A 54,985-nucleotide genomic window follows, 5' to 3' on the forward strand; every position below is an offset into this window, starting at 1 on the left:
CAGCGCCGCATTATACGCGCTCCAGTTTGTCGTGCGATACTTTGGTGAGGCTGGCTTGGGCATAGCCGCCCCCTAAAGCACTCGATTCACCTGAGGAATCCCCCAGGCGCAATTTCGCAACAAAGCCGTAAGGATGAGACACGGCATCTTATGCCTGATTTGACCAGCATCTATCAATATATGGGTCAGATCGAAGCGCGCTTGCGTGAACTTGACCCAACTATTCTCGCTTAGCCAATGCATACCCAACGGCGCATAATTTTGTTCCCCGGCGAAGGCCGGGGTCCAGATCAGAGCGTGGAACTGGACCCCGGCATTCGCCGGGGAACAGCTAAGCAAGCATTTGAGGCCCACCCATGTTGTTGAACATGGCCAAGTGATCGCTGCGAGGGTTTGTCTCTACACTTTCCCCCTCAAGCCGCCCGCCGCACTTCCCCCTGTCCTACATCCCCCAACCCATGCCATGCTCCCCGTCATGCCAAACACGCCTGACCTGCTCCACTTCACCCCCGTCCAGCTGCAACGCCGCGCGCGCGGCTGGACGCCCGACGCGCAACATGCCTTCATCGATGCCTTGTCCCGATGCGGCGTCGTTGCGCAGGCGGCGCGGAGCGTTGGCTGTTCGCCGCGCTCGGCCTATCTGTTGCGGGCGCGGCCGGAGGCGGAAAGTTTCGCCGCCGCCTGGGACTGGGCGATCGAGATGGGGCTGGACGACCAGATGGGCCGCGCCGTGGCGCTGATCCGGGGCGACCGGCGGCAACCGCTGGTGCGCGGTGGCCGCGTCGTCGGCCACTACAGCAAGCCCGACCGCCGGGTCATGCTCGCCGCGCTGCGCGCCCTGTCCGCCTGCACCGATGGCAGCCGCACCATGATGCCGCATAATGCCCGCATCGCCGCCCGCGCGACCGCGCAAACGCCGCCCCCCGCCACAGCCGCCCCTTGTCACAATCGATCCGGCCGACGAAATAAAATGTCGAAATCTGCGGGAAATATGCGAAGTTAAGCGCTGACCACCCCCTTGTCGGAGCCACGCTACATGACCGCCACACGCCGCGATTTCCTTGTCGCCGGTTCCTCCGTCCTCGCCCTGTCGGCCCTCCCCGCCCGCGCCGCGACCGACACGCCCGACGCCCGCGCGCAAGCCACGCTCGCCACCATGGCCGAAGCCATGCTCGCCGATGCCCCGGAAAGCGCCACCGGCCTTGGCCTCGACACCGGCCCCCGCGCCGCGCTCAAAAGCCGCCTCGGCAACAAAAGCCCCGCTGGCCAGGCGCAGATCGCTGCCCATGTCACCGACCGCCTCGCCACCTTGCGCGCCATAGACCTCGCCCCGCTCTCCCCCGCCACCCGCACCGATGTCGAGGTCGCCCGCGCCGCGCACGAACTCGCGGCCGAAGGCTTCGCCTTCCCGTTCGGCGACATGGCGATGATGAACAGCAACTGGTCCTACCGCAACGCCCCCTATGCCGTGGCGCAAAACACCGGCAGCTTCGTCGAAACGCCCGACTTTCTCGACGCCAACCATGGCATCGACACCCCGGCCGACGCCGACGCCTATCTCGCCCGGCTGTCCGCCTATGCCGCCAATCTCGCGGGCGAAACGCAACGGCTGCGCCATGATGCGGGCATCGGCGTCACCGCGCCCGCCTTCCTGCTCGACAAGACATTGGGCCAGATGGCGACGGTCCAGCGCCAGCCGATCGACCAATGGGTGCCCGTCGCCTCGCTCGCCCGCCGCACCGCGTCAATGCCCGGCGACTATGGCGCAAAGGCCGCGAAGATCGTCCGCGATCAGGTCGCCCCCGCGCTCGCTGCCCAGGTCGCCGAACTCACCCGCCAGCGCGCCACCGCCACCATGGATGCGGGCGTGTGGAAACTCCCCGACGGCGAGGCCTATTATGCCTGGGCGCTCAAGGCCGGGACCACCACGACCATGACGCCCGACGAAGTCCATGCGCTCGGCCTCGACCAGCTCGCCGCGTTGCAGGGCCAGATGGACGGGCTGCTCAAAGGATTGGGCCTCACCAAAGGCACCGTCGGCGAACGCATGACCGCGATGGGCAAAGACCCGCGCCACCTCTTCCCCGATGACGACAAGGGCCGCGCCCAGATATTGGCCTATATCGAAGGCCGCCTGACCGACATCCGCACCCGCCTGCCGCGCGCCTTCGCAACGCTCGTCCCCGCCAAGCTGATCGTCAAGCGCGTGCCGGTGGAGATCGAGGCCGGGATGCCCGGCGCCTATGCGGGCGCGGGGTCGATCGACGGCAGCGTGCCCGGCAACTATTATATCAACCTGCGCGATACCAATAGCTGGCCGCGCTACAGCCTGCCCACCCTCACCTATCATGAGGGCATTCCGGGCCATATCTGGCAGGGCGAATATAGCTATAAGCTGCCCCTCATCCGCTCGCTCCTCCCCTTCAACGCCTATAGCGAGGGCTGGGCGCTCTATGCCGAGCAATTGGGCGACGAGCTTGGGGCCTATGACGGCGATGTCGCGGGCAGGCTGGGCTATCTCCAGTCGATCGCCTATCGCTGCTGCCGCCTGGTGGTCGACACCGGCCTCCACGCCAAACGCTGGACGCGGCAACAGGCGATCGACTGGTTCGCCACGACCAACGGGTCGACGGTCGAAGAAGTCCAGGGCGAAGTCGATCGCTATTGCGCCTGGCCGGGCCAGGCCTGCGGCTACAAGGTCGGCCACGGCGAAATCGTCCGCCTGCGCGAAACGGCGAAGACAGCACTAGGCCCGAAATTCGACTTCCGCCTGTTCAACGACGCAGTGGTCAAAAGCGGCGGCGTGCCGATGACCGTGCTGGCCAGCAATGTGGCGGCGTGGGTCGCGGGGCGACGGAAAGGATAAACCTTCTCCCTGCAGGGAGAAGGATACGCAGCCTTACCGAACGCAGTGAGGTTAGGCGCAGTTGGATGAGGGTGTGCCACGACCCGATGGCGCGCCCAACGCCACAAAAAATCCTCCCCTGGCAGGGGAGGTGGCAGGGCGCAGCCCTGACGGAGGGGTGTCGCCCTATCGTGAGGGCGACACCCCTCCACCACCGCTACGCGGCGGTCCCCCTCCCCCTATGGGGGAGGATTAGTGCAACGTCGGCCCGTCAATTACCCCACAAACGCGCGCTCGATCACGAACTGCCCCGGCGCCGCATTCGACCCTTCGGTAAAGCCGTTCGCTTCGAACCAGGCCGCGAACTGCTTGATCATCTCCATGCTGCCGCACATCATGATCCGGTCGGTTTCGGGGTCGAACTTGGCCGGCCCCTCAAGCCCCTCGAACAGCGCGCCGCTCTCGACCAGCTTGTCGATCCGCACGGTGTTGCGGAAAGCCTCGCGCGTCACGGTCGGCACATAATGGAACTGGGTCGCGGCCTGTTCGGCGACCAGCGGATCTTCCGCCAGTCTGCCTTCCAGCTCGTCATGAAAGGCCAGGTCGCTCACCCGGCGCACCGAATGGACGACGACCACCTGCTCGTAAAATTCATAAACGTCAGGGTCGCGCGCCAGGCTCAGGAACGGCGCCAGCCCCGTGCCGGTCGACAGCATGAACAACCGCTTGCCCGGCAACAGCGCGTCGGTGACCAGCGTGCCGGTCGGCTTGCGGCCGAGGTAAATCTGGTCGCCCGGCTCGATCAACTGCAACTTGCTCGTCAGCGGGCCGTCTTGCACCTTGATCGACAGGAACTCCAGTTCCTCGTCCCAGGCGGGGCTGGCGACCGAATAGGCGCGCAGCAGCGGCTTGCCATTCTCACCCTTCAGACCGATCATCACGAACTCGCCCGACCGGAAGCGGAAGCTGGCCGGGCGCGAAATGCGGAAGCTGAACAGATGCTCGTTCCAATGCCGCACCGACAGCACGGTTTCCACCGAGAGGGCACCGGTCGGTTCGAGTACCGGCTTTTCGATCGTCACGTCGTTCAAGACCTTCTTCCTTGCCAAGCCGCCCGCACAGGCGTCGCCAATTGCCGTAGCTAGTTGCGTATCGTTCGCAACAAACAATAAGCATCGCGAATGGAGCCATCGCGGCATGAAGGCAAGGCCAAAAAAACTTGGGGGGCCGATAGCTGACCCCCCGCCAGCGTCAGGCGATCAGCCGAACAGGCCCTTGGCGATCCCGCCCAGTTCGTTCATCGGATTGCCGTCGCCATCGCGGTCGAACAGCCCGCCCAGCTTACCCATGATCGCTTCGGGGCCGCCAAACGATCCCATCAATTCCTGCAGCTTGTCGGCCGACACGCCATGTTCGGCGGCCACCTCGGCCAGCGCCGAAATGCTGGTATCGCCCGACCCGATCTTGGCGCTGATCTCGGTCATCAGGCCCTGCATCTGTTCGGGCGTCATCCCGATCTGCGCGGCCACCGCTTCCAGTCCGCCCATCTTGCCGATCATATCACCAAACATGTCCACTACTCCCGCTGGATGTTGACCGACAGCATAGCATCCCCGCCCCGCCGCCAAAAGCAAAAGAGCCGGAAGGTCACCCCTCCGGCTCTTGCAAAGCTTTCGCTCAGGCCGCAGCCGTTACGCCGTCGTCAGCGCCGCGCTGCGCACGCCTTCATCGACATGCTCTTCGAACTGCGCGAAATTGTCGACGAACTGCTTGACCAGCACGGCGGCGGTTTCGTCATAGGCGCTGGCGTCCGCCCACATGGCGCGCGGGTCAAGGATGGTCGGCTCCACGCCCGCCACCGCGACCGGCACTTCAAACCCGAAATTGGGATCGATGCGGAACTCGGCATCGTTCAGGCTGCCGTCGAGCGCGGCGTTGAGCAGCGCGCGGGTGACCTTGATCGGCATGCGCTTGATGCCGGGCATCGTCGCCTTGCCGCCCGCCCAGCCGGTATTGACCAGCCAGCAGGTGACGCCGCCCTTGTTGATCCGTTCCTTGAGCAGATTGCCATAGACGGACGGATGACGCGGCATGAACGGCGCGCCGAAGCAGGTCGAGAAGGTCGCGGTCGGCTCGGTCACGCCGATCTCGGTACCAGCCACCCGTGCGGTATAGCCCGACAGGAAATGATACATGGCCTGTTCCGGGGTCAACCGCGCGATCGGCGGCAGCACGCCATAGGCGTCGGCGGTCAGGAAGATGATGTTCTTGGGCACCGGCCCCAGATTCTTCTCCGACGTGTTGGGAATGAAGTCGATCGGATAGGAACCCCGGCTATTTTCCGCCAGCGTGTTGTCGTCCAGGTCGATCTCGCGCGTTTCCGCGTCGATCACGACATTCTCCAGCACCGTGCCGAAGCGCTTGGTGGTGGCGAAAATTTCCGGCTCGGCCTCGGCCGACAGGTTGATCATCTTGGCATAGCAGCCGCCCTCGAAATTGAAGACCGCCGTGTCCGACCAGCCATGTTCGTCATCGCCGATCAGCGTGCGCGACGCATCGGCCGACAGCGTCGTCTTGCCCGTGCCCGACAGGCCGAAGAAGACCGCCGTGTCGCCGTTCGGGCCGATATTGGCCGAACAATGCATCGGCATCACGCCCTTGACCGGCAGCAGATAGTTGAGGATGCCGAACACCGACTTCTTCATCTCGCCCGCATAAGCGGTGCCGCCGATCAGGATCAGCTTCTCGGTGAAGTTGACCGCCACCACCGTCTCGCTGCGGCAACCATGGCGGGCCGGGTCGGCCTTGAAGGTCGGCAGGTCGATGATCGTATATTCCGGCGCGAAGTCGGCTAGTTCCTCGGCACCCGGACGCACCAGCAGCGTGCGGATGAACAGATTATGCCAGGCGCGCTCGTTGATGACGCGCACATTGACGCGATGTTCGGGCTGCGATCCGCCGAAAAGGTCGGCGACATAGAGCGTGTCCTTTTCGCCCAGCGCCTTGAAGAAGTCCGCCTTCAACGCCGCGAAATGCTCCGGCGTCATCGCAACATTGGTGCTGCCCCACCAGACCGTCGATTCGGTCTCGGCATCGCGGACGATGAACTTGTCCTTGGCCGATCGGCCGGTATGCTTTCCGGTCTTGACGACCAGCGGGCCGTCCTTGGACAATATGCCCTCGCCATTGCGGATGGCCGCTTCGACCAGCGGGGCGGTGCCCATATTCCAGAATTGGGTGGCATGGGTGGAAATGCCCTGGTCTGCCAGGGTGAATGAGGATTTGGCCTGCACGCCTTTGCTCCTGAATATGAATGCCGTGTCGCACATATATTGTTCTTTGCGACCGATCCGCCCCTATGCGCCGTTTGTCTATATCACGGCGTCATCCTCGCAGACCGACATGGCAATAGGGTGTTGGACCAAAATCGTCAAATCCCTGTCACACAGGCTTTGTCCCGAATATCGACGGTTATGCCGCATCGCCGCCGTCACCCGCTTTCTTGCAGGCGCGCGCCGCATGGTCTAACGCTCTGCCCCACTTGGATCAGCTGGGAAACCGCATGACTGCAACCATCGCCTTGGTGGATGACGACAAGAATATCCTGACCTCCGTCTCGATCGCGCTTCAGTCGGAAGGCTTCATGACGCGGATCTATTCCGATCCCGAAGGCGCGCTCAAGGCGTTGCTGGACAATCCGGCGGATCTGGCCGTCTTCGATATCAAGATGCCGCGCATGGATGGTCTGGAACTGCTGCGCCGCCTGCGGGAAAAGACGCAGATGCCGGTCATCTTCCTGACGTCCAAGGCGGACGAGCTGGACGAGGCGCTGGGCCTCGCCATGGGGGCGGACGATTATATCGCCAAACCGTTCTCGCAGCGGCTGCTGATCGCACGCATCCGCGCGATCCTGCGCCGGGCCGAAGTGCGCGGCGCGCCCGACACACCGGACCAGCCGGTCGCTGATCCCATCATTCGCGGGCGGCTGGAAATGGACCCGGCGCGCCATCGGGTGAAGTGGAACGGGCAGGACGTGACGCTGACCGTCACCGAATTTCTGATCCTCGAAACGCTGGCCGCCCGCCCCGGCGTGGTCAAGAACCGCAACCAGTTGATGGACGCCGCCTATCAGGACGACGTCTATGTCGATGACCGCACGATCGACAGCCATATCAAGCGGCTGCGCCGCAAATTCCGCGAGGTGGATTCCGATTTCAACGCAATCGACACACTCTATGGCGCCGGCTACCGCTTCTCCGAAGAAGGATGACGCACCCATGGCGATGCGCTGGTCGGGGCGGCTCAGCCTCACGCCGCGCATCCTGGCGGTCAATGTCTTTGCGCTCGCGCTGCTAGCGGGCGGCTTCTTCTATCTCGACAGCTATCGCACCCGGATCATCGATTCGCGGCTGGAACAATCGGCGCGCGAACTGAAGCTGCTGGCGATCAGCTTGGAAAATGCCCCGGCCGACCGCCACGACGCCCTGATCGCCGCCTATGCCCGCCAGACCGGCGACCGGGTGCGCCGCTACGCGCCCGGCGGTGGGCTGATCGCCGACAGCTTCACCATGGACGCACCGCGCTATCGCCTGCGGTCGCCGTCGGAAGAGGAATGGCAACGCCATGTCGCCCGCTTCCTCGACAAGGCGGTGGACCGCATCGTTTCGGCCAGCCGACCGCCCGATTTCGTCGAACCGGCGGTGGACCGCGCCAATGCCTGGCCCGAACTGCTGCTGGCGCGCAAGACCGGCAAGCCGACCGCGATGAACCGCTACGCGCCCGATCGCACCTTCATGATCTCGGCGGGCGCCTCCGTGCGGGACGGCACCGCCCTGCTCGCCACCGAAAATGCGCGCGACATCACCCGCACCGTGCGCGCCGAACGGCTGCGGCTTGGCCTCGTTCTTGCCGTCGCCATGCTGGCCTCGACCCTGCTCTCGCTGTTCCTGGCCCGCACCATCGTCCAGCCGCTCCAGCGCCTCGCCCGCGCCGCCGTCCGCGTTCGCCTCGGCCGCGCGCGCGAAGTCACCGTGCCACGCCTGCCCGAACGGCGCGACGAGATCGGCATGCTGGCCCGCGCCCTGTCCGACATGAGCATTGCCCTGCGCCAGCGGATCGACGCGACCGACGCCTTCGCCGCCGATGTCAGCCATGAACTCAAAAACCCCATTGCCTCGCTCCGCTCCGCGCTCGATGCGCTCGACCGGGTGGACCGGCCGGACCTGCGCGCACAATTGATGGCCATCGCCCAGGATGATGTCCGCCGCCTCGACCGGCTCGTCACCGACATTGCCGAAGCCTCGCGCGTCGATGCCGAACTGTCGCGCACCCGGTTCGAACCGATCGACCTTGGCCTGCTGATCGAAACCATGGTCATCGCCCGCGAAGCGCGCGGCGTGCCCCGCGGCGTCCGCCTCGCCTTCGCCCGCCCGCGCAAGAATGTCGCGGTGGTGCTGGGCGAGGAGCAGCGGCTGGTCCGCGTCCTCGACAATCTGATCGACAATGCCATCTCCTTCTCGCCCGACGGCGGCCTTGTCCAGATCATCGCCACCGTCGCCGACGATCAGGTGCTGGTCAGCGTCGAGGATGAAGGACCAGGCGTCCCCGTCACCGAGCGCGAGCATGTCTTCCGCCGTTTCCACAGCGTCCGGCCGGAGGGGGAGAGTTTCGGCAAGCATAGCGGGCTTGGCCTCGCCATCGCCCGCTCCATCGTGGAGGGACATCAGGGCCGCATCAGCATCGGCGACCGCGAGGATGCGCAGCAGGGCGCCCGCTTCATCCTGCGCCTGCCCATGGCGGTCGCGCGCGACCCCGGCATCGCGTCCGAATAACGCCGCGTCCCCGCATGGGACGCGCGCCACCAATGTCGTTTGCATGACTGCCAACACAGGGTAGAAGGGCCGCCGACTTATGGCCCGCGCATTGTCCTCCGAAACGCTGCATGCGACCAGCGTGGCCATAGAAGGCCGCGCCCTGTTACTGTGCGGCAAAAGCGGCATCGGCAAGTCCGACCTTGCCCTGCGCCTCATCGATCGCGGCGCGACCCTGATCAGCGACGACTATACGCTGCTCAAACGCGTCGACGGCCAGTTGCTCGCCAGCGCGCCGGAACGGATTGCGGGCCAGATCGAGATACGCGGCATGGGCATCGTCACCATGCCCCATGTCGATGATGTCCCCGTCGCCCTGCTGATCGACCTGTTCGACAAGGTCGACCGCATGCCGCTCGAACCCCTGCTGCGCACCATAGCAGGCCTGCCGATCCCGGTCTGGAAGGTCGCCCCGTTCGAAGCCTCCGCCGCGATCAAGGTCGAATGGCTGCTGCGCGCGGTGCCGATCGCATGACTCTCTCCCACCCCAAATCCATCCTCTTGCTGTCGGGCCTGTCGGGCGCGGGCAAGACCACCGCGCTCAAGACGCTGGAGGATATGGGCTGGGAAGTGGTGGACAATCTCCCCCTCGTCCTGCTCGACCGGCTGCTCGACACCCCCCTGCCCGCTGGCTATGCGGGCGAGGATGAGCGGCCATTGGCGCTCGGCATCGACGCACGCACCCGTGGCTTCGACGCCGGTGCCATCGTCCGGCGGATCAAGGCCCTGCGCGAACGCCATGGCCATGATGTCGAAACCCTGTTCCTCGATTGCTCCGACAGCGAATTGGAGCGCCGCTTCGCCGAAACCCGCCGCCGCCACCCGCTCGCGCTCGATCGCCCCGCCGCCGACGGCATCGCCCGCGAACGCGAACTAACCGAAGCGCTGCGCCGCTGGTCGACTCAGGTGATCGACACCACCAGCTTCACCAGCAACGCCCTGCAACAGGAAATCCGCAGCCGCTTTTCGCGCGAGCGGCTGTCCGATCCGGTGCTGACCATCCTCTCCTTCGGCTTTTCGCGCGGCGTGCCCCGCAATGCCGATCTGATGTTCGACATGCGCTTCCTGCGCAATCCGCACTGGGACGAAACCTTGCGCCCGCGCACCGGCCTCGACCCCGACGTCGCCGCCTATATCGCGGCTGACCCGGCCTATGAGCAGGCGGTGAGCAAGATCGAGGATCTGCTCGCCACCCTGCTGCCGCGCTATGCGGAGGGCGGGAAAGCCTATATCACCATCGCCTTCGGCTGCACCGGCGGCAAGCACCGCTCGGTCCATGTTGCCGATCGTGTCGCACGCTACTTGCAAGATGCGGGCTTTTCGCCCACGGTCCTGCACCGCAATATTGAATCGACGCCGCAGGATAGTCTGGAGAAGCGTCGTCCGGGAGGCCCGAAAGCAACGTCATGAAGCAGGTGGGCCGCAAAAGCAGATGATCGGACTCGTACTCGTCACTCATGGGTCGCTCGCGACCGAATTTGTCGTCGCGATGGAACATGTCGTCGGCCCCCAGCAGCAGATCGAAACGATCTGCATCGGGCCGGAAGACGATATGGAACTGCGCCGCGCGGACATCGCGACCGCGGTGGCGCGCGTCAATGATGGCAGCGGCGTCATCCTGCTCACCGACCTGTTCGGCGGCACCCCTTCCAACCTTGCCATCTCGCTGCTGAAGGCCGGCGAGATTGAGGTGATCGCAGGAATCAACCTGCCCATGCTCATCCGCCTGGAAAGCGCGCGCAAAGTCATGGACGTGCGCGCCGCCGTCGCCGCCGCGCGCGAAGCAGGCCAGAAATATATCAGCGTCGCGTCGGAACTGTTGGGCAGCACCACATGAATGAAATCAGCCAGGAAGTGCGTATCAGCAACAAGCGCGGCCTCCACGCCCGCGCCAGCGCCAAATTCGTGACCCTGGCGAGCGGCCTGCCCGCCGACATCATCGTCAGCAAGGATGGCAGCCACGTCACCGGCACCTCGATCATGGGCCTCATGATGCTGGGCGCCGCGATGGGCGACAGCATCACCATCAAGGCCACCGGCCCCGAAGCCCTCGATTCACTCGGCAAACTTGTAAGCCTGGTCGAGGACAAATTCGGCGAAGAGTGAAGCCCTGGGGCAAAAGGCGGGCGACATTGTACGCCCTGCCGGCTTGGCGGAGGGGCAGCGAGACCTAGGCGCGCAGCGCCTTAGTCGCAGCGGGGTGGGCCAACGCACCCTCGCGCAAGCCCACCCCCTACCTTTCAGGGAGGAGCGTTTCTGGCTGGGTTGGTGGGAAGCGGATTGCGAGCAGCTGCCAATACGCCGTTAAAAGCGGGTAAACATCCTAGCCGTCATGCCAGCGCAGGCTGGCATCTCAGGCGGAGGCGTGGAACCGTTGGGCTTGGCACTTGTCGCAACGCCATCGCGCCATCTCCTGAGACCCCAGCTTTTGCTGGGGTGACGGTAATGGGTGGTTAGGGGACGGTCAGCTTTTGGCATAGTTTGGGCTAAAATAAGACAGTACCTCGCTTCCTTAGCTAAGCGATTTTGGTAATGGCGCAAACTGACGCGCAAAGGTGAGCAAAAGCCTAGCCGCCTCTTCGTAGGTTTTGTCGCAGCCGGTCGCACTCGTACCGGATTTTGTTACAGGCCCGTTGCGTCGCTCAAATGCGTATGACACGCCATCCGTGCAAGAACGATCTCCGCCCTCATACTGTTGGGTTATGGCGTCAAATTGTTGCATCACCTGATCGAATTCGGCGGGCGGCGCTTGAAAACGAAAGGTTGTTCGCTTTTCAGTCCAGTCGTCTTGCGGATTAAACACGACTACTATGCCTTCAGCTACCCCATCACGCCTAAGCATAGCCAGTGCATAGGTAATATCCTGCAATGCTGGATCTACCCCGACGCGCACGGAATTTGATCCCAAAGCTGAAATTGATGGCAGCGCCCCCAGTCGAGTGATAGCGCCGCTCGTTGCATTATTTACCGATTTGTTTTCCAGCAGCGTGCCATTGTAAACGCGCGATTCAGAGCGACGGTCGGCGCGATACTCTTGAGATTTCCACCATGCAGCGCCAGCCATTACCGACAACCACACTACCTCGACAACAATGAGCGCGGTGCAAATGTAGCCAATACGGTGCAGCCAACGGAGTTTTGGTGAGACGCTCTCGATCATCCGCTGATGCTGGGGCAATGACCGCAATCAGGCAAGCCCATGCGCGTCTCAAATGGCAAACTCTGGTCGCTTCAAGACCCCCCGGTCCCCACCCCATCCAACAACCTTCCAATGTAGGATAATCTCTGATCTATCCTAACAGATGAAACCCCCGCGCCGTCCTTCTACGTCTCCCAAGTCAGCCCGCCCCCCCGTCGCCGCACTGGCGCGCAACCGTCGCGTCAGCGTCGCATCGCTGTCGCGTCGCTGTGACCCACCCGTTACCCAACCGGCGCGTCACCGCGTCTTCCCAACCGCTTCTGCGTTACGATTGCCCCGAAAAACCGGACGACGGTGTGAACTTCGCCGCTGTGACCTTAGCAGGCGTGACCTTACGCCCCGCCCTTCCGCTTCTGCGCGCGCCGCGCAAAGATGTTCAGGCACTCGACCAGAGTCGAGAACGCCATTGCCGCATAGATATAGCCCTTGGGCACATGCACGCCAAAGCCATCGGCGATCAGCACCGCACCGATCATCAGCAGGAAGCCGAGCGCCAGCATCACCACGGTCGGGTTCTTCGCGATGAAGTTGGCGAGCGGATCGGCCGCCAGCACCATCGCCGTCACCGCGACCAGCACCGCGATCACCATGATCGCCAGATTGTCGGTCATGCCAACCGCGGTCAGGATCGAATCGAGCGAGAAGATCATGTCGAGCAGGATGATCTGCACGATCGCGCTGCCGAATGTGATGGTGGCGACGCTTTTCTTGTCCAGCACATCGTCGCCGCCCGCCGGATCGACAGTGTGATGGATTTCCTTGGTCGCCTTCCAGATCAGGAACAAGCCGCCAACGATCAGGATCAGGTCACGCCAGGAAAATTCGGTTTCGAAGGTCGGGGCGCCATATTCGTTCAGCGGACCGCTGATGCCAAGATCGAACACGGGGGCCGTCAGCCCGACGATCCAGGCGATCATCGACAGCAAGACCAACCGCATGCCGAGCGCCAGGCCGATGCCGATGCGCCGCGCCTTCTGGCGCTGCTCGACCGGCAGTTTGTTGGTCAGGATCGATATGAACACCAGATTGTCGATGCCCAGCACCACTTCCATGATCACCAGCGCAATCAGCGCGGCAATGGCGGTGGGGTCGGTAAAAGCGGCAATCAGACTGTCCATGATGATCCTTCCACGCTGCCATTTGGCACGCCACCGGAACGGTCGATCGCGCGACCGGTTCCCATCAAGATGCACCGTCATCCGCTTGATCGCATGCAGGCACGAGCTTACAGGAGAGCCGGGCAAAAAAGGGGGGAAATATCATGCGGCCAATCGTCGGGTTCACCATCATAGCGGCAGCCATGGCGGCCAGTACGCCGGTTGAGGCGGAGGTCTTTGCGATGACCGGCCATTTCCCGGCCCCCTATCGCGCCGTCAGCCTGCTGCGCAGCATCGGCGTCGATCGCATCGCAGGGCGCGACGGCACCGCACTGGCGCTGGCGATCGAACAGAAATTAAGCCGCGCCGGGCCGGATGGACGCCCCTATTATGCCGTGATCGCCCTGTCGCGGCGCGGCCCCGATGCCGATGGCATCATCACCGGCCTTGCCGATGCCAGCGTGCGCGAAACCAATGTGAAGCGGCAGGTCGAAGTCTGTGCCGAGGGCACCGACCAGAAATGCACGAAGAAGGAGAAGGTCGAGGCGCTGTGCCTGCAGGAAACGGTAACCTTCGCCCCGACCTTGCGGATCGCCCGCGTCACGGACGGCCAGATCCTCTATAGCGAAACCCGCACGCAAACCGACACGATCGTCACCTGCCCCAAGGACAAGTCCAAGCGCACCCCGCGCCAGAGCATCGATCGCATGGTCCGCACCGCGGCGGACCGGCTGGCCGACGACATCATCCCGCGCCACGAAAATAACCGCATCCGCCTGCGCGAAGAACGCGACGGGATGGACAAGGCCATGGCCCAGCGCTTCCGCGACAGCATCAAATCGTCGCAGCGCGATCCGGTCGCCGCCTGCGGCGAATGGGCGGCGATGGACGGCGACCGGCCGGGTCATCCCTCGATCCTGTTCAACCTTGGCCTCTGCGCCGAACGCGATGGCGACTATGCCGGCGCGGAACGCCTCTATGCCCAGGCGGGACAGGCGGCGCGCGGTAGCGCTTTTGCCGAAGGGGTAGAACGGGTCCGCGCCCTTGCGGTGGGCCGCGCCGACGCTGCGGCACGGGCGCGCGGCGAGTGACGCGGCGGCTGGACTTGACGGGGCGACTCCCGTAGCGAAGGCGCGTTCCGATTTTCAAGCGCCGCGGCGTCCTGTCGCGGCGCCTGCCCTTTACGAAAGGCGGCCCATGGCAAGAACCACCCTCACCCGTTTCCTGATCGAACAACAGCGCTTGGCCGAAGCCCTGCCCGCCGAACTGCGCCTGCTGATCGAAACCGTGGCGCGCGCGTGCAAGACGATCAGCCATGCCGTCAGCAAGGGCGCGTTGGGCGAAGTGCTGGGCAGCCTGGACAGCGAAAATGTGCAGGGCGAGGTCCAGAAGAAGCTGGACGTCATCGCCAACGAAATGCTGCTCGATGCCAATGAATGGGGCGGTCATCTCGCCGCCATGGCGTCGGAAGAGATGGAGACGATCCACCGCATCCCCAATCGCTATCCCAAGGGCGAATATCTGCTGCTGTTCGATCCGATCGACGGGTCCAGCAATATCGACGTCGACCTGTCGGTCGGCACCATCTTCTCGGTCCTCAAAGCCCCCGAAGCCTGCGCCGGTCGCGAAGTGACGGAGGAGGATTTCCTGCAGGACGGCCGGGCGCAGGTCGCGGCGGGCTATGCCATTTACGGGCCGCAGACCTTGCTGGTGCTGAGCGTCGGCACCGGCGTCTATGAATTCACGCTCGACCGCGAAGTCGGCAGCTGGGTGATGACCGACGCCAATATGCAGATGCCGCAGGGCAAGTGCGAATTTGCCATCAATATGTCAAACCGCCGCCAATGGTCGCCCGCCGTGGCCCGTTATGTCGAAGAGCGCGTCATGGGTGGCGCAGGGCCATGCGGCCAGGATTATAATATGCGCTGGACCGCCTCCATGGTGGCGGACGTGCACCGCATCCTCAAGCGCGGCGGGATCTTCCTCTATCCCTACGACCATCGCAATCCGGGCAAGGCCAAGCTGCGGCTGATGTATGAAGCCAATCCGATGAGCTATCTGATCGAGCAGGCGGGCGGCGCGTCGAGCGACGGGTTCCAACCGATCATGGACGTGCCCGCGACCAGCCTGCACCAGCGCGTCGGTGTGGTGCTGGGCGACCGCGCCGAAGTGGAAGCGGTCGTCGCTTATGGCCGCGAGATGGCCACCGCATAGGATGAAAAGAAAATGGGGGAGAGCGCACTCAAGCGCTCGATCCCCCAACTATGCCCCGCCTGCCGGTCTTACCGGCGGCCCCTCTCCAGAAACATGTTATATGGCGCGGCAACAGCGAGGGATGCCTAGCCCAAGCCGCAGACAAAAAAAAGGCTGATCGTGAGACCAGCCTGAAAAGTTTAGGAGAGGATGCCTGAAAGGCACAGTCTTAGTGCCAGCGGGGCGTATTCTTCGCAAATGCGAAGGGTGAAGCTGCAATTGCGTAAACTGCAATCGTGTCCCGCGTCCTCGCCGCGAATCGGGTAAAGCAAATATCAGGGCTTTGGGCGTAGGCCCGCGCCATGCATGGAAAGGCAGAACAGATAGGCGCGCGCATGACCCGGCCCCACCGCCGCGACATAGACGGCCTGCGCGCGCTCGCCATCCTGCCGGTCTTGTTCTTCCACGCCCATGTGCCGGGCTTTTCCGGCGGCTATGTCGGCGTCGACATCTTCTTCGTGATTTCGGGCTATCTGATCACCGGAATCATCGCCCGCGACGTCGATGACGGCCGCTTCTCGCTGCTCCGCTTCTACGAGCGGCGCTTCCGGCGAATCATGCCCGCCCTCGCCCTGATGATCCTCGCCGTGCTGGGCCTGGCAGCCTGGCTCTATCTGCCCGGCGACCTGGAGGGCGTACCCAAATCCGCACTGGCCGCGACGCTGTTCGTCTCCAACCTGTGGTTCTTCACCGACACCGGCTATTTCGCTGGCGGTGCGGACGTGAAGCCCCTGCTCCAGACATGGTCGCTGGCGGTGGAGGAACAATATTATATCGGCTTCCCGATCCTGCTGATGCTGCTCGCCCGCTTCGGAACGCGCGTGCGCGCAGGCGTCGTGGCGGCCATCGGAATAGCATCGCTGACCCTGTGCATAGTCATGCAACGCGATACGACAGGCTTTGCCTTCTACCTGCTACCCACCCGCGCCTGGGAATTGCTCGCAGGCGCGCTCCTGGCGCTGGGCGTCGTTCCGGCAATCCGAGCGCGCTGGCAGCGCGAAGCCGTCGCTTGGGCTGGCCTCTTGGCGATCGGCAGTGCGGTCTTCCTCTACGACCGCAACACGCTATTCCCTGGCGTTGCGGCCATCGCCCCTGTGCTGGGCGCAATGGCGCTGCTCCACTGCGCGCCGGGGACAAGTGCAGGCCGCGTCCTCGCCCTGCCCCCGCTGGTCGGCGTCGGCCTGATCTCCTACTCGCTCTATCTGTGGCACTGGCCGCTGATCGTCTTCACCGAATATGCGACCGACCTGCCGCTTTCGGGCGGAACCCAGCTCGCCGTTCTCGCCGCATCGCTGGCCATCGCGTCACTATCCTGGCGCTTCGTCGAACAACCCTTCCGCGATTCGGCCCACATGCCGCCCCACACCATCTTCCGCTTCACCGGCACAGCGATGGCGCTGCTCTGCGCGCTGTCGGCTGCTTTGCTGGCGATGGGACCATGGCCCTCACGATTCGCACCCGCCGTTCTGGCGCAGATCGCCGGGCGCAACGACATCAGCCCTGACCGCAAGCGCTGCCACGACACCTATATGCGGGGTGCCAACCCCTGCGTCCTCGGCGCAACGGTCCGGCCCGACGCCATGCTATGGGGCGACAGCCATGGCGTCGAACTGGCGCATGTGCTGGCGCAGGACGCGCGCGCACAGGGCCAATCGCTGATCGAACGGACAACATCGAGTTGCCCGCCTGTGTTGGGTTATGAGGCGAAGGACGCCCGCTGCGCCGCGGCCAACCGGGCCGCTTTCGACGCGATCCACGCAGATCCAGGACTACGCCGCATCTACCTCGCCGCCTTCTGGGCCAATGGTACATTTGATGACCCTGCTTTCGTGGCGAAACTCGACCGTACCATCGCCGCCATCCGGGCCGAAGGGCGGGAAGTCGTGCTGATCGGCGCGGTCCCACCCCAACCCTTCGACGTGCCGCGTCACCTCGCCCATCTGGCGCGCGCCGCCATGCTGGACAGCGCACAAGGGGTTGAGCGGGCGCGAGTGGAAGCACACATCGTCAATCTCCGCGCGCTCTTCACGCGCTGGCAGGCGCAGGGTGTGACGCTGATCGACCCCGTGGCCCGGCTATGCGACGCGCGCGTCTGCGCCATCGCGCGGGACGGCCAGCCCCTCTACTTCGATTCGCACCATCTGAGCGTTGCCGGTGCGCGCGCCGTCATTGGCTGATCATTCGGCCGCCAGCGCATAGTCGGCACGCGGCAGTTCTACCGCCAGCGCCTGGGCAATCGCCTGCACCAGCACGCGCATCCGCGCGATCCCCGGCCCCGGCCGGTCCAATGTCGCATCCAGATAGAGCGTCCGGTCGATCTCGATCTGCAGCGCATGCAGATCGCGCTCCGGTCGCCCATGCCGTTCGATCAGATAATCGCCCGCATAGGGGCTATTGATCGCCACCAGCATGTCGTGCCCCGCCGCCACATCCGCCGCCAGCGTCGTCAATCGGCTCGACGCGCTGCGGCCGAATCGGTCGCCCAGCACCAACCCCGGCGCGGGACAGCCCGGCGACGGCGGCGGTAGCGGCGGCATGGAATGAAGGTCGATCAGGATGGCATGACCATGGGCATCCCGCGCCGCCGCCATCAACTGCGCGAGCGTCGCATGATAGGGCCGGTGGACCATATCGATCCGCCGCTGCACCTCCGCCCAACCGATCGGCCCGCGCCACAATTCCGGTGCGCCAGGCAACCGACGCGGCAGCAAGCCAAGCCCGCCGCGCAGTTTCGCACTGGTCTGCAAGGCCACCATGTGGGGCAGATCAGACAGCATCGCGGGATCCACCTCCCGATCATGGCGGTTAAGGTCAATCAACGCGCGCGGCGCGCGCGCAACTAAAACCGTGAAGCCCTGCGCTATCAAGGGATGCACCAGCAGATCGACCCAGCGATCCTCCAGCCGCCGCAGCATTTCCGGCCGGACGCGCGCCTGCGCCAGCAAGGCGGGCGGATAGAGCCGCCCGGCATGGGGCACGGACAGGATAAGCGGGCGATCGGGAAACGCGGGGCCATAAAGATCGAAGGCCGGGTCGCTGTGCGTCGGCGCGCGCGGCGGGCTGTCGTCCAATGGCGCTCCTTTCAACGATCCGGGCAAAAATCGTGGCTTGGCTGGATAATATTTACACCTTGTCGCATATATCATGGCTTCGCGCCACCCGTGGGGGTCGCGGAGGATATGAGAGTGGGGGCGATGGTTCGCATATTATTGGCCGAAGACGATGAGAGCATGCGCGTCTATCTGGCCCGCGCGCTGGAACGGTCGGGATATGAGGTCGTCGCGGTCTCGACGGGGACAGAGGCGGTGCCGCATATCCGCTCCGACCGGTTCGACCTGTTGCTGACCGATATCGTCATGCCGGAAATGGACGGCATCGAACTGGCCCAGCATGCCGCATCAGTGGCACCGGACATGCGAATCATGTTCATCACCGGTTTTGCCGCCGTCACCTTGCGCGCGGGCAAGGCTGTGCCGCAGGCCAAGGTCTTGTCCAAGCCCTTCCACCTGCGCGACCTGGTGCTGGAGGTCGAGCGGATGTTCAGCAGCGAAAGCCTGACCGGACTGACGTGATCCTCTAGTCGGGGACGACTTCTTCCATGTCGGGCGTGGGATCGAGCGCGATCCCGGCCATCGCAGCATTGAACCGCTCGCGGTCCAGCCCCTTTTCCCACGCCGAAACCACGACGGTCGCCACAGCATTGCCGATGAAGTTGGTGAGACTACGGCATTCGCTCATGAAGCGATCGACGCCCAGGATCAGCGTCATGCCCGCGACCGGCACCGTTGGCACGATCGACAGCGTTGCCGCCAATGTGATGAAGCCTGCCCCGGTTACCCCCGCTGCGCCCTTGGAGGAGATCATTGCCACCAGCAGCAGCAAGATCTGCTGCTCCAGGCTGATATCGACATTGCAGGCCTGCGCGATGAACAGCGCCGCCAGCGTCATGTAGATATTGGTGCCGTCGAGGTTGAAGCTGTATCCGGTCGGCACGACCAGACCCACCACCGACTTGCGGCACCCGGCCCGTTCCATTTTCTCGATGAGGCTGGGCAAGGCCGCCTCCGAGGAGGATGTCCCAAGAACGAGGAGTAGTTCGGCCTTCAAATAGCGGATGAGATGAAGGATATTGAACCCCACCGCCCAGCACACACCACCCAGAACCACCAACACGAACAACAGCGACGTCAGATAGAAGGTCGCGACCAGCCCGGCTAAATTGGCGAGCGTGCCGACCCCATATTCGCCGATGGTGAAGGCCATCGCGCCGAACGCCCCGATCGGTGCGGCTTTCATCAGGATCGACACCAATTTGAACACCGCATGGCTGGCGGATTCGAGCACGGTCATCAGCGGCGCGGCCTTGTCGCCGATCAAAGTCAGCGCGATGCCGAACAGGATCGCCACGAACAGCACCTGCAGGATGTTACCGTCCGCCACCGCCGACACCATGGTCGCCGGAATGATGTTCATCAGGAAGCCGGTCAAGCTGCTCTCATGCGCCTTGCTGGCATAGTCGGCGACCTGATCAGCATCGAGCGTCGCCGGATCGATGTTCAGCCCAGCGCCGGGTTCCACGACATTGGCAACGATCAGGCCGACGACGAGCGCCAGCGTCGAAAAGGTCAGAAAATAGCCAAAGGCCTTGGCCGCAACCCGGCCGATCGCCCCCAGCTCCTTCATGCCCGCAATGCCAGTGACGATGGTCAGGAAGATGACCGGCGCGATGATCATCTTCACCAGCTTGATGAAGGCCTCTCCCAAGGGTTTGAGCCGGACGCCGGCGTCAGGGAAGAAATGGCCGATCGTCACACCCAGCGCGATGGCGATCAGCACCTGGACATAAAGCTGCCGGTACCAGGGCAGGCGCGGCGTCGTCTGAATTGGCGAGGATGGCGATGGCAGCATAAGTCTTGGCGTCCCCCTGTTTGCGCCGCAGCATATGGGCCACCCCTGCGCTGTCCAGAAGAATATCAGGGCCGGGCATTTTCCCGCTTGCGCCATCCGATTCGCCCGGCTAAAGGCCCAACTCCCGTGGGCGTGTAGCTCAGTGGTAGAGCACTGTGTTGACATCGCAGGGGTCGCAAGTTCAATCCTTGCCACGCCCACCATGACAAAGCCCGTCACCTGTTTTCAGGTGGCGGGCTTTCTCTTTTGCGGTGCTGCTTCCGCCAGGCTATGGGCGTTGCGGCATGGGCAAGGGGCGAACAGAGATGGCAGGCTGCGAGATCGTTTCGGGCAAGCGCCTGCTGTTCGTGATGGCGGCAGACGCGGAATATGGACCGCATCTGCGTAGCCGGTTCACGCCACTGATGACGGGCGTAGGGCCGGTCGAAGCGGCGCTGGTGACCGGAATCGCCCTGAGCGACCTGGCGCGCCAGAATGCGCTTCCCGATCTGGTCGTTTGTCTCGGTTCGGCCGGATCGCGAATCTGCGGCTTGGGCGAGGTGGTGCAGGTCGCGAGTGTCTCCTGGCGTGACATGGACGCCTCGCGCTTGGGCTTTACCAAGGGCGTGACGCCCTTTGTCGATCATCCCGTTGATGTCCCGCTGGCAACGCCGCTCGCGATGCCCACTGTGCGGCTCTCGACCGGCTCCAATATCGTCGGGGGTGAGGAATATGCCGCGATCGACGCCGATATGGTCGATATGGAGACCTTTGCGGTGGCGCGGGCCTGTGCCCGCTTTGCCGTGCCGCTGATGGGCTTGCGCGGCATTTCCGATGGACCGGGCGAACTCGCCCATATCCATGGCTGGATGGAATTGCTGGAATTGCTCGACGAGCGGCTGGCGGCTGCGGTGGACCTGTTGCCGGAGGCGCTTACTAAAGGCCTTTAGTCGCCGTCGAACGCGATGATCGCCTGCGCGGCGATGCCGTCGGCTTCCAGCGCCGCCATCCCGCCAAGATCGGGCAGGTCGATCGCGAACAAAGCCATCAACACGCTTGCCCCCTGCTCGCGCAACAACTGCGCAGCGGCAAGCGCCGTACCGCCGGTAGCGATCAGATCATCGACCAGCACAACGCGCGTATCGGTCGGAACCTGCCCTTCATGCAGTTCCAGCCGATCCGTGCCATATTCCAGCACATAGTCGATGCCGACGGTCTTGCCCGGCAGCTTGCCCGCCTTGCGCACGGGCACGAAACCCTTGCCCAATGCCAGGGCGAGCGCTGCACCCAGGATGAAGCCGCGCGCTTCGATGCCGACGATCAGGTCGGGATCGAGCGGCCGCGCGATCGACGCCATGCGCTCGACCAGTTCCGTCAGCCCTGCGCTATCCGCCAGCAAGGTCGTGACGTCCCGAAACTGGATGCCGGGTTTGGGAAAATCGGGGATCGTGCGGACGAGGCCCGCCAGCGTGTCGATGCTCATGCTGTCTCCATAAGGAAAGAGGGCGCGGTTCCCAGATGAAACCGCGCCCTCTTCATAATCCTTGTTCTTGCGGACCAGTCCGTCAGGCCGCCTTCTTCTTCTCCGCCCAGATATTCTGGTAGGACATATAGGCGAGGCCCGTGGCGATCAGCAGGAAGATGATCGTCGCCAGACCCGCACGGCGGCGGTTTTCCAGCTTGGGTTCGGCGGTCCAGGTCAGGAAGGCCGAAACATCCTTCGCCATCTGGTCCACCGTCGGCTTGGTGCCGTCGCTATAGGTCACCTGACCTTCGGCCGTCAGCGGCGGCGCCATGGCAAGGTTCAGGTTCGCGAAATAGGGGTTGTAGTGCAGCCCCTCTGGCGTCTTGGAGTCCGGGAACTCCTTGAGCAGCGCAGCGGGTTGCGCCTGATAGCCGGTCAGCAGCGAATAGACATAGGCGCTGCCATGATGGCGAGCCTTGGTCATCAGCGACAGGTCTGGCGGGATCGCATTATTGTTCGCCGCGGCCGCCGCGACATTGTTCGCGAAGGGCTTGGGGAAATAGTCCGCCGGCATCGGCTCACGGGTCGAGGCTTCGCCCGTTGCCGGATCGACCGAGGGAGCCTTGATCGCCCACTGCTTGGCGATCGCCTTCACTTCGGCTTCGTTATAGCCAAGCGCTTCGAGGTCGCGGAATGCCACGAACTTGAGGCTGTGGCAGGCCGAGCAGACTTCCTTGTAGACTTGGAAGCCGCGCTGCAACTGCTGCTTGTCATAATGGCCAAGCGGTCCGTCGAACGAGAAGGCCACATGCTTGGGAAGCTCGTGAAACGCCTTTTCCACAGTGGGGACCGGGGGTTCGGAGACATAGGCCACCGCCCCCATGAGGAAGGAGACCAGCAGCCAGCCCGCGAAGAAGAGGCCGACGAGAAATGCGCCGATGCGTACCATGTTACGTCTACCCCTTATTCGGCCGGGACCGCGACGGTTGCGCCGTCGGTCTTGCCATATTTCGCCAGCACGGCCTCGGTGATCGAACCGGGCAACGGCAGCGGCTTTTCAAAGCGCGAGATCAGCGGAAGGATGATCAGGAAGTGCGCGAAATAATAGGCCGACGCGACCTGCGAGATCATCACGAAAGGCTCTTCAGCCGGCGCACCGCCGCAATAGCCCAGGATCAACACGTCGAGGATCAGGATCCAGAAGAACTTGTTGAAAGTGGGCCGATACTTGCCCGACCGCACCGGCGAGGTGTCGAGCCAGGGCAGGAAGAAGAGCAGCAGGATCGATGCGAACATCGCCAGCACGCCCAGCAGCTTGGCGGGGACGAAGAAGAAGTCCACGGTGAAGGCGCGCAGGATCGCGTAGAAAGGCCAGAAATACCATTCCGGCACGATGTGCGCGGGCGTCGAGAGCGGGTTCGCTTCGATATAGTTGTCCGGGTGGCCCAGGAAGTTGGGTGCGAAGAACAGCAGGGTGCAGAAGGCGATCAGGAAGATGCCCGCGCCGAAGCCGTCCTTGGCCGTGTAATAGGGATGGAACGGCACAGTGTCCTGCGGCCCCTTCACTTCCACGCCGGTCGGGTTCGAGGAACCGGGAATATGCAGAGCCCAGATATGCAGGATGATGACCCCGGCAATCACGAACGGCAGCAGGAAGTGCAGCGAGAAGAAACGGTTGAGCGAGGCGTTGCCAGGGGCAAAGCCGCCCAGCAGCCAGGTCTGGATCGGTTCGCCGACGACCGGGATCGCGCCGAACAGGCCGGTGATCACCTTCGCGCCCCAATAGGACATCTGACCCCAGGGCAGCACGTAGCCCATGAAGGCGGTCGCCATCATCAGCAGGAAGATGACGAGGCCAAGCAGCCATACCATCTCGCGAGGTGCCTTGTAGGAGCCGAAATAGAGGCCGCGGAAGATGTGGAGATAGACGACGATGAAGAAGAAGCTGGCCCCGTTGGCATGGGCATAGCGCATCAGCCAGCCCGCATTGACGTCGCGCATCGTCTGTTCGACGGTGCTGAACGCCACCAGGTCATTGGCGCCATAATGCATCGCCAGGACGACGCCGGTGATGATCTGAATCATCAAAGCGAGGCCGGCCAGGACGCCGAAGTTCCAGAAATAGTTAAGGTTGCGCGGCACAGGATAGCCCGCACCCACGGCGTTATAGGCGAGACGCGGAAGCGGCAGCTTCTCGTCGATCCACACCATCACCGGATTTTTCGGCGTATATTGCTCAGCCCAGGGAAAGCTCATCGTTTCTTACCTCAGCCTACGAGAATGGCGGTGTCGGAAGTGAAGCTGAACTTCGGCACTTCCAGGTTGGTCGGCGCAGGGCCTTTGCGGATGCGCGCGGCGGTGTCGTAGGACGAACCATGGCACGGGCAGAAATAGCCGCCATATTCGCCCTTATTCTCACCTTCGCCAGCGCCCAGCGGCACGCAGCCCAGATGGGTGCAGACACCCATGGTCACCAGCCACTGCTTCTTGCCATCGACCGTGCGCTCTTCGAGCGTCTGTGGATCGCGCAGCGTGGAAGGATCGACCTTGTCGGCTTCGGCGATTTCCTTTTCCGTCAGCTGGCGCACGAACAGCGGCTGGCTGCGGAACGTCGTCTTGATCGCCTGCCCCGGCTGGATCGCCGAGAGATCAACTTCCGTCGATGCCATCGCCAGCACGTCCGCGCTGGGGTTCATCTGGTCGATCAGCGGCAGAACGACGGCAACCGCGCCGACCCCTGCAAAACTCACCGCAGCGATATTGATGAAGTCGCGACGGCGGACCCCATCTTCGCCGGGTAGACCCGTGCTGTCTGTATGTTCAACGCTGGCCATGCACCTCAACCCTTGCAAGAACGTCCCTGGTCCCGCCGCAATGCCGTGAACGGCCCTGTTTATCAAGGGTGATGGGTAACCATATGATATGGCCCCCGCCGTCCCCCCGGCGTGGTTCGCGGGCCTGATAACCCCAGTGCGCGCTCTTTGCCAACAGCAAAGTCACGCAAGCTATGACAATTTGCCGCAGTGCATTATGGGCTCCCTCATGCGTATCGCCCTTTATCAGCCCGAAATCGCCGGCAATGTCGGTGCCATCCTGCGTCTGGCGGCCTGTTTCGCTGTGCCCGTGGACATCATCATGCCGACCGGATTCGCCTTTTCCGATGCCCGCCTGAAACGCGCGGCGATGGACTATGGTGCAGCGGCGGAGGTCGTGCGGCACGCCAATTTCGACGCCTTCGATGCGGATCGGCGCGCCAACGGCCGCCGCCTGCTGCTGATGAGCAGCCATGCCTCGCAGAGGCTGCCCGACGTTGCATTTCGCGGCGACGATGTCTTGTTGATGGGTTCCGAAAGCGCGGGCGTCCCCGATGCCGTGCGGGATATGGCCGATATCCGGGTGCGGATTCCCATGGCACCGGGCTTTCGATCCTTGAACATCGCCGTTTCCACGGGCATCGCCGTCGCCGAAGCCCTGCGCCAGACCGGAAAGTTCCCGCAATGACCCCCGCTCCCACACCTATCGTTCCCTTCACCCTCGATTCCCGCCAGCAGGCCGCCCGCGCCTGGTTCGAATCGCTCCGGGACCGGATCTGTGCCGCGTTCGAAGCGATCGAGCGGGAGGCAAGCAGCGACGCCAGTTTCGCCTACACCCCCTGGGACCGCGAAGCCGAAGGGCAGGCTCCGGGCGAAGGCGGCGGTGGCGTGCGCGGGGTGATGAAAGGCAAGGTTTTCGAGAAGGTCGGGGTCAATATCTCGACCGTGGGCGGCGAGTTCGCCCCCGGCTTTGCGCAGAGCATCCATGGCGCGGCGGAGAATCCAGCCTTTTTCGCGACCGGGATCAGCTTGGTCGCGCATATGGCCAATCCGCATGTGCCCGCCGTGCATATGAATACGCGCTATCTGGTGACGACCAAAAGCTGGTTCGGCGGCGGGGCAGACCTCAACCCTCCATTGCCGCGCGAAGAAGATACGGCGTATTTCCATGAAGTGCTCAAGGCCGCGTGCGACGCGCATGACCCGGACCATTATCCCCGGTTCAAGGACTGGGCGGACGAGTATTTCTTCATTCCCCATCGCGGCGTCCATCGCGGGGTCGGCGGCATTTTCTACGATCATCTCGAATGTGCCGACGATGCGGCGTTCGACGCGAATTTCGCCTTCACGCGCGCCGTCGGCGATGCCTTTCTCGACGCCTATCCGCCGATCGTACGGCGGCGCATGGACGAGGCCTGGACCGAGGCGGACTATGCCACGATGCTGGAATGGCGGGGCCGCTATGCCGAATTCAATCTGGTGCATGATCGCGGCACATTGTTCGGTCTCAAGACCGGCGGCAATATCGACGCCATCCTGATGAGCCTGCCGCCGATGGCGAGCTGGAACTGACGCCATGGCGCTGATCGCGGTCGATCCGGCCATGGTGGCGGCGATCGTCACTCATTTGGAGATGCGGCAGAAGCCACGCCCTGCGCCGATCCCGCCATCACCCTTGCGACTCGTGCGATGGAAGGTGCCCAAACTCGACAGCTATCGCGCGCTGTTTCGCCGGGTGGGGGAGCCATGGCTCTGGTTCTCGCGGCTGGTGATGAAGGACGAATCGCTTGCCGCGATCATTCATGATCCGGCGGTCGAGGTCTATGCCGTCACTGACCCGCGCGGGATCGAGGTGGGACTGCTCGAACTGGATTTCCGCTCGATGCCGGATTGCGAACTGGGCTTTTTCGGGCTGGTGCCGCAACTGAATGGCAAGGGCCATGGGCAATGGCTGATGGCGCAGGCCAAGGCGCTCGCCTGGCGCAAGGGCGTCGAACGTCTATGGGTCCACACCTGCACGCTCGACAGTCCAGCGGCCCTTGGCTTTTATATCAAGGCGGGGTTCGTCGCCTATAAGCGCGAAATCGAGACATTTGCCGACCCACGCCTCGCCGGGATATTGCCGCCCGACGCAGCGCCCCATGTACCGCTGCTGGATCAGCCCGCGGTCGCCTGACGATAAAGGCGCGCGAGCATCACCAGCATATAGACCTGGATCACCGTCGAGACGATCGCCCCGGCAATCCCGCCAGCCAGCCGCGCGCCGTCAGGCCCTGCAAGCAAGCTGCCCAGCAAACCGAAAATCGACTGCGCCGCCGATGCGACGATGGCGGACAGCAAGGTCAGGATCAGGATGAAGGCCAGCAGCCGCCAGAAATGCCCGCGCGTGAGCGCCCAGGCGCGGCGGAGCGATTCCTTGACCCCTGCGCCGCTATCCAGAACGACCGGATTGAGCAGCATCAGCCGCACGCTGGCGAACAGCGCGATGCCGACCATGACGAAGCCAAGCAAAAGCCCAAGTGAGGCACCAGCCGCCTTCGATGCCAGCGAGACGATCACCGCCACGAGGATGATCGTCATCAGCAGGCCGAAAAATGCCCCCAGCACCACCAGCGCGGTGCCAAGCAGCACGGGCAGGCGGTTCAGACTGAGCCGCAGCGCCTCCCCCACCGAAATGCCGGGGCGCAGCGCGAGCGCAAACAGGCTGAGCGATCCGAACCAGATCAGGACAATGGCGATCATGAGGCCAATGCCATAACTGGCCGGGACATCGGGCATCGTGTCCATCTTGGGCGCGAGCGACCATGCGGCCAATTCCGGTGGCGTCATTTCCTGAAGGATAAGGCCAGGCAGCGCCACGAACAGCAGCGCGACGGGAAACAGCAATGTGGCTTCGCGGGCGACGAAGGCCACCGCTTCCTGCCACGCCTTGCCGATCGACATTGTCGCCATATCTTGTAACGCCTGACCTGTTCCCGAAAATATCGCGGAGACTTGATCGCTCGCAGTCTCCAAGTCAAGGAAGCGTCATGACGGCCCCCCTTCCCTTCCCCGACAGCGTCGAATGGCGCACCGAAACCGCGCCTGTCGATTATCCAACGGCGCTAGCCGAGATGGAGGCGCGCGCCGCTGCGATCCATGGCGGAGAGGCGCGCGAACGGGTGTGGCTGCTGGAACATGCACCGCTCTACACCGCCGGAACCAGCGCAGACCCGGCGGAACTGATCGACGCGCGCTTCCCGGTCTATGATGCCGGGCGCGGCGGCCGCTATACCTATCATGGGCCGGGGCAACGGATCGGCTATCTCAACATTAACCTCGGCGAACGCGGCAAGGATGTCCGCAATTTCGTGCATCATCTCGAAGGCTGGATGATCGCGGCGCTTGGCGATCTGGGCATAGCGGCACGGCGCGCGGACGGTCGGATCGGTATCTGGACCGATGACGCGCAAGGGCGGGAGGCCAAGATCGGCGCGCTGGGCATCCGGGTACGCCGCTGGGTGACGCTCCATGGCTTCGCGATCAATGTCGATCCTGACCTCAGCCATTTTACCGGCATCGTGCCATGCGGGATCAGCGACTATCCCGTGACCAGCATCGCAGCGCTAGGGGGCGACGCTTCCATGACCGCGCTCGACTCCGCGCTCAAGGCGCATTTCCCTGCCTTTCTCAACCGCTTGTCGCGGTGCGGCACGGGACTTGAGCAATGCGAAGTCGGTCGCTAGGGTCACGCCTTTCGCCGGGCGGGGGATTGCCGGGCATCGATGATCGCAAGGAGACCCGGATGCGCCGCCACATACTTGTCGCCATGACCCTGTCGCTGCTGCCGCTGGCCGCGTGCGGCGGCGCGGACAAGACCGAGACCAAGGTCGAGATGAAGGACATGGAAGTTGTCGATGGCACCACCAGCGACGCCATGACCGACCTGGACGGAGTGCAGAGCGAAGGCACGGCGATCGCCTCGCCCGGCAACGCGGCTGCCAATGCCAGCAGCGCGGCACAACCCGCCGCCGAACCAGCCGGGGCGGAAGCGGAAGTCCTCTCCGACCAATAGGGCTGGCGCAATCATTCAGCCCTGATACAGTCGGCTTAGACACATATTCGGGCGATGCCCATTCATCGCACCCGTTCGTAAAAGGCCTTTATTGCATGACGTTCCGTACCGCGCTGACTGGCCTTGCCCTGGCCGTTGCGCCGATGCTGGCGCAACCCGCCGCCGCCCAATTTTTCTGGTCACCACCTGATCTGTCCGCCCCGCCCTTGACCGATTCGGCCGCCGCTACCGCGCTGGGCCTGCCGGGCGCGACGGAGGCGGAGATCAAGGCCGGGCTGGTGTGGAACCTGCGCGCGGCGCTCAATGTCGCAGCGCTGCAATGCCAGTTCGAACCCACATTGCTCGCCATCGGCAATTATAACGCGATGATCGCGCATCATGACGCCGAACTGGATGCGGCGCAGGCCGGTATATTGAGCTATTTCCAGCGCACCGTGGGCAAGGGACGGCCGGGGCAGGCCGCTTCCGACCAATATGGCACGCGCATCTATTCGGGCTATTCGACGGTACAGGCACAAAAGGGCTTTTGCCTGGCGACGGCCGAGGTCGGGCGCAAGGCGATCTTCGCCGATCGGGGCAAGTTGCATGAGGTAGCGCGCAGCGGTCTGGCTTCGATCAAGAAGTCGTTGGTTGCCGCGGGCGAGCAATATTATGGCACGCCGGGCTATGATTATGTTACCGCCCTGCCCTCCTTCGATCCCAAATGCTGGAAGAAGGGCGTGCTGCAACCCGTCTGCCATCAGGCGTGGAACGACAAGATCGGCGTCGGCAAGCCCTAAGGATGGATCAGCGCAGGCCCAGATATTTATGGGCCTGCACCGTCAGCCGCCAGCGCGGCCGATCCATGACCAGTGCGATACAGGCGCGGGCATTATCCTGGGCCTGGGGATCATCGAGCGGCTGGAGTAGATGATGGGTGAAGGCCCAAAGCTCCATCGCCGCGACATCGGCGACGCTGTGCCCGCCGCCTGGTTGCGGCCAGACGAGCTTCAACTCATCGCCTGACGTCTGCACGACCTCGCTCCCCGCCTTGGGGCTGATACAGACCCAATCGATGGCGGGATGGACGGGCAGCGTGCCATTGCTTTCGATCGCGATCGCGAATCCGCGCGCGTGGAGCGCGTCGACCAGCGCATCGTCGACCTGCAACATCGGCTCGCCGCCGGTCAGGACGATATAGTGGCCCGCCTCCGCCGTGCCCCAAAAGGCCAGCGCGGCATCGGCCAACGCATCGGCATCGGCGAATTTCCCGCCGCCATCGCCATCGGTGCCGACGAAATCCGTATCGCAAAAGCGGCAGACAGCGCTCGCCCGATCCTGCTCGCGCCCGCTCCACAAATTGCATCCGGCAAAGCGCAGGAACACCGCGCGCCGCCCGGCCTGCACCCCTTCCCCTTGGAGCGTCAGGAACATTTCCTTGACCGCATAGCTCATCGCACGCGCTTTCAGGGCCGCGCGGCGTAAAGGGTGGGATCGGGCAGGCCCGCTTCCTGATACCCCTTTGACCGCAGGCGGCAACTGTCGCACAGGCCGCAATGTTTGCCGTCCGGCGTCGGGTCATAGCAGGACCAACTGATCCCGGTGTCGAGGCCCAGCCTGTTGGCCTCCCGCACGATGTCGGCCTTGCTCATATGTTGGAGCGGTGCTTTGATGCGGATCGGGTGACCTTCCACTCCCGCCTTGGTCGCGAGCGCCGCCATCGTCTGGAAGGCGTCGATAAACTCAGGGCGGCAATCGGGATAGCCCGAATAATCCAACGCGTTGACCCCGATGAAGATGTCGCTGGCACCTGCGACTTCGGCCAGCCCCAAGGTGAGCGACAGGAAGATGGTGTTGCGCGCCGGGACATAGGTGATGGGGATGTCGTCGCCGACCCCGCTTTTGGGCACGGCGATATCGGCGGTCAGCGCCGAACCGCCGAACGCAGTCAGATCAAGCGGCAGGACGATGTGACGCATCGCGTTCAAGGACTTCGCGACGCGCGACGCAGCCTGCAGTTCCACGCGATGCCGCTGATTATAATCGATCGACAAAGCGAGCAGACGATAGCCCGCCTCGCGCGCCAATGCACCCGCGACCATCGAATCCAGTCCGCCCGAAAGCAGGACGACAGCGAATTTTCCTTGATTGGCAACCATGGTTTCGCGCTACTGCCCCAATCGCGCCAGCGCAAGCATGGCGCTGCGCTTAGCGGCAGGCGCCAATGCGGCGCCCCTCCGCCACGAAGACGAAGGGCGCGCCATCGGCCACACCTTGCGAGCTGATCTGTATCAGCCGCGCGGTTTCGACGCGCAGGTCGGTGCGGCCATTGCCCGCCGCCGCGCAATCATAGGTGATGCTGGCGGCCTGGACTTCATCGCTCACCACGAAGCTGCGGCAGGAGGCGCGGGCATGGCGTATCTGCAGCAATTGGCGCACGTCCGATACGCACAGCTTGCGGGTCTCCGCGCCCTTGCCCCGGCCGCGCAATTCCCATTCGCCCGGTTCCAGCGTCTGGAGCGCCGCGAGCTTTGGCGCATCCGCCGCACCGGCCCAACCTGCCGTCGTCAGCGCGACCGCTGCTGCAAGCGAGCGCCAAACCGCCTTTCCCATGATCTATGTTCCCATCAAGGGTCACGCGCCATCGGGGCCGCAACCATCCCTGTCCGCCATGCCGTAGGATTACGGCATTTTGATAGCGCGAACCGGCTGCGCTGCCCAAATTACAAATATCGTTAGCGTAACGACGCCGCGTCAGGCGAAGCTGTCGACCCGAAGCGGGAAGAGCCGTGAGCAGAAAGAGCAATCGACGCCGATGATGCCCTGCTCGTCGGCCATTTCGGCGCGATCATCGGGCGAGAAGCGGCCGATGACGTCGCGGATATGCGACAGGTCGCAGCGGCACCCCTTGGCCAGCGGCGTGGGGTCGGTCGCGCGCACTTCCTCTTCCTCATGGAACAGCCGCCAGACGATGTCGCTCAACGGCAGCGACGTGTCCGTCAGTTCCTCATCCTTGAGCGTCACCGCGAGCGCCTGCACATGCTCCCATTCGGGGTGATCATGGCGGACATGCAGCCGTTCGCGGCCGACTTCGCCTTCGGGCAGATGCTGGAGCAATAATCCGGCGGCGTAGCAGCCCTCACCGGGTTCGTGCCGGGTAGCGATGCGGATCACGCTGGGGATTTGTTCGGACTGGAAGAAATAATGTTCGGCCGCTGCGCCCAGCGAATCGCCGTCCAAGGGCACGATGCCCTGATAGCGTTCGCCAGTGACGGACTGGTCGAAGGTGATGGCGAGATAGCCCTTGCCGAACAGGCCGAACAAGGTCGGGTCAGGGCCAAGTTCAGCAAGCCGGTCGGCATCGAACTTGGCATAGCCGCGCAAATCGCCATTTTTATAATCGGCGACCAGCAGGCGCACGACGCCATGTTCGGTCTGCGCCTGCATCGTGAGTTGCCCATCGGCCTGCTTGAGCGTTGCGCCGAGCAGCGCCGCCAGCACCAGCGCCGATGCCAGCAGCCGCTCGATCGCCGGGGGATAGGCATGGGCGGCCAATACCTCATCCAGCACCGGCCCAAGCCGCACGAGGCGACCGCGCGCGTGGCGCGAGGCTATGGTGAAGCCGATGGCATGGTCGACATGGGGGGCGATAGTCACATCAAGGCTCCGGTGATCCCGCAGGCGATGGCGCGGGGCGTAAGGCCGCATCGGACGATGCGGGCGAGCCGCCTAGATAGGAAGCCCGCCCGTAAACTCAACCAAGATGCCCCAAGGCCCAGAGCAGCACCGATTTCTGGGCATGAATGCGGTTTTCCGCCTCGTCCCAAATCAGCGATTGCGGGCCGTCGATGACGTCGGCGGTCACTTCCTCGCCGCGATGCGCGGGCAGGCAATGGAGGAATTTGGCCTGCGGCTTCGCGCCCGTCATCAGCGCGGGTGTCACTTGATAGGGCATCATCGCGGCCAGCTTTTCCTCGGCATGGGCCTGCCCCATCGAGATCCAGGTGTCGGTTACGACGATGTCCGCGCCGGCGACCGCCTCTCCCGCATCGCGGGTCAGGCTGATGCGCGCGCCCTGCGCCTGCGCCGCCGCCGCGAAAGAGGCGTCGGGTTCATAGCCCTCCGGCACGGCGACGCGCACGTCGAACTTGAGCAGCCCCGCCGCCTCGATGATCGAGTGCAGCACATTATTGCCATCGCCAAGCCACGCCCATTGGCTGCCGGGCAAGGCCACGCCATGTTCGACCACGGTGAGCAGGTCCGCGACGATCTGGCAGGGGTGCGACAGGTCGGTCAGGCCGTTGATGACGGGGACGGTCGCATAATGCGCCATTTCCTCGATCTTGGCGTGGTCGTCAGTGCGGATCATGATGGCGTCGCACATGCGCGACAGGACGCGCGCCGTGTCGGCGATCGTCTCACCACGGCCGAGCTGCGTCGTGGCCGAATCGAGGATCAGCGACGTGCCGCCCAGTTGGCGGATCGCCATGTCGAAGGATACGCGGGTACGGGTCGAATTCTTCTCGAAGATCATCGCCAGTGTATGACCGGCCAGCGGTGCATCGGCATCGACGCGCCCCTTGGGCCAGGACGCTCGTGCGGCCTTCCGGTCGATGGCGTTCGCGATCATCGCGGCAATGGCGTCGCCGCCTGCGTCGGAGAGATTCAGAAAATGCTTGGTCATATTAACTACCCATCAGCCGTTCGGGCTGAGCCTGTCGAAGCCCTGCACTTTCCTAAAAGACAAGTGGAGCCCTTCGACAAGCTCAGGGCGAACGGAGGTCAGTCTTAAGCCGCCTTGGCTTCAACAAATGTCCGCGCACCGGCGGAGATTTTCTCGATGGCTTCGGCGATGTGGCTTTCCTCAATGACGAGGGGCGGCAGGATGCGCAGCACATTCTGCCCGGCCGACACGGTCAGCAGGCCATGATGGTCGCGAAGATGCCCCACGAAGCTGCGGGCGTCGTGGCTGTCCTTGAGCTTCACGCCCAGCATCAGCCCCATGCCGCGCACATCCTCGAACATGTCGTCATGATTGGGGATGAGTTGTTCCAGCGCGGCGCGCAGACGTGCGCCCATCGCGGTGACATGGTCCAGAAACCCGTCGGTCAGCACTTCCTCGATCACCGTCAGGCCCACTGCCATGGCGAGCGGATTGCCGCCATAGGTGGTGCCATGGGTGCCGAACACCATGCCCTTGGCCGCGTCCTCGGTGGCGAGGCAGGCGCCCAGCGGGAAGCCCGCCCCAATCCCCTTGGCGACCGCCATGATGTCCGGCGTGATGCCGAACTGTTCATGCGCGAAGAAGGTGCCGGTGCGGGCATAGCCGCACTGGACCTCATCCAGAATCAGCAACAGGCCATGCTCGTCGCAGGCCTTGCGCAGGCCGACCAGGAACGCCTTGGTCGCTGGCGTCACACCGCCTTCGCCCTGCACCGGCTCCAGCAGGAAACCGGCGGTGTTGTCATCGATCTGCGCCAGCGCGGCGTCGAGATCGTTGAACGGCACGACGGTAAAGCCGGGCAGCAACGGTTCGAAGCCGTCGCGCATCTTGGGCTGGCTGGTGGCCGAGATCGTCCCCAGCGTCCGCCCGTGAAAGGCATTGTCGAAGCTGATGATCTTATGCCGGTGGGCGTTGCCATTGGCATAATGATAGCGGCGCGCGGTTTTGATCGCGCACTCGACCGCTTCCGCGCCTGAATTGGTGAAGAAGACGGTGTCGGCAAATGTGTTGTCGACCAGCTTCTGCGCCAGCTTCTCCCCCAGCGGCATGCCGTAGAGGTTTGACACATGCATCAGCGTCGCGGCCTGATCGGCGATCGTCTTGACCAGCTTGGGGTGGCCGTGCCCCAGCAGGTTGACCGCGATGCCGCTCGCGAAATCGAGATAGCGTTCGCCGCGTTCACCGATCAGATAGCAGCCTTCGCCTCGCACCGGACGGACATCGCACCGGGGGTAAACGGGCATGAGCGGCGTAATCGACATGAGCCTTCCCTTTCTGGCTTGATGCTGCGCGTCCTGGGCGCAGGAGATATAACGCAAAAAGGCGACCCCGCCGGGCCGCCCTCTGCGAGCATCGCCTATACAGGCGGCTTGGAAGGGGTGCAACCCCGCAACCTAAGCCAGTCCGATCGCGCTGGCCTTAGCCGATCTGGTTCCAGGCGTCGGCAATCTCCGCGATCATGGCGCGGGCCTGATCGACCGGTTCTGCCACCCGTCCCTTGGCCCCCACCAGCAACAGGCGGCGCGCCTCGCGATAAATTTGTGCGAGACCCAGCGCAACGTCGCCGCCCTTGTCATGGTCCAGGCTCGATTCGAGCGCGAAGAGGATCGACATGGCACGCGCCTGCTTGTCCGACACCTGCATCCGGTCGGCCTGCCGTTCGGCGAGCGCGGCGGCGTCCAGCGCCAACAGCAGCTCGTCGAACAATATCCTGACCAACGCATGCGGCGTTGCCCCTTCGGTCCGGCTGCCCGAATGCACCGCTGCATAGCGACGCGCGGCGCTGGCCCCTGCATAACCCTGATTGTAGAACATGGTCCCGTTCGTCCCCGTTAACTGTCGCTGTTGTTCCACATCTCGATCTGCTGTTCGAGATAGCTTTGCGTAGCCTTGAGCGCCGTCAGGCGCGTTTCCATCTTGGAATAGACGGTCGTGAGCTGCGCTTCGTAACTGGTCATCTGCGTGTCGAGCTTTTCGAGCTGTTCACTCAAGGATTTGGCCAGCGCCTCATATTTTACCTGCGCCTGCGCCAGCGCACCGTCCTTGACCTGCACCCGGTCGCGCACCGCATCCATCATCCCGGCGAGGCCTGGGTTGGTCGCGGTCGCGACCGCCGGATTGAGCATCTGGGTGATCGCCGACGGATCGGCGGCAATCGCCTTATCGAGGACGTCAGTGTCGAGCTTGAGCGTGCCATCGCGATTGGTGGCGACGCCGATGTCCGACAAGGTGCGATAGGTGCCGCTGCTGGTCAGCGCGGTGGAGGTCATCTGCGACAATTGCCGCTTCATGTCGCGGATCGACGCTTCGCCGTTCAGGACACCGGACGAGGCGGAATCCGCGCCCGTGCTGGTCGATGTGTTGAGCGCCTTCATGAGCGTATTATAGGCATCGACGAATTCGACCATCAGATCGCGCATGGTCGTCGTCGGTTCGGTCGACGCCAGCGTGACCAGCGTGCCCGGCACAGCCTTGTTCAGGTCGATGCGCAGATGGGCGATCGCCGTGTCGATCGTGTTGCTGGCATAGCGCTGCTCCACGCCATCGAGGCTGATGATCGCATCCTTGGGCGTCGCCATCGACGCCATCGTCGCGCTGTCCGTGCCTTCCCAGGCGAATTTCGCCAAGTCCGTACCGCTGACCGAAGCCAGCGAAAAATCATTGGCCGCGCCGGTGGCGCCCTTCATCACCAGCCGCGTCCCCTGCGTATCGGTGATTACCGATGCGGTAACGCCCAGGCCCGCCTCGTTGATGGCGGCGGCAAGGCCTGAATAGCTGTTATTGGCGGCGGTGATGCTGATCGTCGCGCTCTGGCCGCCCACGGTCAGGGTCATCTCCCCCTCCCCCACGGCCGTTGCAGCGGTAGCGCCCACAACCGGGGTCGATGCCAGCGTGCGGGCCGAGGCAAGTTGCTTGACTTCTAGCTGGGCGGGCAGACCCATCGGCACGCCACCCGGCAGCAAGCCGACCGTAGCGATGCTGGGATCATTGGAGGCGGGCGTCCCGGCATAGCCGGTGCCTGCCAGCAGGCTGTTCAATGCATCGGCGAAGGTGTCGATCGAACTGGAGGCCGAGGCGAGCGCGGAGATGCGCGCGCTGTTCAGGCTCTGCCGGTTGGTGATGACCTCCTGCTTGGGATCACGCGTGGCAGCGACCAGGCTGGAAACCAGCGCCTTGGTGTCGATACCCGATCCGACGCCGAGCGCCGTGGTAATGCTGCTGCTGACCGATGCCATTGCGTCGTCCTTTCAGAGGAGAGAACGGCGCTAGCGCGAAGACCTTTAGGAATGATTTGCGAGGGAACTGATCAGTTGGCCGAAGCGACGATCTGATCGACGACGCCGCGCGAAACATGCGCCTGCGCGGCATGGCTGTAGGCGGCACGATCGACCATGCGACGCGCGATCACGGCGGCATGTTCGATCGCTTCCTTGCTGGCAGGGGGCAGCGGCACCAGGATGATCGGCCGGGCCAGCATCGCGTCGATGGACCGCGCCGCGCCATCGACCGACGTGCCGCTGTCCAGGTCGGCCAATATATCGGCGATGCGGGCGTGGATTTCGACATATTCGGCAGCGCTGGCGACATCCTCGTCCACGCTCGCCACATCGATCTGTGGCATCGACGCACGGGCGTCGCGGTCGGGCGATGGGGCGGATCGCCCTGCTGCAATCGGCTGAACGGCCTGCGCAGACGAGATGGCGCGTGGCGCGGTCCGATCGACCGGCGGCAACTCGATACGGGTAAAATAGTCGCTCATGACGCACATCCTAATGCGTCCCCATGAAGAGAATACGGACGAGCGCGGCTAAACTTTAATTCACTTTGTTATTTTTTACGCGCGCAAACAAACGCCAGGCGAGCAGCGGCGGTAGCAAGGCCGGGCCGGGAATACCGGCACTGCCCGCTACGATCTGAACAAGCGGCAGAAAGAAGATCGCAAGCAGCAGCGGTCGATCGCGTTCGCATGGCAGCAACAGGGCGGCCATGATCGCCAGCGACAAGCTGTCATAGGAAAGCATATAGGGCGTCGCAGCCACGGCGCAGGCGAGAAACAAGGCGTTGGCACTTATGTCGGCCGCATCGGGCTGCCGATGGAAACGCAGCCAAACAAGCGCCGTCGCCAGAAGGGACAGAGCGGCCTGGGCTGCTCCCGCCACGCCGCTGCCAAATTCAGCCGACCGCAAGTTCATGAATAAAGTCGGCATGAATGGCCCGGCCAGATGATCCGGATCAGACAGGATCAACGATTGATTCGCAATGCCCTGGTCCAGATAGACGCGCCATATATCCGATCCCCATAGCAACACCGTCAGCCCAGCGAGGCCAAGCGTGACCGCTCCTGCAGCGCAAATGGCGCGCCAGTTGCCGGTGGCGAGCAGCATGAGAGGAAAGAGCAAGCCTAATTGCGGCTTCACCGTCAGCAGGCCGAGCAGCATCCCCGCAAACCAGGGGCGGCTTTCGCGCCAGTGCAGCACAGCCAGGATAATAGCTGCAGCGAGCGCGGCAAACTGGCCCGACATCATGCCGAACACCGCTGCAGGACAAAGCAACAGCACGAGAATCAAGCGCGCGTCACGCGTCCACAAACGCAGGGCGGCGGCGAGTGTGACTGTCCCAATCAGCGTCCACAGCAGCAGCGCGACACCGTAGGGCAACAGGCCGAACGGCGCGCCGACCAGCAAAGTGGTGGGCGGATAAGACCATTGCTGGCCAGGATAGCCCGGCCCGACAAGCGCCGCGACGGTGTTGGCATAGGTCGATAGATCGTAAAGCCGGGCAGGGTCGCCCGCCCAGGCAGCGCGCCCGACGATCCACAGATTCAGAAAATCGCGGCCAACGACCAGTCCGGTTCCGTCACGCCAAACGCCCTGCCCCGCCGACAGCGTCAACACATAATAAGGGACATAAAGGCCAACGAGCAGGAACGCGGCCACGCGCAGCGTCGCCCACGGATCACGGGGTTCAGGATTTGCGACCATCGGCATCGAAGCGCAGATCGTCGGGTACGGTGATGAAGGGGCGGTCCATTTCACTCGCCATGCGATTTTCGACACGGAAGACGAAAGCGAGGACGGTGGCGACGGCCATGTAGAGGCCTTCATTGACGACCTGCCCGGCGCGCGACGTGAAATAGATGGCGCGGGCGAGGTCGGGATATTGCAGGATGGTGACGCCATTCTGCTCCGCCAGTTCGCGGATGGCGGCGGCAATCGCATCATTGCCGCGCGCGACCACCACCGGCGCGGCATCCACGCCCGGCTTGTAGCGCAGCGCGACCGCGAAATGGGTCGGGTTGGTGATGATGACGCTGGCTTCGGCCACCGCCTGGCGGGTCGATCCGTTCAGCACCTCGAACTGGCGGCGGCGGATCTGGCCCTTGAGTTCAGGCGAGCCTTCGCTTTCCTTATGCTCGTCCTTCACATCCTGTTTCGACATGCCGAGCCGCTTGGCGCGCTGCATGATCTGCGCCGGGACATCGATTCCCGCGATCAGGAACAGCCCCCCCGCCATGACCAGGCAGGTGAGGATGAACATATTGCCAAGGTCGGCGATGGCAGGACCAATACCCATCTTGCCCAGCCCCGTAATTTCGGTCAGCCGGTCCCAGACCATCCAGATGCCGATAGCGCCGAGCAGGCCGATCTTGGCGATGGACTTCATCAATTCGATCAGCCCCTGCGCGCCGAACATGCGCTTGAGGCCCGAAGCGGGATTCATCTTCGACGCCTTGGGCGCGAAGGCACCAGGGCGGAAGCCGAGCGATCCCAGCAAGGCCGGGGCAGCGATCGCGGCCAGGAAGGTCGCCAGCATCACGCCCGCCACCGGCAGCGCGATGCCGGTCAGCAGGTCCAGCCCGCGTTGGGCCGGGGAGAAATCGGTAATGTCCTCGCGCCGGAAGCGCAGCGCCTCGACCAGCATGTCGGACAGGGAGTCGATCAGCGATGGACCGGTGACCGCGAGCCAGCCGATACCCGCCATGACCACCATCGCCGTGCCCAGTTCGCGCGACTGGAGAATGTCGCCCTTCTTGGCGGCATCATCCAGCTTCTTCTGGGTCGGTTTCTCGGTCTTTTCGCCGCCCTCATTGCCGCCTGCCATGGCTATTGCCCCTCCGCGATCATGCGGGCCTGCTCAAGTCCCGCCTTGATCGAGGCGGTCATGCCTTCGGCCATGATCGGGACGGCCATGGCAAGGAGGATGAGGCCCGCCATCATCGCGACCGGCATGCCGACGGCGAACAGGTTGAGCGAAGGCGCGGCGCGCGCCAACATGCCCATGACAATCTGCACCAGCACCAGCGCAAAGGCGACCGGCAGGGCGACGGTGACGCCCGCGCCCAGCAATGCGCCGCCAAATTCGATCATCCGCCAGATCGTATCGTTCGACAGCATCGCCGCGCCCGGCGGGATGGCCTGATAGCTTTGCACCACGAAGCTGGCGAGCAGCAGATGCCCGTCCATGCCGAGCAGCAGGAAGGTGGCGAGGATGGAGAGGAAGGTGCCCAGCACCTGGGTCGATTGGCCAGACGAGGGATCGACCATCGCCGCGAAGTTGAGGCCCATCGCATTGCCGATCGTCTCCCCCGCGACGAAGGCGGCGGCATAGCCAATCTGGACGGCAAAGCCGAGCGCAAGGCCTGCCATCACTTCGCCCGCGACCATCATCACGCCTTCGAAACTGGCGACGCCATCCTGCGGCAGGGTGATGGTGACGCTGTTGAGCGCGGCGAGGCCGAGCGCGAGCGCGAGGATCAGGCGAAGCTGGAGCGGCACGGCGGGCGCGCCGAAGACGGGCGCGGCGATGAAGGCCGCGCCGGGGCGGATCATCGCGATCAGCCAGACCCACAGCTGCGCCTCCACCCCCGCGAAGCCGGGGGCTATCATTGCAGCAGGTCCGGAATGCGATCGAATATCTCGCGGGTGAAATCGGCGATCAGCACCATGATCGATCCGCCGAACAAGGCGAGCATGGCCCCAACCACCAGGATTTTGGGGATGAAGCTCAACGTCTGTTCATTGATCGAGGTCGCTGCCTGAACCATGCCGATGATCAGGCCCGCGATCAGTGCGGGCAGCAGGATGGGGGCCGCCGCGAGGGCCGTGATCCACAGCGCCTGTTGGGCGAGGCCCATGAAGAAATCGGCGTTGTCCATCGGGATTAGAACCCCCGCCCCGTTCGCTTCGAGCGTGTCGAGAAGCGATTGCGCGAACGGTTCTCGACTTCGCTCGAACCGAACGGAAACAGGTGACGACCCACGGTCATGTCGCGAACGACCCGGCCAGGCTGCCCATGGTCAGCGCCCAGCCATCGACCAGCACGAACAGCAAGAGTTTGAACGGCATCGAGATGATGGTCGGGGACAGCATCATCATGCCGAGCGCCATCAGCGTGGAAGCCACGACCAGATCGATGATGAGGAAGGGCAGGAAGATCATGAAGCCGATCTGGAAGGCGGTCTTGAGTTCGCTGGTGACGAAGGCTGGGAGCAGGATGGTGAAAGGAATGTCGGCGGGCGTGCGGAAGGCGGGGGCTTCGGCGAGGTTGGCGAACAGTTTGAGGTCGCTCTCGCGGGTCTGCTTGGTCATGAAACCGTGCAGCACCTTGCCCGACCGGCCGACCGCTTCCTCGATCGTGATCTGGCCCTTGCCATAGGGATCGAAGGCGAGACCGTTAATCTGGTCGATCGCGGGACGCATCACGAACAGCGACAGGAAAAGCGCGAGGCCGACCAGCACCTGATTGGGTGGCGTCTGTTGCAGGCCCAGCGCCTGGCGCAGCAGCGACAGGACGATGATGATGCGGGTGAAGCTGGTCATCATCAGCACGAGCGACGGCAACACCGTCAGCAGGCTCATGAGGATCAGGATTTGCAAGCTGAGCGAGAGCGACCGGCCGTCGCCGGAAATCTGGCCCATGGCGCGGCCTAGCGCGCCGCCATTGTCGGCGGGGGCGGCAGGCGCCGCCTGCGCGAAGGCAGGGTTGCTGACAAAGAGCAACGCCAGCACAACCAACAACGTCATTCCCGCGAAGGCGGGAATCCATCTCCCAGCCTTGCATCTGGTGGCAAACGTCGGGAGATGGATCCCCGCCTTCGCGGGGATGACGGATACGGGGTTAGCGCAGGCGCGCATGGTCGCCTTCCGCGATCTTTTCGATCCGGCCGCGCGTGACCGACAGCAATATCTTCTTGCCCTCGAACTCGACCACCGCGAGCTTGCCAAACGCGCCCATCGGCAGGGCTTCGAGCAGCTTGAGCGAACGGTCGCCCTGCTGGCCCATCATGCCCGGTTGATATTTGCGCCACAGCCACAATGCGCCAAAGGCCATGCCACCGACCAGCGGCAGGAGGATCAGCAGTTTAACGAAATACCAGAACATGATGGAGCCGCCCGCGCTTCATGGTTAATTGGCCCAAGCGATCCGCAGTTTCGATCCGCAAGGCAAGCGCAAAATCGATGCGGTGCGATCAGCCGCGCCGTTCGATGCCTGCAAGCCGGGTTTCGGTCGCCGCGATGTCGACGATGCGGATGCCATAGCGGCCATTGACCGTCACCACCTCGCCCTTGGCGATCAGCGCGCCATTGACCATTATGTCGAGCAGATCGTCGGCCTGGCGATCCAGTTCCACGATACTGCCTTCGGCCAGGTCCATGACTTCGGCGAGCCGCAGCGAGGTCGATCCGACCTCCACCGACATGCGGACCGGAATGTCCGCCAGCAGCTTGAAATGACGATTATTCGTCATCCGGCTGACGGGATCTTCGGCGCGCTCCATCCGGGGGGCTTCGCTCATATCGCTCATTGGTCGGATCCTTGTACGAGTTTTTCAATCTGGAAGGCGGCGCGGCCATCCTGTTCGCCGATGCTGCCATGGGCGACGATGCGGTTGCCCACGATCAGCGGCAGCGAGCGGCCGATCGTGACGGGAATGACATCGCCGACCTTCAATTCCATGAGGTCGGAGACGGAAAGATGGGGCCGGGCCAGCACGGTGCGCGCGGGCAGGCGAATGTCGCGCATCCGCCGGACGATGCGCCCCTGCCATACGGGATCACATTGCTCGTCGTCGGTGGGCAGCTTCGATCCCATCAGCGCTTCGACCGCGCGCAGGGCGGACAGCGGAAAGACGAGATCGATCGGCCATTCCTGCTCACGGGTCAGGCTGACGGTGAAGCGCTGGACGACCATCTGGTCGGCGGGCTGGGCGCTGGCGGTGAAACCGACGCCGGTTTCGCGCATGACGAGGCTGGCATCGAGCGGGAGGACGTCGCTCCACGTCTCGACGAGGCGCGCGATGATGGCGTCGGCCAGGCGGACGATCAGCCGGTCTTCGGTGGGGGTAAATTCGCCGCGCGAGGGCAAGGGCCGGTTGCCAAGACCGCCATAGAAGCAATCGACCAACGTCGAGATCATGGCGGCGTGCATATGCAGCAGCACCTGCCCCTTGAGCGGGAGCAGGCGATAGACGGACAGGCTGGCAAAGGCAGGCATGGCGGCCGACCAGGCGCCCATGTCCATCAATTGCGTCTCGTGCGCGGCGACATGGGGGCGCGTGCCCGATATCGGTTCGATGAGCGTGCGCATGCGCCGGGCGAGCTTGTCGCCCAGCCGGTCCAGCCCCGACAGCATCACCGGTGCTTGTGAATCCCCCCGCCCGAAGGCGTAGGTTTGTACGTCGTCCATGATTGTCCCCAGCCCTTCGGACCGGGGGACTTCCCGGCCTTCTGGACGGTGCTATTGAATAACGAAATTGGTAAAATAAACGTTATCGACGCCGCCATAACCCGTTTTTTGCTTTAAAATATCGTTTATTATCACCTTGATCTTCGCTTGGAGCGCCTGCTTGCCCTTGGGCGTCGCCAGCATCTCTTCGGGCTGCTGGGCGAGCATCATCAGCACCTGGCTGCGGATCGCCATCTCGTGCGTCTTGATCGCGTCGATCACCCGCAGGTCATAATAGGTCGATACCGCCAGCGAAATCTGAGCAAAGGCGTCGGTGTCCGTCATGTTGGACGTGAAGGGCGTCTGCAGCTGGAAATAGGTCGCCTGATAGGCGGTGGGGTTGGCAGGCGGCGGCAAATCGATGCCTTTGCCATGCGCGCCGCCATGAGCCGCTGCCGCATCGCCATGCGGCGCGGCATGCGCCTTGGCGATATCCTCGGCGCTTTCGCCGGCCAGCACCAAAACGGGTTTGTTGGGATCTTCCTTTGGCCCTTCATCCTTCGGGTTGAAGAAACCGGCGGCATAGAGGCCACCCGCTGCGCCCGCGCCGCCGATCAACATGGCGATGACGACCAGCAGGATCATCTTCATGCCCCCGCCCTTTTTCTTCTTCGCCTTTGGTTCGTCGCTCATTCTTCCTGTCCCCCAGGCTCAAGGCCGATCATGCATAGCGCGCGCGAACGGCGTCGCGGGTGTTGTCGCCCGCCTCCGCATGGTTAAGAACGGCCGCATCGTCGGCGGCTTTATGCGATTGCCCAATATTTTCGCGCGCCTGCCAGCGGCCCTGGCCCTGCCCCTGAAAGGCGGGCTGGCCTGCCTGCTGCTGATGCTGCTGGCCCGGCGCATTCTGTCCCGACGGATCAGGGCGAGTGGCGTCCGTGGCGGCGGGCGCGCGCTCGATCTTCACTTCGCTGATCTTCACGGCAGCAAGCCCTGCATCGAGGCGCAGGCGGTCGCCATCCTGGCGCAGCGCCTGTTCGGCAAGGTCGGTAGCGACGGTCAGGGCGACGCTTGCGCCTTTGTCGCCCTGCTGGATATCGACCTGGATCGGGCCGAGCGTGTCGGCATTGATCTGAAACCGGCCCTGCGCGCCATTGGCCGAGAGGCCCGCAATGTCGCGGGCCAGGCTGTCGATCCACTGACCCGACACGCCCATATCTACCACTTGCGCGCCAAGGCTGGCGGACAGGTCAGCGACGGGTGCCGTGGGCAGGACCGGGGCGAGTGCGACGGGTTGGAGCGTGATCGGCGTCGGCACGGCTGCAGGGTCGGCACGCGACATGCTCGACAGCGGAGCCGTAGCCTCCCGATCGGTGTCCTGGCGCTGCACGGCTTCCGTCGGCTGCGGAGAGGCCGCGCGGCCAGTCATATGATCGCGCACCAGTTGCAGCAGCGATACCGCCTCGGCTTTGACGGGCCCTTGCACCGGTGGCGGAGCATCGGGGGTCAGTGTCGGTAGCGGAGCGGCGGCAACGTCAGTGGCCGCGATGCTCTGGGGCGCGGTGGACGCGACGGGGCTGGCAACCGGAGCCGGGCTTGGGCCGCTGACTGTCGTCGTTGAACGGGGTGTGGCGGGAGGCACAGGAACGGACTGCACCTTCGCAGGTCCGGCGGCGGCTGGGGCGGCTGGGGCGGCTGGGGCGGCTGGGGCGGCTGGTGCGGCTGGGGCGGCACCAACCTCCATTGGAACGGTCGGTTGCGCGGGTGCGAGTGTAGCCGTCGTGATGCGCGCTGCTAGGGGTGCCGGTGCCTCGGTATCCACCGGCGAGGCGTCAGCGACGATGGGCGGCGCAGGGGTCGGAAGAGCGGGCGGTGCAGCCATGCCGGTCGCGGCGACGGTCGGGTCTGGCAGCGGCAACGGGGCGGCGGGCTGTTCGGCCACGGCGTCCTTAGGCAATGGCCGATCGGGACTGGTAGCAGCGAACGGCGCAGCGCCGTCCGGTTGCGCGGGGTGGACTGCATCGGTTTGGCTGACCGGTTCGGCCGATCGGATCGGGGCTTGAAGGGACGGCTGGACTGGCGTCGCGAGAGGGATTGCCGCGTTCTGCGCCGGGGCTGCCGCGTCGGAAACGGACAGCGAAGCGGACAAAGGTTCGGCGTTTTCAGGCCCGGCTGCCACGTCCGACTCTATGTCCGTTTCGCTGTCCGTTTCGCTATCCGTTATTGGTGTGCGGACTGGCGCCGCGGCCGCCCTGACGGACGAAACGGACGCGGCGGCGTCTGGTGCGGTGGCCGGTTGGATCGCAGGCGACGCGGGCGTCGTGACCATCGAAGGGCTGTCCGCCGTCTGCTCGATCGGCGATCGATCGACAGGCGATGGGCGTGTAGGCGCGGCGGCAGGTCGCGCTGCGGCGGGCGCTGCCTCAGGCTGCGGCGCGGCGGGCGCGTCTTGCGTTTCCTGGGGCGGTGTGTCCGTCGCTGCCGGTGCCGGTGTGATGCGCGGATCTTTGGCGGCGACGCCGGGCCAGGCTGGCACCATAGGGCTAGGTGCCATGGTCGGCGTCGCGGATTGCGGCTGGTCAGGCTGGACGGGCGCGGATGAAGACTGTCCGCTCTGCTCAGGCCGGGGCGGTTGAACGGGCGTCGCCGCAAACGCAGCGGCAGGCGCAGGCGTCGTAGCATCTGGAACCGAGGGCACGGCGTGGGGCGTGGCAGGCACGGCTTCTGCGGCTAAGACCGGTGTTCCTGGCACGGAGATGGGGGTGCTGGGCGTCGCAGACGCTGCTCCCGACGCTAGGCTCGGTCCGTTGGGCGCTGCAATTACGGCGCTTGGCGTCGTCGCTGCCGCGCTCGGCGGGGCGGTCGCTGCGTCGAGCAGCTGCGCGAAGTCGGGGGTGCCGGGCATTGGCGCGACGCCCCCGCCCTTCCCTGTCCCACCGGCGGGTGTCGGGAAGAGCAAGGCCTTGATAGAGGCGAGCATCGTCATGTCAGGCATCCCCCGTCCGCTGCATGCGGCGATAGCGCGGCAAGGCCGCCAGCTTGTTTTCGCGCCATTCTTCAAGGTTCGCGCGGGCGCGGTCCTTGAGGCGGGTGGCGATTTCCTTTTCGCGGTTGGCGGCGAGCGTCACGCCTTCCTTGGTCTCCACCTTGCGCCGCGCGTCGTAGAGCGCGCCGTCGAGCTGGCGCCCTGCCTGTTCCAGCCGGGTGGCAAGTTCCTGCATGGCGGCGAAGGACGCGCCGGTGGCGGCGCCTTCGGTTTCAAACAGTTCGTAGCGAACCTTGTTGAGCCGCTCGATATTGCGGGCCAGGCCATCGGCCTCGTCGCGCGCGCGCGCGGTTTCGGCGACGGCCATGGCATGTTGGACATGGCGCACGCGCAGCACGCGATGGCGGCGGGATACCAGCCCCTTCATGCGCCGAACCCGGCTATCAGCGCAGCGGCGCTGGTGTCGAGGTCGATGCGGCTTTTCTGGTCCTGCCGAATGAAGTCGAGCATTTCCTGCCGGCGCTGCACGGCTTCGTCGATCACCGGATCATTGCCGGGGCGATAGGCACCCATCAGGATGAGATCGCGATTTTCCTCATAAGCAGCCCAGAGGCGACGATAAGTGGCGGCGGCCATGCGATGATCGTCCGGCACCACATCGGCCATGACGCGCGAGAGGGATTTGCCGACGTCGATGGCCGGGAAGATGGATTGTTCGGACAGGTGCCGCGACAGGACGAAATGGCCGTCCACGATGGCGCGGGCCGCGTCCACGATCGGATCGTCCGTATCGTCGCCATCGGCCAGCACGGTGTAGAGCGCGGTGATCGAACCGCCGGTACGAGCGTCCACCCCGGCTCGTTCGACCAGGCGGGGAATGAGCGCGAGGGCAGACGGCGGATAGCCCTTCATCGCGGGCGGTTCGCCCAATGCCAGGCCGATTTCGCGCTGGGCATGGGCGCAGCGGGTCAGGCTGTCGATCAGCAGCAGCACCTTCTTGCCACGGGCGCGGAAATATTCGGCGATCGCGGTAGCGCGCGCGGCGGCGCGCAGGCGCAGCACCGGGGGATGATCGGCAGGCACGGCGACCACGATGCTCTTGTGCATCGTGTGTTTGAGCTTGGTTTCGAGGAAGTCGCTGACTTCGCGGCCGCGCTCGCCAATCAGGCCAACGACGACGATATCGGCTTCGGCCCCGGCGATCATCTGGCCCATCAGCACGGATTTACCGACCCCAGAGCCTGCGATGATGGCGATACGCTGACCGCGCCCGGCAGTAAGCAGCGCGTTGACGGCGCGGACGCCGAGATCGAACGGTTCGGTGACGCGGCCGCGATCGAGGACATTGCCCTTGACGCCATTCAAGGGCCAGACGCCGCCCGCGATGATCGGCCCCTTGCGGTCTAGCGGCTGGCCCATGGCATCGACCACGCGGCCGATCAGCCCTTCGCCCACCTGCACCATATTGGCCTGGCTATCAGGTTCGACCCGCGCACCATTTTCGAGCGGCGCGTCGCTGTCGAGCGGCACCAGCAGGGTACGGCCGCCGCGAAAGCCCGCGACTTCGGCGCGCGCGATCGTGCCGTCGCTGGCGATCACCCGCGCGCCCGCGCCGATCGGGCGGCGAAAGCCGGTGACTTCGAGCATCCCCGCATCATGGCTGACCAGACGGCCGACATGGCGCGGCGCGCGGTTCTGCACCTGCAAATGGTCGAACAGGGTTTCGGCCTGGGCCAGCGCGGCGCGGATCAAGGCCTGCCCTCCATATCATCGAGCAGTGCGCGCAGGCGCGAGAGGCGCACGTCCGGGCCATCCTCGACCCAGCCTTCGGCGGTTTCCAGCCGGACGCAGCCGCGCTGCATCGCCTTGTCGGGCACCAGCTTCACGCCGATCTGTTCGCCTTCCAGCATGACGATATCGTCGGGATGGAGGTGGAGCGCGCCCTTTTCGTCATTATCCTCGATGAAGGCGGCGACGGTGTCGCAGCGCTGCACGAGGCGTTCGATGTCGATCTCGACCTCGCCGACAATCTGTTCGACCAGGCGGACCACCGTAGCGGAGAGCATGGTGGAGAGCATGCCGCTGGGCGCGGGCGCGAGCGAGGCCAGCGATTCCGCCAGCCGTTCGCGGATTTCCGTGTCGGCACCATGGGCTTCGGCGGTGATGCGGCAACCTTCGTCGAAACCGAGCGTGAAGGCTTCCATCCGCGCTTCTTCGACCAGATCGACCACGGGTTCGGCGTCCGCCATGGCGGCGCGGATCGTCGCGGTCTGCGCGCCGGGATGGGCGGTGTAGAGGCTGCGGAAACCGCTGCTCTCGCTTTGTACGAAACCGGCGACCGCGACTGGCGCGAAATCGCGGGCTGCTTCGGCACCCCAAATCCTAGACAAAGTCATTCCCCTTGCCACCGAGCATGATGGTGCCTGCATCCGCCATGCGGCGGGCGGTGGCGATGATCAGTTTCTGCGCTTCCAGGACTTCGGCGAGGCGGATGGGGCCGCGCTCTTCGATCTCGTCGGCGATCGCCTGGGCCGCTCTCGCGGACATGCTGCCGAAAATCTTGCCCTTGAGCATGTCGTTCACGCCCTTGAGCGCGACGACCAGAACGGTGTTGTCGATGGTCCGCATCAGCGCGCCCAGATTCTTGTCGTCCATGTCCACCAGATTATCGAAGACGAACATCTCCTCCTCGATAGTCTGGGCAATCATCTTGTCGCGCTTGGCGACGGCCTTCATGATACGCTGCTCATTATCCTTGCGGACATTGTTCATGATCGCGGCCGCTTCGACCGTGCCGCCGCGCTGCGAGGCGGCACCCTGCTTGCCGACCGGACCGCGCATCAGCAGTTGCTCCAGATCTTCGAGCGCCTCGTTCGACACCGGCCCCAGGGTGGCGATGCGATAGACGATCTCCTCCTGGTATTCGGACGGCAGCAATTGCAGCACGTCGGCGGCGACGGGTGCCTCCAGATGGGCCAGCACGATCGCCATGATCTGCGGATGCTCCGCCTCGATCAGCACGGCGATTTCCTTGGCATCCATCCATTTGAGCATTTCAAGCTGGGTGGAGCGGGTCGGCGGGGTGATGCGCGCCAGGATGGTTTCAGCCCGTTCCTCGCCCAGCGCCTTGGTCATGGCACCGCGAATATGGCGGGTCGCGCCATAGCCGATGGTGGTGCGCTTCTTGGCCTTGGCGACGAAATGGTCGAGCGCTTCGTTGACCTCTTCGGGATCGACATCGGCGACATCATACATGGCATAGCCAAGCTGGCGCACTTCCTCCGGTTCCAGCCGGGAGAGGATTTGCGCGGCTTCATCCTCGTTGAACAGCATCAGCAGGACGGCGGCGGCGGCGCTGCCCTTGAGCGCTTCGGGGCGACCGGGAACGATCTCAGGCATTTTCCTTCTTCCCCTCCTTGAGGAGGTCGCGGACGACCAGGGCGGCCCGGTCGGGATCCTGCTTCACGAAGTTGCGAATGAGGTCGGCGCGCTGGGCATAGTCATAGGTGGAGGAGATCATGTCGAGCGTGACCGGCCGTTCGGGATCGGGCGCTTCGACCACCTGCTTGGTGAGTTCGGACGAGATTTCCCGGCCGATGCGCTGGCCTTCCTGCGTGGTCTGCTCTGCGGCGGCAGCCTGGGCGGCGGCGCGGCGCTTGAGCAGCGGGCGGCCGATGCCGAAGACGAGCAGCAGCGCGACCAGCAGGGCGGTGCCGTTGCGCACCAGCGGGTTCATCCAGTCGGATTCATACCAGGGGATGACGGTTTCGGGCGTCTTGAGGAAGCTGCGCGAGGAGAGCGCGACCACGTCGCCGCGCGTCTGGTCGAAGCCGACCGCGCCCTTGACCAGGGCTTCGAGCGCAGCGATTTCCTGTGCGGTGCGCGGCTTGCCGTCCGCGCCGGTGTCGAGCGCCACGGCGACCGACAGGCGCTTGACGGTGCCGATCGCATCCTTGGTCACGGACACTTCACGGCCCAGTTCAAAGCTGCGGTTGAAGGTTTCCTCGGTCTTCATCAGCGGATTGGGCGGGGTGCCGGGGGTCTGCGCAGCGGTTTCGCCCTGCTGCACGGCCTGGCCATTGGGGTTGGTCTGGGTGACGGTCGGGTTGACCGGCGCCTGGTTGGTGAGCGCACCGGGGATGCCCGACGCTTCGCCGCCTGTGCCCTGACCCCGCGGGTCGGATGCCCAAGTGCCCTGTTCGACGCGCAGCCGCGCTTCGTCCTGCGGAAAGGTTTCGCGGGTTGCCTGCCGCTCGGCGAAATTGAGTTCGGCATGGACTTCGGCGGAGAAATTGCCCTGGCCGAGGATCGGGGTGAGCAGCGCGATCACCGACTGGCGATAGCGATCCTCGATCCGGCCCTGGATCGAGAGCTGGCGATCATCGGCGGCGTCGCCGTCATTATTGCTGAGCAGGCGGCCATTCTGATCGACCAGCGAAATCTGGTCGGGCGAGAGGTCGGGAATGGAGGACGCGACCAGATGCACGATCGCGCTGACCTGCGCATCGGTGAGCGTGCGGCCCTGTGCCAGCCGCAACATCACGGAGGCAGACGGCTTGGCGCGGTCGCGCAGGAAGACGCTGGGCGGTTCGACGGCGAGGTGAACCTTGGCGCTTTCGACGCTGTCGATCGCCTCGATCGTGCGGGCGAGGTCCATTTCGCGGGCGGAGCGCAGCTTTTCGCCCTCGACGGCGCGCGAGGCGCCCATCGGCAGGCTGTCGATCATGCTGTTGCCGTCGGGCGCGCTCTTGGGCAGGCCCTGGGCGGCGAGCATCATCTTCGCCTTGAAATAATCATCCTCCCCCACGGTCATGCTGCCGGACTTGTCGAAGTCGAAGGGGATGCCGGCCTGCTCCAGCACTTGCGCGACGGCCGATTTGTCGGCGTCGGGCAAGGCGCGGAACAGGTCGCGCTGGGGTGGTTCGCGCAGCGCCAGCCAGGCAAGGCCCGCCAGCGCGACGACGCCGAGCATGCCAAGCAGCGGCAGGCTCTTGGCGACCGCCGGTTGCTGGATGAGGCCGGTGAAGCGCGCCTTGAGCGCCGCCATGCCGGTGAGGCCGTTGCGGGCCGCCGAAGCGGGGGCCGGGAGGGCGGGCTTGCCGCCGTCGATGGTGAGTGCGTTCTCGCTCATGATTTAGACCGGCATGCTCATAATGTCCTTGTAGGCGGACAGGAGTTTGTTGCGGACCTGAAGGGTCGCTTCGAAGCTGACCGATGCCTGCTGCTTGGCCAGCATGACCGCGGCGATGTCGGTGGTTTCGCCGCGTTCGAAAGCGGCGGCGGCCTCACCGGCCTTGCCCTGCAGGCCGTTGACCTGTTGCAGCGCGCTGCTGAACGCCTCGGTAAAGCCACCGGGCGCGGTGCCCTGGGCCGCGCCTGCACCGCCGACCGGATTGGTCGAGCCGATGTCGCGCAGCGCGGCGTTCTTTTGCAGGATGGCGTTGCGGATCGCCATCACGCTGTCGGTCGGGGAAATGCCGTTCATATCCTATCCTCCCCCTTATGCCGCAGCCAGCTCGCGCATTTCGGCGAGCCGATAGCGCAGCGTGCGTTCCGAGATGCCGAGCTTGCGCGCGGCGGCGGCGCGGTGGCCGTCCGTTTCGCGCAGGGCGCAGCGGATGGCTTCGAGCTTGGAATGGCGCGCGACGTCGCGCAGCCGGATGGGTTCGGCGGGCAGCTGGATCGGCGCTGTGGCGCGGAAGGGCGTCACCATCTGCGCCGCGCCTGCCAGATGCAGGTCATCCGCCTCGATCCGGTCGCCATCGCGCAGGACCAGCGCGCGCTGGAGGATGTTGCCGAGTTCACGGGCATTTCCGGGCCAGCCATGGGCGGCGAGCTTGTCGAGCGCGGCGGCGGTCGGCCAGACGAACCCGGCCTTGCCGCCATCCTGATGACGCAGCAGCATCGCGGCGGTGATCGCGCTGATGTCGCCGCGCCGCTCGGCGAGCGGGCGCAGTTCGAGCGGCATGACGTTGAGACGCCAGTAGAGATCTTCGCGGAAGCGGCCTGCGGCACATTCCTGCGCCAGGTTGCGGTTGCAGGCGGCGATGATGCGGACATTGACCGGCACAGCATGGGTCGCGCCGACGGGCAGCACTTCGCCTTCCTGCAGCGCGCGCAGCAGCTTGGCCTGGAGCGCGAGGGGCAGTTCGGCGATTTCGTCGAGGAAGAGCGTGCCGCCATCAGCCGCGAGGAACAGGCCTTCGGACGCATTGGCCGCGCCGGTGAAGCTGCCCTTGCGATGGCCGAACAGCATCGCTTCCATCATGGTTTCGGGCAGTGCCGCGCAATTGACGGCGATGAAGTCGTGGCCCGACCGGCCCGACTGGGCGTGCAGGAAGCGCGCCATGCCTTCCTTGCCGGTGCCGGTGTCGCCCTGGATCAGGACCGTGGCGTCGCTGCGGGCGACCCGCCCGGCGAGCGTCATCAGCCGGACGCTGCCGCTGTCGCCTACGGCAGGGACGGCAGCGGGGCGCGCCAGTTCGGCGATCAGCGCGAAGGCGAAGCCCATGTCGGCAAGACCGAAAGCGACGCGGGCGGGCAGGCCATTGGCCGCCGCGACCAGCGAAGGTGCGCCCTCGATCAGATTGATGAGAATGTCGCGATGGGTCGCATGGCCGATTTCGGTGGCCAGCAGCACGCGGCGGCTGTCCTTTTCACGCGGGCTGGCCGCGTCGACGATGCGCACGGTAAAGAGAGCGTTTTCGAGCCAGTGCTGCAGACCCGGAACGAGCGCGCAGACTCCACGGCTCACGTCGAGCGATGACATGAACAAAACCCCAATAACTGGTCGGCTTGTGCCCCCGCACGCCCCAGACCCCTTCGATGGTTCAAGCTCTATATTTATGTGGTTATCAGATGGTTAACTTTGCCATCCAGTTGCCGCCGACCGGCAATTTTATTCCGGCAAGGCGGCAAAGACGCCGTCCTTTGTCCTACGCGCGCGCGTGGTAGCCAGGGAAATTGCCCTTTTTCAGAAAAATCGACAGCGGCGCTAAAGGCCGGTCGCTGCCCGCCGTTATCCCCTTTCGAGGCCGCAGACGCTCCATGGCAGCGACCTGATTGACACTGAAAGGGAACACCATGACTGTTATCGGAACCAACACCGCCGCTCTCCGCTCCGCCAATGCCTCGTCGATGGCCAGCAAAGGCCTGACCAACGCAATGGAGCGCCTGTCGACCGGCAAGCGCATCAACAGCGCCAAGGATGACGCCGCCGGCCTCGCAATCGCTTCGACCATGACGTCGCAGATCAAGGGCATGACCCAGGGCATCCGCAACGCCAATGACGGCATCAGCCTGGCGCAGACCGCGGAAGGCGCGCTGAACGAAGTCAGCAACATGCTGCAGCGTATGCGTGAACTGACCGTGCAGCGGAACAACGACACCAACAGCACCGAAGCCGTTGCGAACATCGACGCGGAAAAGGATCAGCTGGCCGTCCAGATCAACGACATCCTGACCAAGACCGAATTCAACGGCAAGGCGCTGTTCCCGACGACCGCAGACGCCGTGACGATCCAGGCCGGTGCCAACGACACCGACACTGTGACCATCACGCTGGAAGCCATCGACGTGGCCGACGTGGCCAGCGCGACGGAAGCGGAAGACGCCGCCACTCTGGCAGACTTCGACACCGCGCTGCAGACGGTTGCGACCGCCCGCGCTACGCTCGGTGCCGTGCAGAACCGCCTGGAATCGTCGGTCAACAACCTGACCAACAACATCACCAACCTGACCGACGCGCGCAGCCGCATCGAAGACGCCGATTTTTCGGCCGAAACGACCGCGCTCGCCAAGCAGCAGATCCTGAGCCAAGCGTCGACCGCGATGCTGGCGCAGGCCAACCAGAGCCAGCAGGGCGTCCTGAAGCTGATCGGCTAAACCAATACCCCATTGGTCGGCTGAGGTCTGGTCACCTGACAGCCGCCCATAGGCGCCCGGCACATCACAGTCCCCACCGTGCCGGGAGCCACAACTTCGATCGAACGACCAGCATCAGAAGCCTCCGTCCCCCCGGGCGGGGGCTTCATCGCATATGCAGCATGGGGGGCTTGGTTTTGCATGACAGGCTCGCCATGGTGAAACCATGACCCAGATTGACCGGCGCGCGATGATCGCTGCCACGGGCGCTGCCCTCCTCCTCCCCCGCGCCCTGCACGCGCAAACGCAGGCCGCCCCCTTTTCCTGGGAGCGGCTGATCGGCCAGGCGCAGCGGCTGGCGCGCGCGCCCTTTGCCGAAACGCCAGCCCATCCGGGTGCCGCCAAGATCGATTATACCGCGCTGCACGAGGCGCGCTTTCGCGAGGAACGGACTTTGTGGGGCGACCTGCCGGGCGATACCGGCATCCGCTTTTTCCCGCTGTCCGCCACCGCGCCGCAGGCGGTCGAGATCGCGATCATCGAGCAAGGCCGGGCGACCCCGCTGCGCTATGATCCGGCCATGTTCGATGCGCCGGCGGGCAATCCGGTGACGGCCCTGCCGAGCGGCGCTGGCTTTGCGGGTTTCCGCATCATGAATGCCGCGCGCGACGGCGACTGGCTGTCCTACCTTGGGGCGAGCTATTTTCGTGCGCCCAGTCCGCAAAAGCAATTCGGCCTGTCGGCGCGGGCGGTCGCGATCAATACCAGCATCCAGGGCCGCGAGGAATTTCCGCGCTTCACCCATTTCTGGCTGGAGCGGACGGGGCCGAGCAGCGTCACCATCTTCGCCCTGCTCGATGGGGCGTCGATTGCCGGCGCGTTCCGCTTCGTCAGTCGGCTGGACAAGGACGGCGTGCGGCAGGACGTGACCGCCGCCCTGTTCCCTCGCCGTGCCATCCCCGAACTGGGGTTGATGCCGATGACCAGCATGTTCTGGTATGATCAGGCCAACCGGACGATCGGCACAGACTGGCGGCCGGAAATCCATGATTCCGACCTATTGTCGATCGCCAGCGCCGATGGCACCGCCCATGCCCGCCCGATCGTCAATCCCACAGCGCCGATGGTCAGCGCCTTTGCCGAGCGCGATCCCAAGGGGTTCGGGCTGCTGCAACGCGACCGGGATTTCGACCATTATCAGGACGATGGCGTTTTTTATGATCGCCGCCCGACTTTATGGGCCACGCCCGCCCGGCCGCTGGGCGCGGGCGAGGTGCGGCTCTAC

At 64.4% G+C, this 54,985-nt stretch carries 59 protein-coding genes and 1 tRNA gene (1 of these 60 cut by a window edge); 22 read left to right on the forward strand and 38 right to left on the reverse strand.

Translation table 11 applies throughout. The annotated features are described in order from the left end of the window. Positions 1-475 precede the first annotated feature (475 nt). Both SxD43FB_RS16740 and SxD43FB_RS16745 read left to right on the forward strand, forming a co-directional pair. Positions 476-1,003 (forward strand): hypothetical protein, encoded by a 528-nt coding sequence (locus tag SxD43FB_RS16740; protein ID WP_176482819.1) that lies wholly within the window; start codon positions 476-478, stop codon positions 1,001-1,003. A 33-nt stretch (positions 1,004-1,036) separates the two neighbouring features. Next, the gene (locus SxD43FB_RS16745; RefSeq protein WP_096063174.1) at positions 1,037-2,866 is read left to right on the forward strand and encodes a DUF885 family protein; all 1,830 of its coding nucleotides are present in this window, start codon (positions 1,037-1,039) and stop codon (positions 2,864-2,866) included. Positions 2,867-3,120: 254 nt separating this feature from the next. Here SxD43FB_RS16745 and SxD43FB_RS16750 read toward each other — a convergent pair whose 3' ends face one another. The 3 genes from SxD43FB_RS16750 to SxD43FB_RS16760 form a co-directional block, all read right to left on the reverse strand. Then, positions 3,121-3,936 (reverse strand): ferredoxin--NADP reductase, encoded by an 816-nt coding sequence (locus SxD43FB_RS16750; RefSeq protein WP_096063175.1) that lies wholly within the window; start codon positions 3,934-3,936, stop codon positions 3,121-3,123. A 168-nt stretch (positions 3,937-4,104) separates the two neighbouring features. Further along, complete coding sequence (locus SxD43FB_RS16755; RefSeq protein ID WP_081912948.1) at positions 4,105-4,416, reverse strand: hypothetical protein; 312 nt, start codon at positions 4,414-4,416, stop codon at positions 4,105-4,107. Positions 4,417-4,536: 120 nt separating this feature from the next. Beyond that, positions 4,537-6,138, reverse strand: coding sequence for a phosphoenolpyruvate carboxykinase (locus tag SxD43FB_RS16760; RefSeq protein ID WP_096063223.1), 1,602 nt, complete (start codon positions 6,136-6,138; stop codon positions 4,537-4,539). 269 nt (positions 6,139-6,407) lie between these two features. Between SxD43FB_RS16760 and SxD43FB_RS16765 the strand changes: the two genes are divergently transcribed. The 6 genes from SxD43FB_RS16765 to SxD43FB_RS16790 all read left to right on the forward strand — a co-directional run bounded on the left by SxD43FB_RS16765 (position 6,408) and on the right by SxD43FB_RS16790 (position 10,821). Then, positions 6,408-7,115 (forward strand): response regulator transcription factor, encoded by a 708-nt coding sequence (locus SxD43FB_RS16765; RefSeq protein WP_037479073.1) that lies wholly within the window; start codon positions 6,408-6,410, stop codon positions 7,113-7,115. Beyond that, a complete protein-coding gene (locus SxD43FB_RS16770; RefSeq protein ID WP_096063176.1) occupies positions 7,081-8,676 on the forward strand; it encodes an ATP-binding protein in 1,596 nt (531 codons plus the stop codon). Before SxD43FB_RS16765 ends, SxD43FB_RS16770 begins: the two co-directional genes overlap by 35 nt. A 79-nt stretch (positions 8,677-8,755) precedes the next feature. After that, positions 8,756-9,190: an HPr kinase/phosphatase C-terminal domain-containing protein gene (locus SxD43FB_RS16775; protein ID WP_096063177.1), complete on the forward strand. Its 435-nt coding sequence runs from the start codon at positions 8,756-8,758 to the stop codon at positions 9,188-9,190. After that, positions 9,187-10,125 carry an RNase adapter RapZ gene (gene rapZ, locus SxD43FB_RS16780; protein WP_096063224.1) on the forward strand — a complete coding sequence of 313 codons (939 nt, stop codon included), beginning with the start codon at positions 9,187-9,189 and terminating at the stop codon, positions 10,123-10,125. Before SxD43FB_RS16775 ends, rapZ begins: the two co-directional genes overlap by 4 nt. A gap of 22 nt (positions 10,126-10,147) precedes the next feature. Next, on the forward strand, positions 10,148-10,552 hold the full coding sequence (locus SxD43FB_RS16785) for a PTS sugar transporter subunit IIA (protein WP_037477253.1): 405 nt from the start codon (positions 10,148-10,150) through the stop codon (positions 10,550-10,552). Further along, the gene (locus SxD43FB_RS16790) at positions 10,549-10,821 is read left to right on the forward strand and encodes an HPr family phosphocarrier protein (protein WP_096063178.1); all 273 of its coding nucleotides are present in this window, start codon (positions 10,549-10,551) and stop codon (positions 10,819-10,821) included. Before SxD43FB_RS16785 ends, SxD43FB_RS16790 begins: the two co-directional genes overlap by 4 nt. 406 nt (positions 10,822-11,227) lie before the next feature. On the opposite strand, the gene SxD43FB_RS25955 is transcribed toward SxD43FB_RS16790, so the two are convergent. Together SxD43FB_RS25955 and SxD43FB_RS16800 are read right to left on the reverse strand one after the other, a co-directional pair. Next, complete coding sequence (locus SxD43FB_RS25955) at positions 11,228-11,875, reverse strand: hypothetical protein (protein WP_255245774.1); 648 nt, start codon at positions 11,873-11,875, stop codon at positions 11,228-11,230. Between the two features lie 371 nt (positions 11,876-12,246). Beyond that, on the reverse strand, positions 12,247-13,032 hold the full coding sequence (locus SxD43FB_RS16800; protein WP_096063226.1) for a TerC family protein: 786 nt from the start codon (positions 13,030-13,032) through the stop codon (positions 12,247-12,249). A 143-nt stretch (positions 13,033-13,175) separates the two neighbouring features. On the opposite strand from SxD43FB_RS16800, the gene SxD43FB_RS16805 reads away from it, so the two are divergent. The 3 genes from SxD43FB_RS16805 (at position 13,176) to SxD43FB_RS16815 (ending at position 17,441) form a co-directional block, all read left to right on the forward strand. Then, positions 13,176-14,102, forward strand: a complete 927-nt coding sequence (locus SxD43FB_RS16805; protein WP_096063179.1) for a hypothetical protein — start codon at positions 13,176-13,178, stop codon at positions 14,100-14,102. A 106-nt stretch (positions 14,103-14,208) separates the two neighbouring features. After that, the gene (locus SxD43FB_RS16810) at positions 14,209-15,225 is read left to right on the forward strand and encodes a class 1 fructose-bisphosphatase (RefSeq protein ID WP_069065199.1); all 1,017 of its coding nucleotides are present in this window, start codon (positions 14,209-14,211) and stop codon (positions 15,223-15,225) included. Between the two features lie 374 nt (positions 15,226-15,599). Further along, on the forward strand, positions 15,600-17,441 hold the full coding sequence (locus SxD43FB_RS16815; protein WP_217988806.1) for an acyltransferase family protein: 1,842 nt from the start codon (positions 15,600-15,602) through the stop codon (positions 17,439-17,441). Here SxD43FB_RS16815 and SxD43FB_RS16820 read toward each other — a convergent pair whose 3' ends face one another. Beyond that, positions 17,442-18,335, reverse strand: a complete 894-nt coding sequence (locus tag SxD43FB_RS16820; RefSeq protein WP_255245775.1) for an N-formylglutamate amidohydrolase — start codon at positions 18,333-18,335, stop codon at positions 17,442-17,444. Positions 18,336-18,458: 123 nt separating this feature from the next. On the opposite strand from SxD43FB_RS16820, the gene SxD43FB_RS16825 reads away from it, so the two are divergent. After that, a complete protein-coding gene (locus SxD43FB_RS16825; RefSeq protein WP_096063182.1) occupies positions 18,459-18,836 on the forward strand; it encodes a response regulator in 378 nt (125 codons plus the stop codon). A gap of 4 nt (positions 18,837-18,840) precedes the next feature. Here the strand turns inward: SxD43FB_RS16825 and SxD43FB_RS16830 are convergent, their stop codons facing one another. Continuing rightward, positions 18,841-20,172, reverse strand: coding sequence for a dicarboxylate/amino acid:cation symporter (locus SxD43FB_RS16830; RefSeq protein WP_096063183.1), 1,332 nt, complete (start codon positions 20,170-20,172; stop codon positions 18,841-18,843). Between the two features lie 128 nt (positions 20,173-20,300). On the opposite strand from SxD43FB_RS16830, the gene SxD43FB_RS16835 reads away from it, so the two are divergent. Both SxD43FB_RS16835 and SxD43FB_RS16840 read left to right on the forward strand, forming a co-directional pair. Continuing rightward, a tRNA-Val gene (locus SxD43FB_RS16835) sits at positions 20,301-20,375 on the forward strand. Between the two features lie 102 nt (positions 20,376-20,477). Next, a complete protein-coding gene (locus SxD43FB_RS16840) occupies positions 20,478-21,101 on the forward strand; it encodes a 5'-methylthioadenosine/S-adenosylhomocysteine nucleosidase (protein ID WP_096063184.1) in 624 nt (207 codons plus the stop codon). Here the strand turns inward: SxD43FB_RS16840 and SxD43FB_RS16845 are convergent. The 4 genes from SxD43FB_RS16845 to petA all read right to left on the reverse strand — a co-directional run bounded on the left by SxD43FB_RS16845 (position 21,098) and on the right by petA (position 24,450). Further along, a complete protein-coding gene (locus tag SxD43FB_RS16845) occupies positions 21,098-21,634 on the reverse strand; it encodes an adenine phosphoribosyltransferase (RefSeq protein ID WP_096063185.1) in 537 nt (178 codons plus the stop codon). The genes SxD43FB_RS16840 and SxD43FB_RS16845 overlap by 4 nt on opposite strands. 82 nt (positions 21,635-21,716) lie before the next feature. Continuing rightward, the gene (locus SxD43FB_RS16850) at positions 21,717-22,565 is read right to left on the reverse strand and encodes a cytochrome c1 (protein WP_037476242.1); all 849 of its coding nucleotides are present in this window, start codon (positions 22,563-22,565) and stop codon (positions 21,717-21,719) included. Positions 22,566-22,579: 14 nt separating this feature from the next. Then, the gene (locus SxD43FB_RS16855) at positions 22,580-23,872 is read right to left on the reverse strand and encodes a cytochrome b N-terminal domain-containing protein (protein ID WP_037476240.1); all 1,293 of its coding nucleotides are present in this window, start codon (positions 23,870-23,872) and stop codon (positions 22,580-22,582) included. Between the two features lie 11 nt (positions 23,873-23,883). Further along, on the reverse strand, positions 23,884-24,450 hold the full coding sequence (petA, locus tag SxD43FB_RS16860) for a ubiquinol-cytochrome c reductase iron-sulfur subunit (RefSeq protein ID WP_069065205.1): 567 nt from the start codon (positions 24,448-24,450) through the stop codon (positions 23,884-23,886). 196 nt (positions 24,451-24,646) lie between these two features. Here petA and SxD43FB_RS16865 point away from each other — a divergent pair, with 196 nt between their 5' ends. From SxD43FB_RS16865 to SxD43FB_RS16875, 3 genes are read left to right on the forward strand one after another with little or no spacing between them, the layout of a single operon-like run. Then, positions 24,647-25,117, forward strand: a complete 471-nt coding sequence (locus SxD43FB_RS16865) for a tRNA (cytidine(34)-2'-O)-methyltransferase (protein ID WP_176482820.1) — start codon at positions 24,647-24,649, stop codon at positions 25,115-25,117. Then, entirely contained in the window at positions 25,114-26,001 is an 888-nt protein-coding gene (hemF, locus tag SxD43FB_RS16870; RefSeq protein WP_096063187.1) for an oxygen-dependent coproporphyrinogen oxidase, read from the forward strand. Before SxD43FB_RS16865 ends, hemF begins: the two co-directional genes overlap by 4 nt. Before the next feature lie 4 nt (positions 26,002-26,005). After that, positions 26,006-26,605, forward strand: coding sequence for a GNAT family N-acetyltransferase (locus tag SxD43FB_RS16875; protein ID WP_096063188.1), 600 nt, complete (start codon positions 26,006-26,008; stop codon positions 26,603-26,605). Here the strand turns inward: SxD43FB_RS16875 and SxD43FB_RS16880 are convergent. Further along, positions 26,587-27,381 (reverse strand): glycerophosphoryl diester phosphodiesterase membrane domain-containing protein, encoded by a 795-nt coding sequence (locus SxD43FB_RS16880; protein WP_096063189.1) that lies wholly within the window; start codon positions 27,379-27,381, stop codon positions 26,587-26,589. The genes SxD43FB_RS16875 and SxD43FB_RS16880 overlap by 19 nt on opposite strands. Positions 27,382-27,458: 77 nt before the next feature. Between SxD43FB_RS16880 and lipB the strand changes: the two genes are divergently transcribed. The 3 genes from lipB (at position 27,459) to SxD43FB_RS16895 (ending at position 29,262) form a co-directional block, all read left to right on the forward strand. Then, entirely contained in the window at positions 27,459-28,154 is a 696-nt protein-coding gene (lipB, locus tag SxD43FB_RS16885) for a lipoyl(octanoyl) transferase LipB (protein ID WP_096063190.1), read from the forward strand. A 59-nt stretch (positions 28,155-28,213) separates the two neighbouring features. Beyond that, positions 28,214-28,483 carry a hypothetical protein gene (locus tag SxD43FB_RS16890; RefSeq protein WP_069066864.1) on the forward strand — a complete coding sequence of 90 codons (270 nt, stop codon included), beginning with the start codon at positions 28,214-28,216 and terminating at the stop codon, positions 28,481-28,483. A gap of 95 nt (positions 28,484-28,578) precedes the next feature. Continuing rightward, positions 28,579-29,262 (forward strand): hypothetical protein, encoded by a 684-nt coding sequence (locus SxD43FB_RS16895; RefSeq protein WP_069065210.1) that lies wholly within the window; start codon positions 28,579-28,581, stop codon positions 29,260-29,262. A gap of 7 nt (positions 29,263-29,269) precedes the next feature. Here the strand turns inward: SxD43FB_RS16895 and queE are convergent, their stop codons facing one another. From queE to SxD43FB_RS17030, 26 genes are all read right to left on the reverse strand, one after another. Next, positions 29,270-29,917: a 7-carboxy-7-deazaguanine synthase gene (gene queE / locus SxD43FB_RS16900; protein WP_096063191.1), complete on the reverse strand. Its 648-nt coding sequence runs from the start codon at positions 29,915-29,917 to the stop codon at positions 29,270-29,272. Positions 29,918-29,928: 11 nt separating this feature from the next. Then, the gene (queC, locus tag SxD43FB_RS16905) at positions 29,929-30,621 is read right to left on the reverse strand and encodes a 7-cyano-7-deazaguanine synthase QueC (protein ID WP_096063192.1); all 693 of its coding nucleotides are present in this window, start codon (positions 30,619-30,621) and stop codon (positions 29,929-29,931) included. A gap of 49 nt (positions 30,622-30,670) precedes the next feature. Continuing rightward, on the reverse strand, positions 30,671-31,075 hold the full coding sequence (locus tag SxD43FB_RS16910; protein WP_096063193.1) for a hypothetical protein: 405 nt from the start codon (positions 31,073-31,075) through the stop codon (positions 30,671-30,673). A gap of 141 nt (positions 31,076-31,216) precedes the next feature. Beyond that, positions 31,217-32,119: an Hsp33 family molecular chaperone HslO gene (locus SxD43FB_RS16915; protein WP_255245776.1), complete on the reverse strand. Its 903-nt coding sequence runs from the start codon at positions 32,117-32,119 to the stop codon at positions 31,217-31,219. Between the two features lie 97 nt (positions 32,120-32,216). Then, on the reverse strand, positions 32,217-33,146 hold the full coding sequence (gene argF, locus SxD43FB_RS16920) for an ornithine carbamoyltransferase (protein ID WP_096063195.1): 930 nt from the start codon (positions 33,144-33,146) through the stop codon (positions 32,217-32,219). A gap of 104 nt (positions 33,147-33,250) precedes the next feature. Beyond that, positions 33,251-34,447 carry an aspartate aminotransferase family protein gene (locus SxD43FB_RS16925; protein ID WP_096063196.1) on the reverse strand — a complete coding sequence of 399 codons (1,197 nt, stop codon included), beginning with the start codon at positions 34,445-34,447 and terminating at the stop codon, positions 33,251-33,253. Positions 34,448-34,604: 157 nt separating this feature from the next. Then, entirely contained in the window at positions 34,605-35,000 is a 396-nt protein-coding gene (locus tag SxD43FB_RS16930) for a flagellar protein FliS (protein ID WP_096063197.1), read from the reverse strand. A 17-nt stretch (positions 35,001-35,017) separates the two neighbouring features. Further along, entirely contained in the window at positions 35,018-36,421 is a 1,404-nt protein-coding gene (gene fliD / locus SxD43FB_RS16935) for a flagellar filament capping protein FliD (RefSeq protein ID WP_037476221.1), read from the reverse strand. Positions 36,422-36,492: 71 nt separating this feature from the next. Next, on the reverse strand, positions 36,493-36,945 hold the full coding sequence (locus SxD43FB_RS16940) for a hypothetical protein (RefSeq protein ID WP_037476220.1): 453 nt from the start codon (positions 36,943-36,945) through the stop codon (positions 36,493-36,495). Between the two features lie 55 nt (positions 36,946-37,000). Beyond that, entirely contained in the window at positions 37,001-38,173 is a 1,173-nt protein-coding gene (locus tag SxD43FB_RS16945) for a glycosyltransferase family 87 protein (RefSeq protein ID WP_255245777.1), read from the reverse strand. Beyond that, on the reverse strand, positions 38,151-39,287 hold the full coding sequence (locus SxD43FB_RS16950) for a flagellar type III secretion system protein FlhB (RefSeq protein ID WP_096063198.1): 1,137 nt from the start codon (positions 39,285-39,287) through the stop codon (positions 38,151-38,153). Before SxD43FB_RS16950 ends, SxD43FB_RS16945 begins: the two co-directional genes overlap by 23 nt. Before the next feature lie 2 nt (positions 39,288-39,289). Further along, positions 39,290-40,072: a flagellar biosynthetic protein FliR gene (fliR, locus tag SxD43FB_RS16955; RefSeq protein ID WP_037476218.1), complete on the reverse strand. Its 783-nt coding sequence runs from the start codon at positions 40,070-40,072 to the stop codon at positions 39,290-39,292. Continuing rightward, positions 40,069-40,341 carry a flagellar biosynthesis protein FliQ gene (gene fliQ, locus SxD43FB_RS16960; RefSeq protein ID WP_037476216.1) on the reverse strand — a complete coding sequence of 91 codons (273 nt, stop codon included), beginning with the start codon at positions 40,339-40,341 and terminating at the stop codon, positions 40,069-40,071. The genes fliR and fliQ overlap by 4 nt, the downstream gene beginning before the upstream one ends. Before the next feature lie 106 nt (positions 40,342-40,447). Continuing rightward, a complete protein-coding gene (gene fliP, locus SxD43FB_RS16965) occupies positions 40,448-41,209 on the reverse strand; it encodes a flagellar type III secretion system pore protein FliP (protein WP_037476215.1) in 762 nt (253 codons plus the stop codon). 94 nt (positions 41,210-41,303) lie between these two features. Beyond that, positions 41,304-41,567, reverse strand: coding sequence for a flagellar biosynthetic protein FliO (locus SxD43FB_RS16970; protein ID WP_037476212.1), 264 nt, complete (start codon positions 41,565-41,567; stop codon positions 41,304-41,306). Positions 41,568-41,655: 88 nt separating this feature from the next. Then, positions 41,656-41,991, reverse strand: coding sequence for a flagellar motor switch protein FliN (gene fliN, locus SxD43FB_RS16975; protein WP_037476210.1), 336 nt, complete (start codon positions 41,989-41,991; stop codon positions 41,656-41,658). Then, entirely contained in the window at positions 41,988-42,872 is an 885-nt protein-coding gene (locus SxD43FB_RS16980; protein WP_096063199.1) for a FliM/FliN family flagellar motor switch protein, read from the reverse strand. Before SxD43FB_RS16980 ends, fliN begins: the two co-directional genes overlap by 4 nt. A gap of 51 nt (positions 42,873-42,923) precedes the next feature. Then, positions 42,924-43,544 (reverse strand): flagellar basal body-associated FliL family protein, encoded by a 621-nt coding sequence (locus tag SxD43FB_RS16985; RefSeq protein ID WP_096063200.1) that lies wholly within the window; start codon positions 43,542-43,544, stop codon positions 42,924-42,926. Between the two features lie 28 nt (positions 43,545-43,572). After that, positions 43,573-45,837, reverse strand: a complete 2,265-nt coding sequence (locus SxD43FB_RS24850) for a hypothetical protein (protein ID WP_141249530.1) — start codon at positions 45,835-45,837, stop codon at positions 43,573-43,575. A gap of 1 nt (position 45,838) precedes the next feature. Next, on the reverse strand, positions 45,839-46,264 hold the full coding sequence (locus SxD43FB_RS17000; RefSeq protein WP_096063203.1) for a hypothetical protein: 426 nt from the start codon (positions 46,262-46,264) through the stop codon (positions 45,839-45,841). Beyond that, entirely contained in the window at positions 46,261-47,589 is a 1,329-nt protein-coding gene (locus SxD43FB_RS17005; RefSeq protein WP_096063204.1) for a FliI/YscN family ATPase, read from the reverse strand. Before SxD43FB_RS17005 ends, SxD43FB_RS17000 begins: the two co-directional genes overlap by 4 nt. Then, entirely contained in the window at positions 47,586-48,233 is a 648-nt protein-coding gene (locus SxD43FB_RS17010) for a flagellar biosynthesis protein (protein ID WP_069065224.1), read from the reverse strand. The genes SxD43FB_RS17005 and SxD43FB_RS17010 overlap by 4 nt, the downstream gene beginning before the upstream one ends. Further along, positions 48,220-49,236, reverse strand: coding sequence for a flagellar motor switch protein FliG (fliG, locus tag SxD43FB_RS17015; protein WP_037474054.1), 1,017 nt, complete (start codon positions 49,234-49,236; stop codon positions 48,220-48,222). The genes SxD43FB_RS17010 and fliG overlap by 14 nt, the downstream gene beginning before the upstream one ends. Beyond that, entirely contained in the window at positions 49,229-50,968 is a 1,740-nt protein-coding gene (gene fliF, locus SxD43FB_RS17020) for a flagellar basal-body MS-ring/collar protein FliF (protein ID WP_096063205.1), read from the reverse strand. Before fliF ends, fliG begins: the two co-directional genes overlap by 8 nt. A gap of 3 nt (positions 50,969-50,971) precedes the next feature. Beyond that, positions 50,972-51,322, reverse strand: coding sequence for a flagellar hook-basal body complex protein FliE (gene fliE / locus SxD43FB_RS17025; protein WP_096063206.1), 351 nt, complete (start codon positions 51,320-51,322; stop codon positions 50,972-50,974). 15 nt (positions 51,323-51,337) lie between these two features. Next, positions 51,338-52,606 (reverse strand): sigma-54 dependent transcriptional regulator, encoded by a 1,269-nt coding sequence (locus tag SxD43FB_RS17030; protein ID WP_096063207.1) that lies wholly within the window; start codon positions 52,604-52,606, stop codon positions 51,338-51,340. A 314-nt stretch (positions 52,607-52,920) separates the two neighbouring features. On the opposite strand from SxD43FB_RS17030, the gene SxD43FB_RS17035 reads away from it, so the two are divergent. Further along, entirely contained in the window at positions 52,921-53,721 is an 801-nt protein-coding gene (locus tag SxD43FB_RS17035) for a flagellin (protein ID WP_096063208.1), read from the forward strand. A gap of 205 nt (positions 53,722-53,926) precedes the next feature. Further along, positions 53,927-54,985 carry the 5' portion of a glucan biosynthesis protein gene (locus SxD43FB_RS17040; RefSeq protein ID WP_096063209.1) on the forward strand. 429 nt of this gene lie beyond the right edge of the window, so only the first 1,059 of its 1,488 coding nucleotides appear in the window; the start codon lies at positions 53,927-53,929; its stop codon lies off the right edge, out of view.

It is taken from the genome of Sphingobium sp. D43FB (assembly GCF_002312805.1).
Classification (GTDB): Bacteria; Pseudomonadota; Alphaproteobacteria; order Sphingomonadales; family Sphingomonadaceae; genus Sphingobium.

Excerpts from the sequence above, each read along its gene's own strand:
- SxD43FB_RS16740 (WP_176482819.1), top strand. The coding sequence starts at position 476 with ATGCCAAACACGCCTGACCTGCTCCACTTCACCCCCGTCCAGCTGCAA.
- SxD43FB_RS16745 (WP_096063174.1), top strand. The coding sequence starts at position 1,037 with ATGACCGCCACACGCCGCGATTTCCTTGTCGCCGGTTCCTCCGTCCTC.
- SxD43FB_RS16755 (WP_081912948.1), bottom strand. The coding sequence starts at position 4,416 with ATGTTTGGTGATATGATCGGCAAGATGGGCGGACTGGAAGCGGTGGCC.
- SxD43FB_RS16765 (WP_037479073.1), top strand. The coding sequence starts at position 6,408 with ATGACTGCAACCATCGCCTTGGTGGATGACGACAAGAATATCCTGACC.
- SxD43FB_RS16770 (WP_096063176.1), top strand. The coding sequence starts at position 7,081 with ATGGCGCCGGCTACCGCTTCTCCGAAGAAGGATGACGCACCCATGGCG.
- SxD43FB_RS16775 (WP_096063177.1), top strand. The coding sequence starts at position 8,756 with ATGGCCCGCGCATTGTCCTCCGAAACGCTGCATGCGACCAGCGTGGCC.
- rapZ (WP_096063224.1), top strand. The coding sequence starts at position 9,187 with ATGACTCTCTCCCACCCCAAATCCATCCTCTTGCTGTCGGGCCTGTCG.
- SxD43FB_RS16785 (WP_037477253.1), top strand. The coding sequence starts at position 10,148 with ATGATCGGACTCGTACTCGTCACTCATGGGTCGCTCGCGACCGAATTT.
- SxD43FB_RS16790 (WP_096063178.1), top strand. The coding sequence starts at position 10,549 with ATGAATGAAATCAGCCAGGAAGTGCGTATCAGCAACAAGCGCGGCCTC.
- SxD43FB_RS25955 (WP_255245774.1), bottom strand. The coding sequence starts at position 11,875 with ATGATCGAGAGCGTCTCACCAAAACTCCGTTGGCTGCACCGTATTGGC.
- SxD43FB_RS16800 (WP_096063226.1), bottom strand. The coding sequence starts at position 13,032 with ATGGACAGTCTGATTGCCGCTTTTACCGACCCCACCGCCATTGCCGCG.
- SxD43FB_RS16805 (WP_096063179.1), top strand. The coding sequence starts at position 13,176 with ATGCGGCCAATCGTCGGGTTCACCATCATAGCGGCAGCCATGGCGGCC.
- SxD43FB_RS16810 (WP_069065199.1), top strand. The coding sequence starts at position 14,209 with ATGGCAAGAACCACCCTCACCCGTTTCCTGATCGAACAACAGCGCTTG.
- SxD43FB_RS16815 (WP_217988806.1), top strand. The coding sequence starts at position 15,600 with ATGACCCGGCCCCACCGCCGCGACATAGACGGCCTGCGCGCGCTCGCC.
- SxD43FB_RS16825 (WP_096063182.1), top strand. The coding sequence starts at position 18,459 with ATGGTTCGCATATTATTGGCCGAAGACGATGAGAGCATGCGCGTCTAT.
- SxD43FB_RS16830 (WP_096063183.1), bottom strand. The coding sequence starts at position 20,172 with ATGCTGCCATCGCCATCCTCGCCAATTCAGACGACGCCGCGCCTGCCC.
- SxD43FB_RS16840 (WP_096063184.1), top strand. The coding sequence starts at position 20,478 with ATGGCAGGCTGCGAGATCGTTTCGGGCAAGCGCCTGCTGTTCGTGATG.
- SxD43FB_RS16845 (WP_096063185.1), bottom strand. The coding sequence starts at position 21,634 with ATGAGCATCGACACGCTGGCGGGCCTCGTCCGCACGATCCCCGATTTT.
- SxD43FB_RS16850 (WP_037476242.1), bottom strand. The coding sequence starts at position 22,565 with ATGGTACGCATCGGCGCATTTCTCGTCGGCCTCTTCTTCGCGGGCTGG.
- SxD43FB_RS16855 (WP_037476240.1), bottom strand. The coding sequence starts at position 23,872 with ATGAGCTTTCCCTGGGCTGAGCAATATACGCCGAAAAATCCGGTGATG.
- petA (WP_069065205.1), bottom strand. The coding sequence starts at position 24,450 with ATGGCCAGCGTTGAACATACAGACAGCACGGGTCTACCCGGCGAAGAT.
- SxD43FB_RS16865 (WP_176482820.1), top strand. The coding sequence starts at position 24,647 with ATGGGCTCCCTCATGCGTATCGCCCTTTATCAGCCCGAAATCGCCGGC.
- hemF (WP_096063187.1), top strand. The coding sequence starts at position 25,114 with ATGACCCCCGCTCCCACACCTATCGTTCCCTTCACCCTCGATTCCCGC.
- SxD43FB_RS16875 (WP_096063188.1), top strand. The coding sequence starts at position 26,006 with ATGGCGCTGATCGCGGTCGATCCGGCCATGGTGGCGGCGATCGTCACT.
- SxD43FB_RS16880 (WP_096063189.1), bottom strand. The coding sequence starts at position 27,381 with ATGGCGACAATGTCGATCGGCAAGGCGTGGCAGGAAGCGGTGGCCTTC.
- lipB (WP_096063190.1), top strand. The coding sequence starts at position 27,459 with ATGACGGCCCCCCTTCCCTTCCCCGACAGCGTCGAATGGCGCACCGAA.
- SxD43FB_RS16890 (WP_069066864.1), top strand. The coding sequence starts at position 28,214 with ATGCGCCGCCACATACTTGTCGCCATGACCCTGTCGCTGCTGCCGCTG.
- SxD43FB_RS16895 (WP_069065210.1), top strand. The coding sequence starts at position 28,579 with ATGACGTTCCGTACCGCGCTGACTGGCCTTGCCCTGGCCGTTGCGCCG.
- queE (WP_096063191.1), bottom strand. The coding sequence starts at position 29,917 with ATGAGCTATGCGGTCAAGGAAATGTTCCTGACGCTCCAAGGGGAAGGG.
- queC (WP_096063192.1), bottom strand. The coding sequence starts at position 30,621 with ATGGTTGCCAATCAAGGAAAATTCGCTGTCGTCCTGCTTTCGGGCGGA.
- SxD43FB_RS16910 (WP_096063193.1), bottom strand. The coding sequence starts at position 31,075 with ATGGGAAAGGCGGTTTGGCGCTCGCTTGCAGCAGCGGTCGCGCTGACG.
- argF (WP_096063195.1), bottom strand. The coding sequence starts at position 33,146 with ATGACCAAGCATTTTCTGAATCTCTCCGACGCAGGCGGCGACGCCATT.
- SxD43FB_RS16925 (WP_096063196.1), bottom strand. The coding sequence starts at position 34,447 with ATGTCGATTACGCCGCTCATGCCCGTTTACCCCCGGTGCGATGTCCGT.
- SxD43FB_RS16930 (WP_096063197.1), bottom strand. The coding sequence starts at position 35,000 with ATGTTCTACAATCAGGGTTATGCAGGGGCCAGCGCCGCGCGTCGCTAT.
- fliD (WP_037476221.1), bottom strand. The coding sequence starts at position 36,421 with ATGGCATCGGTCAGCAGCAGCATTACCACGGCGCTCGGCGTCGGATCG.
- SxD43FB_RS16940 (WP_037476220.1), bottom strand. The coding sequence starts at position 36,945 with ATGAGCGACTATTTTACCCGTATCGAGTTGCCGCCGGTCGATCGGACC.
- SxD43FB_RS16945 (WP_255245777.1), bottom strand. The coding sequence starts at position 38,173 with ATGCCGATGGTCGCAAATCCTGAACCCCGTGATCCGTGGGCGACGCTG.
- SxD43FB_RS16950 (WP_096063198.1), bottom strand. The coding sequence starts at position 39,287 with ATGGCAGGCGGCAATGAGGGCGGCGAAAAGACCGAGAAACCGACCCAG.
- fliR (WP_037476218.1), bottom strand. The coding sequence starts at position 40,072 with ATGATAGCCCCCGGCTTCGCGGGGGTGGAGGCGCAGCTGTGGGTCTGG.
- fliQ (WP_037476216.1), bottom strand. The coding sequence starts at position 40,341 with ATGGACAACGCCGATTTCTTCATGGGCCTCGCCCAACAGGCGCTGTGG.
- fliP (WP_037476215.1), bottom strand. The coding sequence starts at position 41,209 with ATGACGTTGTTGGTTGTGCTGGCGTTGCTCTTTGTCAGCAACCCTGCC.
- SxD43FB_RS16970 (WP_037476212.1), bottom strand. The coding sequence starts at position 41,567 with ATGTTCTGGTATTTCGTTAAACTGCTGATCCTCCTGCCGCTGGTCGGT.
- fliN (WP_037476210.1), bottom strand. The coding sequence starts at position 41,991 with ATGAGCGATATGAGCGAAGCCCCCCGGATGGAGCGCGCCGAAGATCCC.
- SxD43FB_RS16980 (WP_096063199.1), bottom strand. The coding sequence starts at position 42,872 with ATGGACGACGTACAAACCTACGCCTTCGGGCGGGGGGATTCACAAGCA.
- SxD43FB_RS16985 (WP_096063200.1), bottom strand. The coding sequence starts at position 43,544 with ATGAGCGACGAACCAAAGGCGAAGAAGAAAAAGGGCGGGGGCATGAAG.
- SxD43FB_RS24850 (WP_141249530.1), bottom strand. The coding sequence starts at position 45,837 with ATGACGATGCTCGCCTCTATCAAGGCCTTGCTCTTCCCGACACCCGCC.
- SxD43FB_RS17000 (WP_096063203.1), bottom strand. The coding sequence starts at position 46,264 with ATGAAGGGGCTGGTATCCCGCCGCCATCGCGTGCTGCGCGTGCGCCAT.
- SxD43FB_RS17010 (WP_069065224.1), bottom strand. The coding sequence starts at position 48,233 with ATGACTTTGTCTAGGATTTGGGGTGCCGAAGCAGCCCGCGATTTCGCG.
- fliG (WP_037474054.1), bottom strand. The coding sequence starts at position 49,236 with ATGCCTGAGATCGTTCCCGGTCGCCCCGAAGCGCTCAAGGGCAGCGCC.
- fliF (WP_096063205.1), bottom strand. The coding sequence starts at position 50,968 with ATGAGCGAGAACGCACTCACCATCGACGGCGGCAAGCCCGCCCTCCCG.
- fliE (WP_096063206.1), bottom strand. The coding sequence starts at position 51,322 with ATGAACGGCATTTCCCCGACCGACAGCGTGATGGCGATCCGCAACGCC.
- SxD43FB_RS17030 (WP_096063207.1), bottom strand. The coding sequence starts at position 52,606 with ATGTCATCGCTCGACGTGAGCCGTGGAGTCTGCGCGCTCGTTCCGGGT.
- SxD43FB_RS17035 (WP_096063208.1), top strand. The coding sequence starts at position 52,921 with ATGACTGTTATCGGAACCAACACCGCCGCTCTCCGCTCCGCCAATGCC.